The sequence below is a fragment of the Pedobacter sp. ASV12 genome (genome assembly GCF_016429155.1).
GTDB lineage: Bacteria > Bacteroidota > Bacteroidia > Sphingobacteriales > Sphingobacteriaceae > Pedobacter.
This window is the reverse complement of the sequence record NZ_JAELUC010000032.1, coordinates 1-43850: the sequence shown is the minus strand read 5'-3', so window position 1 is coordinate 43850 and position 43850 is coordinate 1. Positions and strand designations below refer to the sequence as shown.

Annotated in this window: 29 protein-coding genes; 27 read left to right on the top strand and 2 right to left on the bottom strand. The window is 44.8% G+C overall.

Annotation, left to right across the window (positions count from 1 at the left end):
- The first annotated feature begins 153 nt into the window (after window positions 1-153).
- From JHD69_RS09980 to JHD69_RS09880, 21 genes are all read left to right on the top strand, one after another.
- Complete coding sequence (locus JHD69_RS09980) at window positions 154-582, top strand: hypothetical protein (protein ID WP_199139854.1); 429 nt, start codon at window positions 154-156, stop codon at window positions 580-582.
- Between the two features lie 63 nt (window positions 583-645).
- Window positions 646-2190 carry a phage tail sheath family protein gene (locus JHD69_RS09975; RefSeq protein WP_199139852.1) on the top strand — a complete coding sequence of 515 codons (1545 nt, stop codon included), beginning with the start codon at window positions 646-648 and terminating at the stop codon, window positions 2188-2190.
- Between the two features lie 36 nt (window positions 2191-2226).
- A complete protein-coding gene (locus JHD69_RS09970) occupies window positions 2227-2691 on the top strand; it encodes a phage tail protein (RefSeq protein WP_199139850.1) in 465 nt (154 codons plus the stop codon).
- Window positions 2681-3124: a phage tail protein gene (locus JHD69_RS09965; RefSeq protein ID WP_199139848.1), complete on the top strand. Its 444-nt coding sequence runs from the start codon at window positions 2681-2683 to the stop codon at window positions 3122-3124. Before JHD69_RS09970 ends, JHD69_RS09965 begins: the two co-directional genes overlap by 11 nt.
- 23 nt (window positions 3125-3147) lie before the next feature.
- Window positions 3148-3318, top strand: a complete 171-nt coding sequence (locus tag JHD69_RS09960; RefSeq protein ID WP_199139846.1) for a DUF5908 family protein — start codon at window positions 3148-3150, stop codon at window positions 3316-3318.
- A gap of 8 nt (window positions 3319-3326) precedes the next feature.
- Window positions 3327-4001: a CIS tube protein gene (locus JHD69_RS09955; protein ID WP_199139844.1), complete on the top strand. Its 675-nt coding sequence runs from the start codon at window positions 3327-3329 to the stop codon at window positions 3999-4001.
- Between the two features lie 2 nt (window positions 4002-4003).
- On the top strand, window positions 4004-5794 hold the full coding sequence (gene vgrG, locus JHD69_RS09950) for a type VI secretion system tip protein VgrG (protein ID WP_199139842.1): 1791 nt from the start codon (window positions 4004-4006) through the stop codon (window positions 5792-5794).
- Between the two features lie 7 nt (window positions 5795-5801).
- On the top strand, window positions 5802-6101 hold the full coding sequence (locus JHD69_RS09945; protein ID WP_199139840.1) for a PAAR domain-containing protein: 300 nt from the start codon (window positions 5802-5804) through the stop codon (window positions 6099-6101).
- Window positions 6102-6104: 3 nt separating this feature from the next.
- A complete protein-coding gene (locus tag JHD69_RS09940; protein ID WP_199139838.1) occupies window positions 6105-6521 on the top strand; it encodes a GPW/gp25 family protein in 417 nt (138 codons plus the stop codon).
- Window positions 6521-10135, top strand: a complete 3615-nt coding sequence (locus JHD69_RS09935; protein ID WP_199139836.1) for a hypothetical protein — start codon at window positions 6521-6523, stop codon at window positions 10133-10135. The genes JHD69_RS09940 and JHD69_RS09935 overlap by 1 nt, the downstream gene beginning before the upstream one ends.
- Window positions 10128-12764: a hypothetical protein gene (locus JHD69_RS09930; protein WP_233165837.1), complete on the top strand. Its 2637-nt coding sequence runs from the start codon at window positions 10128-10130 to the stop codon at window positions 12762-12764. Before JHD69_RS09935 ends, JHD69_RS09930 begins: the two co-directional genes overlap by 8 nt.
- Window positions 12765-12771: 7 nt before the next feature.
- Window positions 12772-16974 (top strand): contractile injection system tape measure protein, encoded by a 4203-nt coding sequence (locus tag JHD69_RS09925; protein ID WP_199139832.1) that lies wholly within the window; start codon window positions 12772-12774, stop codon window positions 16972-16974.
- A 112-nt stretch (window positions 16975-17086) separates the two neighbouring features.
- The gene (locus JHD69_RS09920; RefSeq protein WP_199139830.1) at window positions 17087-19087 is read left to right on the top strand and encodes a hypothetical protein; all 2001 of its coding nucleotides are present in this window, start codon (window positions 17087-17089) and stop codon (window positions 19085-19087) included.
- Window positions 19084-19911 (top strand): hypothetical protein, encoded by an 828-nt coding sequence (locus JHD69_RS09915; RefSeq protein WP_199139828.1) that lies wholly within the window; start codon window positions 19084-19086, stop codon window positions 19909-19911. The genes JHD69_RS09920 and JHD69_RS09915 overlap by 4 nt, the downstream gene beginning before the upstream one ends.
- Window positions 19912-19962: 51 nt before the next feature.
- Window positions 19963-20889 carry a hypothetical protein gene (locus tag JHD69_RS09910; protein WP_199139826.1) on the top strand — a complete coding sequence of 309 codons (927 nt, stop codon included), beginning with the start codon at window positions 19963-19965 and terminating at the stop codon, window positions 20887-20889.
- Window positions 20876-22243 (top strand): ATP-binding protein, encoded by a 1368-nt coding sequence (locus JHD69_RS09905; protein WP_199139824.1) that lies wholly within the window; start codon window positions 20876-20878, stop codon window positions 22241-22243. Before JHD69_RS09910 ends, JHD69_RS09905 begins: the two co-directional genes overlap by 14 nt.
- A gap of 112 nt (window positions 22244-22355) precedes the next feature.
- On the top strand, window positions 22356-23207 hold the full coding sequence (locus JHD69_RS09900; protein WP_199139822.1) for a hypothetical protein: 852 nt from the start codon (window positions 22356-22358) through the stop codon (window positions 23205-23207).
- A gap of 16 nt (window positions 23208-23223) precedes the next feature.
- Window positions 23224-24522 carry an eCIS core domain-containing protein gene (locus tag JHD69_RS09895; protein ID WP_199139820.1) on the top strand — a complete coding sequence of 433 codons (1299 nt, stop codon included), beginning with the start codon at window positions 23224-23226 and terminating at the stop codon, window positions 24520-24522.
- Between the two features lie 170 nt (window positions 24523-24692).
- Window positions 24693-25694: a formylglycine-generating enzyme family protein gene (locus tag JHD69_RS09890; RefSeq protein ID WP_199139818.1), complete on the top strand. Its 1002-nt coding sequence runs from the start codon at window positions 24693-24695 to the stop codon at window positions 25692-25694.
- 212 nt (window positions 25695-25906) lie between these two features.
- Window positions 25907-26374 (top strand): nucleoside triphosphate pyrophosphohydrolase family protein, encoded by a 468-nt coding sequence (locus JHD69_RS09885; RefSeq protein ID WP_199139817.1) that lies wholly within the window; start codon window positions 25907-25909, stop codon window positions 26372-26374.
- A 10-nt stretch (window positions 26375-26384) separates the two neighbouring features.
- Window positions 26385-26846, top strand: a complete 462-nt coding sequence (locus tag JHD69_RS09880) for a MaoC family dehydratase (protein WP_199139816.1) — start codon at window positions 26385-26387, stop codon at window positions 26844-26846.
- Between the two features lie 77 nt (window positions 26847-26923).
- Here JHD69_RS09880 and JHD69_RS09875 read toward each other — a convergent pair whose 3' ends face one another.
- Entirely contained in the window at window positions 26924-28096 is a 1173-nt protein-coding gene (locus JHD69_RS09875; protein WP_199139815.1) for a chondroitinase-B domain-containing protein, read from the bottom strand.
- A gap of 161 nt (window positions 28097-28257) precedes the next feature.
- Between JHD69_RS09875 and JHD69_RS09870 the strand changes: the two genes are divergently transcribed.
- The 3 genes from JHD69_RS09870 to JHD69_RS09860 all read left to right on the top strand — a co-directional run bounded on the left by JHD69_RS09870 (window position 28258) and on the right by JHD69_RS09860 (window position 35524).
- Window positions 28258-30183, top strand: a complete 1926-nt coding sequence (locus tag JHD69_RS09870) for a 7TM diverse intracellular signaling domain-containing protein (protein ID WP_199139814.1) — start codon at window positions 28258-28260, stop codon at window positions 30181-30183.
- Between the two features lie 412 nt (window positions 30184-30595).
- Window positions 30596-33631: a SusC/RagA family TonB-linked outer membrane protein gene (locus JHD69_RS09865; RefSeq protein WP_233165835.1), complete on the top strand. Its 3036-nt coding sequence runs from the start codon at window positions 30596-30598 to the stop codon at window positions 33629-33631.
- Window positions 33632-33643: 12 nt separating this feature from the next.
- A complete protein-coding gene (locus JHD69_RS09860) occupies window positions 33644-35524 on the top strand; it encodes a RagB/SusD family nutrient uptake outer membrane protein (RefSeq protein ID WP_233165833.1) in 1881 nt (626 codons plus the stop codon).
- Between the two features lie 76 nt (window positions 35525-35600).
- Here JHD69_RS09860 and JHD69_RS09855 read toward each other — a convergent pair whose 3' ends face one another.
- Window positions 35601-36638 (bottom strand): LacI family DNA-binding transcriptional regulator, encoded by a 1038-nt coding sequence (locus tag JHD69_RS09855; protein ID WP_199139811.1) that lies wholly within the window; start codon window positions 36636-36638, stop codon window positions 35601-35603.
- 491 nt (window positions 36639-37129) lie between these two features.
- Between JHD69_RS09855 and JHD69_RS09850 the strand changes: the two genes are divergently transcribed.
- The 3 genes from JHD69_RS09850 to JHD69_RS09840 form a co-directional block, all read left to right on the top strand.
- The gene (locus JHD69_RS09850; protein WP_199139809.1) at window positions 37130-40162 is read left to right on the top strand and encodes a SusC/RagA family TonB-linked outer membrane protein; all 3033 of its coding nucleotides are present in this window, start codon (window positions 37130-37132) and stop codon (window positions 40160-40162) included.
- 10 nt (window positions 40163-40172) lie between these two features.
- Window positions 40173-41882, top strand: a complete 1710-nt coding sequence (locus JHD69_RS09845) for a RagB/SusD family nutrient uptake outer membrane protein (protein WP_199139807.1) — start codon at window positions 40173-40175, stop codon at window positions 41880-41882.
- Between the two features lie 15 nt (window positions 41883-41897).
- Window positions 41898-43850, top strand: a 1953-nt coding sequence (locus JHD69_RS09840) for a SusC/RagA family TonB-linked outer membrane protein (RefSeq protein WP_199139805.1), incomplete at its 3' end; no start/stop codon positions are given.

Below are 43850 nucleotides of genomic sequence, written 5' to 3'. Positions count from 1 at the left end.
CCCCCCCCCCCCCCCCCCCCCCCCCCCCCCCCCCCCCCCCCCCCCCCCCCCCCCCCCCCCCCCCCCCCCCCCCCCCCCCCCCCCCCCCCCCCCCCCCCCCCCCCTTTAGATGTGTATAAGAGACAGACTTTAGCACCTGGCATAATAGGCCAATTGAAAATCCATTTCAACGATGTGTTGTCGCATCCGTTCAAAAGCACCGTATTTGCCATCAGCTTAAAAGCCAAGGCTACGCAATGGCAGTATTATGTGGTTAACAAAAGCGCCATTGTTTTGGCCGATCCACTGATTTCGGGCAAGGGCAATATCCAGTTTACTGGCCCAACGGCTGTAGTGTTAGCTACTGGCCAAACGGCTTTGCTTTTTACTTCTGGCCACGAATTGCTGCCTTTAAGCGAGGTGCCTAAATACAAATTCGACCTGCTGCATAGACCCACGGCGCATCACGAAACAGCGCCCTCAAAATCGGCTCCTGTCAAATTTGTATTAAAAGGCCTGCCATGCCCAGATCCGCACAGATTTGGACAGGTAAAAATAGGAGACAGCCAACAATTTTCATCACCCATGTATGTATATGTTTAAGCAACACTAAAATAAAAAACAAGATTTATGAATGAGTCAAACATTAAGTCCCCTGGGGTCTATTTGAATGAACAGAACGCTTTTTCGAATTCTGTTGTAGCGGTGGCAACCGCCGTCCCAGCATTTATAGGGTATACGCCCCAAGCCTTGTACGAAGGCCGGTCGTACTTGAATGTGCCGCAAAAAATCACATCGTTTGCCGAGTTTCAGGCTATTTATTGCTACCCTGACCCTGCGCCGCCGGCAAGCCCTACCAAGCAGTACAGTCCAACCTATTACATGGTGGCACAAAAGAGCAAGCCGGCCGATAATAACTACATGCTTATTAACGACCAGTTTTATTCTATTTTGCCAGACCCCAACACGGTTTATTACCTGTACAATAGCATCAGGCTTTTTTATGAGAATGGTGGCGGCGATGCTTATATCGTATCTATTGGCAGTTATGGAGCCCCGTCGGGCAAGCCAGCTGCGATTGGCGAACAGCTTATTAACCCTAATGTACAGCTCAACGATCTTAAAAAAGGTCTCGAACTGTTGCTCAACGAGCAGGAACCAACCATGTACATCTGCCCCGAAGCCACGCTGCTCTCGGTACAAGATAATGGCACTTTGATGCAGGAGATGTTGTTGCAGTGTACACAAATGCAGACCTCGGTAGCCATTTTTGACATAATTGGCGGCAAAAACCCAGATCCCATCATGTACACCAAGGATATCGAAACCTTTAGGAACAATACCGGAATGGTGGGTTTGAATTACGGCGCTGCTTATTATCCGTTTGTGGGTACAACCATTATGCAAAATTCAGATATCGATTACACCAACCTTTTTGGTGGCGATGTGAAGCAATTGGCACCGCTTATCAATCCAGCCAGCAATCCAAACCAGGCGGCGGGTACTATTTTGTCGAATATCGAAAGTCCAGCGGGTACGCCTTTAACCGTAACCCAGTACCATAATGCCCTGATCAATTCGAGCAAGGTATACAGCACCATTATCAAGCATGTTTTAACCGATGCCAACTTATTGCCGCCAAGCGGTGCAATTGCTGGAGTAATTACCTCTACAGACAATACACAAGGCGTATGGCAGGCGCCAGCAAATACATCGATGGTAGGTGTGGCTTCCTTGCCTATCAGGCTTTCGGAGAGCCAACAGGGTGGTTTGAACATGGATGCCGTATCGGGCAAATCCATCAACGCCATTCGCTTCTTTAACGGCATTGGTATTCTCATTTGGGGAGCCAGAACCTTGGATGGCAACAGCCAAGACTGGAAATACATTTCGGTACGCAGAACCATGACCTTGTTAGAACAGTCGTGTAAACTGGCCGCGAGGGCCTATGTGTTCGAGCCTAACGTAAAAAACACCTGGGAAGCTGTCAAGGCAATGATCAGTGGTTTTTTAACCACCATTTGGAAAGAAGGTGGGTTGCAGGGGGCAAGTGCAGCAGATGCTTTTTCGGTAGAGTGCGGGCTGGGTACCACCATGACCTCCGACGATCTTTTGTTGGGTTTCATGAAAGTGAAGGTAAAAGTAGCCATTGTACGCCCGGCAGAGTTCATCATCCTTACTTTCCAACAGCAAATGGCTGTATCTAGTTAATCAAATTGTTAAACAAAATTTTAAAAATAAAATATCATGGCTGAAGACGGTAGCAAAGAAGGCGCAACATGGCCAATGCCCAAGTTTCGCTTCGAAGTAGATTTAGGAACAGAATTAAAAGGCGTAGCATTTCAGGAAGTATCTGGAATGGATGTCGAAAATCAGATTATAGAATATAGAAAGAGCAATAGTCCGCTTTTTTCTACGGTAAAAATGCCAGGTTTAACCAAGTATGGCAACGTAACCATGAAAAGAGGGGTTTTTGTAAACGACAATACCTTTTGGAATTGGCACAAGGAAGTAACCATGAACCTGATCAAGAGGCGAACGGTACTGATCAAGCTTTTAGATGAGAGCGGCAAAGTAACCATGCAATGGCAATTGGATAATGCCTGGCCAACCAAGATTACCAGCACAGACCTCAAGTCTGATGGCAACGAGGTAGCGGTTGATACCATTGAGATTGCACACGAAAAGCTGACCATAACCAATGGAAAGTAACTATCCGCTTAGCTTTTATTTTAAGCTCTCCTTCAAAGATGAGGATGCGGCTTTTAAAGAAGTATCGGGCATTGCAAAAGAACTGGGCATTGAGGAGGTTGCATCAGGTGGGGAAAACCGCTTCAAGTACAAGCTTCCCACTGTGGCAACAGGGCAGAATCTGGTGCTGAGAAGGGCCATGATCCCAAGCGGCTCTAAGCTTATCGATTGGTGTGCCAGTACTTTAGACGAAGGTTTGCATAAGCAGGTAGAAACGAACGATGTATCGGTGAGTTTGCTGGCTGCCGATGGCAAAGTCTCCAAAATGTGGACTTTCCATAAGGCCTATCCGGTTAAATACAATGTATCCGACCTCAAATCGATGGAAAATGAACTGCTGATCGAGTCGATTGAATTGGCTTATACCTATTTCAATGTATCGGCCGCTAAATAAGTGTCAAATTTAAGGAAACAGTTATGCCTATAGAAATCAGGGAATTGGTTATCAAAACCGAAATCGTAGCCAATGCCAAAAAGAACCAGTCGGCCATTGGGGGCAAAGAGCTGCAGTTGCTTAAACGCCAGCTTATGGCCGAGGTCAAAAGGATGATGGCTATGCAGCAAAGCAATAATTTGTACAACAGATAGCATAAGTTATGGAAGCAAGTTTAGAACTGTTGAAAATTACCGGCTATACCGATGCCGAGTTTCAGAAGCCGTTTAAGGGTAATCCTTATTCGGTGATGATCAACCCCGAAAGCATCAAATGGGATCGCAGCATCGAGTATAACCACCAGCAGGCACCAGATTCGAGTTCTGGCTCGCAAAAGTACCAAAGTACGCCAAGCGATAAGCTGAGCTTTGATATCGTAATCGACTGTACGGGAATCGTCGATTCGAAGAGGCTGGATCTTACGGCAGAAATAGAGGCCTTAAAAAACATTGTGTATACCTATAATGGAGATATCCACCGGCCAAATTTTGTAAAGGTACAATGGGGCAAAGATATCGTTTTTAAGGGCGTGTTAGGCTCTTTCGATACTTCCTATACCTTTTTTAGACCTGATGGAAGCCCTTTGCGTGCCAAGATTTCGCTCGCCTTTTCGCAGTACATCTCGGTCAAAACATTGGAAAAGAAGCAGAAGAAGGCTTCGCCCGATGTAAGCCATCTGGTTACCGTGGTAGAAGGCATGAGCCTGCCCCAGCTTTGTCAAAACATTTGGAACGATGACGCCAATTATGTTCAGGTTGCCCAGTTTAACGACCTCAACAAATTCAGGAACCTGAAGGGAATTGAGAAGTTGGTTTTTCCACCCATAATTCAACCTTAGCCATGCCAGATTCAGTTGACTGTGGCGCTTTGGCCACCTTTACCATCAAAATTGACAACAAAAGCATTAGCGACGATTGGGCAATCCATTCGGTGCATGTGCATAAACGCATCAATAAAGTGGCCTCGGCTGGTTTTGTAATCCTCGATGGCCAATCAGATACCGGAAAGTTCGATGCCAGTTCGTCAGATGTGTTTTTGCCAGGCAAAGCAGTGACGATAGAAGCCGGCTACGATTCTAAAAACGAAGTTATTTTTAAAGGAATCATTACCCGGCAATCAATAAGGATCGATGAGTTTATAGGCTCCTCGCTCGATATCGAATGCAGGGATGTAGCCATTAAGACAACCGTAGGCAGGAAAAGCTTAACCTATCAAAAGCAAAAGGATAGCGATATCATTTCGAAAATTGTTGGCAATTACAGCGGGCTGAGCGCCAAAGTAGCCGCAACCAGCACCACCTGGCCCCAGCAGGTGCAGCATTATGTAACCGATTGGGATTACATTTTGTCGAGGGCCGAAATCAACGGCCTGTTAGTAGCCACCATTAACGGCGAACTGAATGTATTTAAACCTGATGCTACAAAATCGGTGATGCAGGTTAAATATGGCGATGGATTACTGGAGTTTAACGCCGACCTCGATTCGGTAAGCCAATATGGCAGCGTGAATGCCAGTACATGGGATTTCAAAACCCAAACGGTGGTCTCGTCGGTGAGCAAGTGCGATGTAGATGGCCCAGGCAATTTGTCGTCAAAAAAACTGGCTGCAGTAGTAGGATTGGCCAATTATGAGCTGCAAAGTACCGCGCCTTTTGAAAAAACAGATCTCGAAAATTGGTCGAAGGCCCAGTTGGTTAAAAGCGAATATTCAAAAATAAGGGGCGAAGCCAAAGTACAAGGCACCAGTTTGTTGGAGCTTGGCAAGTACATTACCCTGGTTGGTTTGGGCAATCGTTTTAATGGCGATCATTTGGTTTCGGGCCTGAAACATGCTATAGCCGAGGGCAACTGGACCACCGAAATAGCAATCGGTCTTTCGCCTTTGTGGTTTGTTGAAGAACCCGATGTTACTGCGCCAACGGCCTCTAATTTGTTAACGGGTGCCCGTGGATTGTTCAATGCCACCGTAAAGCAGATGTATGAAGATCCCGATTCGCAGTTCAGGATTTTGGTAGACGTACCGCTGATAGATAACCAGGGACAAGGGCTTTGGGCCCGGCTTTCCAATTTTTACTCTACCAGTGGCGCAGGTGCCTTCTTTTTGCCCGAAGTTGGCGATGAGGTTATTGTTGGTTTTTTGAACGAAGATCCACGCTATCCCATTATTTTGGGCAGTTTGTACAGCAACAGCAAAATCAAACCTTTTGAGGGCTTAACACCTAACCAGAAAAACACACAAAAAGCCATTGTTTCCAAATCGGGTATTTACATCCAGTTCGACGACGACAAAAAGATCTTCACCATTTCTACACCCGATAAAAACAAGATCATTCTGGACGACGAAAACAAAAAGATTATGATAGCCGACGATAATGGCAACACGGTAACAATGTCTGACAGTGGCATTTCGATGAAAAGCCCCAAAAACATTACGCTACAGGCCGATGGAAATGTGGCTATTTCGGGCAAACAGGGCGTTAAGATAAGCTCAGATGCCGGCGACGTCGTGGTTAAGGGCATCAATGTGAAGCAAACCGCCACCACCGAATATTCGGTTGACGGAGGAATGAAGGCAACGGTGCAGAGTTCGATGAACATGACCTTGCAAAGTGCAATGATCAACATTAATTAAAACGCATATGCCACCAGCAGCAAGAATTACAGATTTTCACCAATGTCCGATGCAAACACCGGCTGTGGTACCCATTCCGCATGTAGGCGGACCAATTACCGGACCCGGAGCACCTAATGTGCTGATCGGAAAGCTCCCTGCAGCCCGAGTGGGCGACATGCTGGTTTGCGTAGGCCCGCCAGATGTGATTACCAAAGGATCGGCTACGGTAAAAATCTGCAAAATGCCGGCGGCAAGACTGGGCGATCAAACTGCACACGGCGGCCAGATCATGCTGGGCGCTATGAACGTAATGATAGGAGGATAAAAATTGGCAACTAACGAAAATAGTTTTTTAGGCTCTGGCTGGTCGTTCCCGGTTACTTTTTCATCAGGGAACTATCGGGTAAACCTCAGCAGGCTAGAAGAAAACGTAAACGATTCGATCGACATCATTTTGCAGACCAAAGTAGGCGAACGCAACCTGAATGCCCAGTTTGGTTCGGGTTTGCAAGAATTTTTCTTCAGGCGTATGGACGAAAGTCTCAAGGGAGAAATCAAGGATGCGGTAAGCAATGCCCTGCTGCATAACGAGCCCCGCATTACCTTAACCGATGTAGAAGTTGTTTTTGCCGACAAAAGCAACGGCAGGGTCGAAATATTGGTGAAATACCGCTACAATACCACCAACACCCGGCATAATTATGTGTTTCCTTTTTACCTGAACGAAGGGACCAATCTGAGCTGATGGTTGCCTTTAATCCATATCGCTCACTGGCTTCTATAGAAAAGTCGCTCGCTGCCACCAGCCAATTGGTTGATGCCAGAACAGAGCAGGATTGGCTTTTCTTTTTGGGCGAGTTGGCGGCATTGATTAATTTTTACGACCAAGACAACACCGTAAATGGCAATTGGGCTCCTTTTTTGCTCAAAGATCCCGTTTTTTTAGTGGCTACCATAGCCAAAACCAAAGTTGCCGACCTGCACGCCATTTATTTTAAAACCAAAACCAGGTTGCAACAACTTTTTACCAAGGGCATCGAATTGGGTAAAATAGGCATTGGCATCAACGACATGCTAGAGCAGATTTTTCAGGTCTTTGTGTACCTCAAAAGATGGGTGTACTATTTGCAGGCTACCGTAGAAGAATATGAGCTTAAAACCTATATCCTGCTGCAGGTAGAAAACGTATATAGCAAATATTTTTGGGCTATTTCATCGCTTAGGCAGGTGCTGTTCTCAACCACCATCATTCCCGGCATCAGCAAATTTGACCCTGGCAAACTCAATGCCTTTCAAACACACGAGGAACTGGTTTGGAAGAAGTACGAAAATAAGCAGCCTTATTGGGAAGTTCTAAACCTGCAACATCCGATCAGCAAAAATGAACCCGAGGCCATATTCAAATCCCTTGCCAAAGCCGGAGACGAAATATTTGTCTTTTTCAACAATGTGGTGAATCATGCGCAGCCGGCATTCGAAAAATTAAGTGCCGGCAAGAGCATCCATCCAGACACTACGCTGTTGCGAAGTTTTGTGCATTTGCTAAAAATACAGCAAGCCGAGATGAACAAGCTCTCGGACAAGCATCTCGATTTTTATTATCAGGATATATTGCAACAGGTTGCAGAGCCGGCCAAAGCCGATCGCGTTTTTGTTTGTGCCGAACTAATGGCCAACGATTCGCTTGCTTGGCTGCTGCCGGGCACTGCCTTGGATGCCGGTACAGATGCCGAGAAAAACCCTGTTTATTTTGTCAATGCAAAAGGGCTTTGGCTTAATCCTGCAGTAATTACCAACCTGCAAACCTTCACTAAAACTACCGTTGCCACGCAACAGGTATCCTATTATTTGGGTAGCGTAGCTGATCCGGGTACGCCGAAAAAGGACGCTGATAACCACTTGATGGCTTGGCCACCATTCCAAGCGTCATTATCGGTGCAAACAGCCATGGGCATTGCCTTTGCATCGCCTATGTTGCTGCTCAAAGAAGGCAACCGTTTGATCAATATCGGCATTGAATACAATGGATTGCTGGATTTGACCATATTAGAAACGGTATCTTACGCGCTGAGTACGGCTACGGGCTGGCTAAACATGGTGCCTACAGCTACAGCTATTATTGGCAGGGACCAAAACCAGCGATTGGAGTTGCAATTTAACCTTTTGCCCGACCAGCCAGCAATCGAACCGATTTTAGATCAGGCCATTAACGGTTTTAAAGCAGATTGGCCCATGTTCAAAATGATGTTCCAGTACTTTCCGCAAAGTGGGGAGATGGGTAAGGTAATTGCTTTGGATATTGAGGTTGAGGTAAGTGGCATCAACAACCTGCAGTTGTACAACGACCATGGAGGCGTTATGGCTAAGGCACCTTATCCCATTTTTGGAACAGCGCCTTTATTGAACAGCAATTTTTTGGTGGGTAGCAGCGAGATTTTCAGTAAACCTCTTCAAAAACTAAGCCTGGTGCTAAATTGGGGCAATCTTCCTGATGATTTTGGCGTGTATTACAAAGCCTATAACGATTACCTGCACCAAAAATGGACAGCTGTACAAAATCAAAAAAAAACTTGGTTGGGCAGGTTTTTTAGCTGGTTTAAAAGCTTTTTTGTTAAAAGTACAGACCTGTTTGAAGAGCCTTTTTATAATGGAGGCTTTAAAGTTGATTTTAAGCTGCTTCAGGCTCGTTCTTGGCTGCCACTTAATGTCGTAAGCGAAACCGATCCAACGCATATTCCGTACTCGGTACCCTTATTTGATGAAGATGCCGATTTCAAGCTCCTCAAAGCTACGCATTTCAGCTGTGAGCCAGATCCAGCTTTGCTCAAGCCCGATGCCACCATGCAGTTGCAGGCACTTGCTTACACTGAAGAAAGCGCCAATGGGTTTATCAAGCTGCAATTGGCTGTTCCTACCCACGGCTTCGGATCGGAGCTTTACCCTGCCATCGTTTACGAACAAGCCTTAGCCAACGCAAGGCTTATCAATAAAAGACGCAAAAAATTTGAAGAGCCGGCAAAAATTCCATTCGCCCCTTTGTTAAATGCCACACAGGCCAGTTATACTGCCAAACAAAGCTATTTGTTCAACCAAAGCAACAATACTAGTTATCCTTTAGCCTGCTATCATTTTACGCCTTTTGGCAATTATTTAAGCTATGATCAAAAACAGGGCAGGGTCAATTCGAGCTTTGCTTTTGGCACCGATAGCCAAACACTGCCAATGGCACCTGAATTTCCTTACCAAGGATTTTTGTTTTTGCAGCTGCAGGATCTTTTGCCTACCAGTATTTTGTCGGTATATTTTGAAGTAAAGCCTCAATTGTCGAATAAACGGCCTTCATTGCCGCTTTCTTGTTTTTATTGGAGCGAAATCGGCTGGCAAGTGCTGGAAGTGGTAGCCGATGGCACTGGTAATTTAAGTACTTCTGGCATCTTGCAAGTAAAAATTCCCAATTCCATCGCTTTACAGAATAACACCATGCCCAAAGGCAGCTATTGCATCTGTTTAGCAACAACAGAAGATCCGTCGTTATTTGCCGAAATCTATCTTGTTAAAACCAACGGATTTGAAGCCGAAAGAATGGCCGGAAGCTGGCAATCCCTAAATGAAGTGCCATCCTTGCCCGCCAATACGATTTCACAGCCTAAGCTAAAGTTCCCGGCCATTAAATCACTTATACAACCATTTCCCTCATTTGGTGGACGTGCGGCCGAGGAAGCCAGGATGATGAACCAGAGGATTGCTAAAAGGCTGAAGACAAAAGACAGGCTAAGAAACGCTGATGACTGTTTGTTGTTGATCAAAAGCGAATTTCCCGAAATATTTTATGCCAAGGCTGTTTATAGCCAGCTTACCCGAGAAATTATCATTTATCTGGTTGGCAAAGCCAAGATCGGATCAGCAGGCAATACCTTATTGCCTGCGGTTGCACCCGTTTTGGTTAAGGATATCCAGCGTTACGTTTCGCAGCGCAGTTCGGCATTCACCACTATCAATGCCCAGCCCTTTGAAATGCAGTACCTCCTAGTTTCGGCGAAAATCAGTATTCGAGAAGGGTTTGAGCCCAGTGTCATGCAGGCAAGCATTGGCGCCGCGCTCAACCGCTATCTATCACCATGGGCCGAGAGCAATGCCCAACAGGTAACGATCGAAGAATCCATTAGCATGGCCCAAGTAGTCAATTTCATTAAAAATATTGATGGAGTTGTGGAAGTCACAGATACATCGCTCCAAACCTGGCTCGCCAATGAAGATACAGACAAACAGATACGCCAAACCGTAAGCCCACTAAAGGCAAGCACCTTAATTGTCCCATGTTTAAACCATCAGTTAAAATGCGAGGTAAGTTATGAATGAGATGAACTATATCTTGAATACCCCGCCGCCTTTGAGCCAGAATTTTAAGCAGCTTAAAGACGAAGGGCTTCGCTATATCCAACAACATGTAGACACGGAATGGACCAACCTGAACGATAGCGATCCGGGCATCACCATTTTAGAACAGCTGTGCTTTGCCCTAACCGAGCTGGGTTATTGCAATAATTTCGCTATTGCCGACATCCTTACCCAGGCATCGGGCCAGCTGCAGGTGGCCGACCAATTTTACAGGCCACAAGAAATCCTGACCACAAGCCCCGTTACCTTAAACGATTACAGGAGATACCTGATCGATTCAATGCCTGCGCTCCGAAATGTACAGGTGTTTCCGTTGCATCCTTCAGCTTTTATGCAAGGTGTTTACAGCGTGTACCTGCTCCTTGACGAAACTGCTCCGTACGATGCAAAAGGAGTTTGTGCCGAGGCCTATTTTGCCCTGCAGCAACGCAGAAATATTGGCGAAGTATTCCTGATGCCACAGGTCATGCCGTCAAAAAAACACTTCATCACGGGTACCATTGTAATCGAGCCAGAAAAGAGCCAACAGGAAATACTGGCTAACCTGGATAGGCGAATTGCCGATTTTATCTTTCCGAAAGCCAAACAACAGGGCAATAAAAACCTAAGCGAACAACAAGTACCGAGCAACGAGATCTTTAACGGACCGCAATTGGCCAACGGCTGGATTTTGGACGAAGATTTGGGCAGTCACCAAACCACGCTGCGTTTGGTACAACTGATGCAGCTGATGGAAAGCACGGAGGGAGTAGTTGCGGTAAGCGACCTTAAATTGGATGGGCTGGAAAAGCTTACGGCTATTGTAGAAAATGAGCGCACTGTTATTAAAATAGATTTGCAACAATCGCTGGGCAATGGGTTAACAATTCAGGTAAAAGGAAGGCCTTTGGCTGTAGACAATACCGCACTTGAACTCGACCCAACTGCAAGCCTTCAAGGTAAGGTTAATCCGATAGTTGTAGCAGAACCTGCCACAATCGAAGGTTTGCCAAAAAGCAAATTCAGGGACATCGGCAGTTATTATTCCATCCAAAACACCTTTCCCGAGATATATGCAGTTGGCCACGATGCCATCATGACCAATGCCCAGCCGTTTCAGATTGCCCAATCTAAACAGTTGAAAGGCTACCTTACGCTTTTTGATCAGGTGCTGGCCAACCAGTTTGCACAATTGGCCAACATTGGTACTTTGTTTTCGTTTAAGAATGCACAAAGCGCCCTGCCGGCCGATCTGGAAAATTTTTATGCCCATCAAAGCGTGCATCAAAAGGCCAACCAGCTTTATCCGGCACCTTACCAAAGTTTTGCACCCACTTATTTTGGCCAATCCGTTTACGATATTCCGAATATCAGGGGACTGCTTAAAAACAACCAGATTTTTAATTATGGAATCGAGCTGGAAACCGGTAAGGAATTGGACGAAAAAAGCTGGATCGCCTATCAAAAAGACCCCTATAATCCATACATCAGGGGCTTGATGAGCCTGACCACCGACGATGAAGTGGATTTGCCACGCAGAAACGAAATACTGGACCATTTGTTGGCAAGACACGGTGAATCGCCAATGCTGATTGACCAGTTGATAGCTGGGGCCAGTTATACCGGCGAACAAGCCAAAGACACCTTGATCATCAAAAGCCTCTATTTGCAAAACCTGGGCTTACTAAGCTATTTTAAGCCCAAGGCCTATAATTTTTTAATTGCAGCAAAACTATCAGATGCATTGCCCGAAAAATCTGCGCATCACAGGCGTGAGCTGTTTGGCAGGTACGCCAAAGATTTTATGATAGATTCTGGAAAGATAGATGCCGTCGAAAAACTAAAACCTGTCGATTTTTCCAATTACGCAGCCTTGGAACTAAAGCTTAACCTGCTATTTGGGTTAAACGCTCACTACAACAGTTTTGTGGCCAGCTATTTTGACGAAGAGCAGGCCCTTACCGCCATCCGACTTTCTTTTTGGTTGAGCCAATACAGAAAGGGCTTCATGATGGTAGAACGGAATTTATTGCTGCAGCAATTGCAGTATCATCTCCTATTGAAAGAAGAAAGCAGCGGTCGTTTGCTTCAATTGGCTAAAACATTGGATTTTGAACAGGCAATGAGGCTGAACGAAGCATTGATTCTTGCAACAGCTGAAATTTGGGCAAATGGTTTTAGTCATCAAACGCTGGCCTTGGACGGACATGCCTACCGCTTGGAGCCTGTGGGTGCAGTACAATCTGAAATGGAATTTAAATATGCAGCCAATGGCAAGTATAGCCTGCAGCTCACGGTGGCCGGTGGAGGCTTAAAAACGCCTGCAGGCTTTGATGTTTTTGAAAACAGCATCCATGTTTTCTTTCCTGCTTTTATTCCAGCGTTTAATACCATTGCATTTAAACAAAAACTGGAACTTTTTTTAACACTTGAATTGCCTTTGCACGTGGCCTTCCATTGTCATTTTATCAATGAGAAGCTCATGGAAGTGCTCATTCCCGAATTTGTGCATTGGCACAATGAAATGAACCATAATCCTGCCCACGGAAAAGCAGCGGGCAGGAGAGAGAAAGCCGAAAAACTGCTTAACCTGATAGCGCTTATTCAATAACCGGAAAATGACGACATCAACTCAACATATCATTGCTCGCCTCAACTGGGATACTACTTTTAACCAAAGGGAAAATAGTGTAATGCTGCAAAACCGATTGAGTAATTGGAGCAACAACATTATGGCGCGCGAACTGGCAAGCTTGTTTGATGAAATCTGTCCGCTAGACCAATATTGGCAACTCGATTCGTTGCAGCTTAACCTGGGGCAGATCAGCCTTGACGAATTGGAGGCCACCCTTTCGGTCAGGTTGCTAAGCCAGCTGAAAGAGCAGTTGCGCGATAGGTTCTTGCAGCAGGCCACCAAGCTGCATATCACTTTTACCGATGAAACCACGGCCGATTTAGAGCTGATTACTACCTTCTTGCAGCAAGGTGTGATGTCATGGAACAAGCGGTTGGCCAAAGCCGACATCAACCAATTGTTGGTACTACAGTTTGCACACAATCATACGGCACTTATCGAACGGTTAAAAACCTTGGGCAAGGCCAGTTTACAGGTACGCAAAAGAATGGCTTGGCAATTTAACGAAGAACATATGGTTGGCCTGATCAAAGGCTTGGAACCCAATTATCACCGAGAGATTTTTGATTTCGGCACCGAACTGGAAGAATTGCAGCACAGCGAAACCCTGGTAAAAGCCGAAAGCAACGAATTTCATCGGAACATATGGCTTTGGGTGCTTAATTTCTTGTTGGTAGACAGAGGAACTACTTTTAACAAAGTGGCCTTTATGGTAAGCAGTGTTAATCAAATGGCCGATCATTACAACATGGATCGCCAGCGTTTGTTTGGGCTTTTAGGTGCAGCCGCCAACAAAATTACTGCTCAAATGGCTATCCGTTCAGATTTTATGCTGGTTTTAAAGGAAGCATCCAGCCACTATCGGCATCCGTCAGAAACCGTACAGAAAACATCGCCACATGCGGCCTTGGAAAAGCTGAAATTTTACCTCGACAACATCTCCGTTTGCCATACCGAAAAGCATCGCAAACAGTTTAACGATTTGCTGATTGGTTTAGCCGCGCAAAATGGTGGAAACGCCAAATCAATCCTGACACAGGCATTGAAACGCAAATTGAAAACCGCCACGTTGGTGGCTGCTTTAGACGATGTGGCGATGGCGGGTGTTTATTCGCTCTTTATCCATAATACATCCGATTTGTTAGAGACCATCGACTTTTTGGCTCATTTCATGCCGCAAATCCATAGCAAAGCCAATGTGCAGTTTTTGAGGCAAATGGGTTTGGAATTTTTATTGTCGACAAGGCAGCAAGCCTATAGTACGCCTCATTTCCTGAGTTATTGCTTTACGGCCATGAGTAAGGCATTCCAGGTAGAAGAAGCCAATCTTTTAGCAAGGATATTAACGGCAAAATTAACTAGTCAGATCAAAACCAGTACGAATTTGCCGCTCTACAATAAAGTGGAAGAGCTTTACCGGCAACGGATTTTAGCTGCCGAAACAGGCTTAGCCAATGCCGATTTCGAAGCGCAGTTGCGTTATGCGATGGGGCGGATCAAACACGAAAGCCACTCGGATAATTTTATTGAAATCCTGCAAAAGCACATCAGGCTCAATCCTGGGCAAGCTTTGGCAACTTTGGCGCAAACGAAAGACAAAGTGGCTTTAAAGGATATTTTGCCTAAGCTTTTAACGGCTTCGGCCAGGATAGCCTTGATTCAAGTCGCCGATCAAAAGCAGGTTGCAGTTTATGCGGCTTTGTGGCAAGGCATGGCTCTGCTCAAGAACAATGGGCAGTATGGTGCCTTAAGCTTGGCCTTGGAAGAAAAATTGGCTTATGCATTCCTCTATCATTACTTGCTTTATCCAACTTCTAGCCACGAGCAAATACTTGCATTCATGCTGCAGTTTGGCTGTTCGCAGCTTTCCGTTTCGCATCAAAAAGAATTTGCTTCGTTTCTGAAGGCATTATTCGGTACGAAGGCGCTCGATCGGCAGGTATCGGCGGCGGCGGTGCAACGGTTGATTGAACCCTACGCCAAATTCCATCAACAAAACCCGATGCTGGCTATCAGATCGCTGTTGCATCAAAAAAGCCCACAGCCCGCTTTGTTAGCCAAAATCATACTTGATCATGATACATATCCACAAGTTGCAGAGCTTGGCAAATCAATACAGCCTTTAACCCATGCCATACTGAATATCGTATTGAAAGACGGTGCTATGCTCTTAACACACTTTATGGCAGAAAGCAGGGCCTGGCTCGGCAAAACCCTTAAACGCAGCCTGTCGGTTAAAGAGAGCCAGTTGCTGGTTTTGCTCTTTTGGAAATGTGCCTTGGCCTATGAAAAGCACCAGGGTAACCGGTCGGTATTTCAAAAAATGCTGTTAAAGGCATTCGGCTATCATTTTTCGGAAAAGGCCAATATCCGTCCAACCAACCAAGAATGGATGAGCAAGGCAAGCAGTTCTACGGCCAGTATCAGCGTTAAGCCTAACCTTTCTATTCCTGCAAACGATTTTTTTAAGTTGCTCGAAACTTGTCTGGCCAAGCAACAGGTCACAACTGATTACAAAAAAGAATCACTTGCTTTAAAGTTGCTGTTCGGTTGTGCCATGGCCTGCGATAGCGGAAGATTACTGGCTTTGCTCAGCAGATTTGGGCCTGAACAATTGGCGGCATTGCTATTAAAAGCTTCGGTTTCTTGGCGCGAATTTAATGTGTTTCTTCAGTACCACGCTACTGGAAATTTGGCTACCATACAGGAGGCCATACGCCTGCTGTACGATTGGAGACAAGCAAACGTGCCAGAAGCCATCAGTACAAATTGGATGCTCAAAACCTGGATTTTGAGCCTAAAAGCTGCTCAAGCGGACAACATATCCTCAACAACGATGAGCGAACTATTTAACGAATTGCTGGTCATATTGGGGCAACATGGCTATACCGACCTTGCTGCGCTTTATATCGGCTTTGAAAAACAGGGATTCCTGCAAAATAAAATGCTCAGAGAAATCCTGCAGCAGCATCCCAGCTTTAAGCTGCTGTTGCAAGACAGGCCAACGGAAAGCGAAAAAAAACTGCCTGGCGATGAACCAACGGCCGAATGGGCAGCAAGCTTAATGGAAGAGCTGTTGGCGCAGCAGCAAATTCCGATTTGGTACATGGCTACAACGCCATTAAAAGCAGGCGATTTGTTAGACAAGCTTATTGTGGCTCACCCGCTCAAGTTTTTACATTGCCTAAAAACCACCGAACTTAACGAAGCACAACTGCTATGGCTGGGCCAAACGCTCAACTTTTCAAAGCTGGCGGGCGCCATTGGCCGGTTAAATCCCAACCAGCAATCTTTGCTTCATGTATTGGGGCAGCTGCACGGCACGTTGGGCAAAATAACTTTCCAAGGCATCAAAGCTTCGCTGGTACAGCAACTTTTGCTGGGGAAAGTACTGAAAGCCTGGAAAAACAACCATTGGAAGACAATTGCTACACTTCAAATTTGGAACGAGTTGTTATGGGAGCTTAAAAAACATGGCTATTCCGAAAAGTCGTTCTTGGCTGGGCTCGAACAGGCCAGTATCAACCTGCCTTTGGCTTTGCAACTGTCTTTAAGGCCGGTTATCGATTGTTTAAAAAACAATAATCAAACGGTAGCGAGGGTTCAGGTTGCTGGATTGGTTCACAACAAGTCGGCCATTAAAATAGAAGATGCCGTTCAGATCGGATTGGAAATCAATAATGCGGGCCTGGTTTTGTTAAGCAGTTATGTGCCCATGCTTTTCAAATACGTCAACATCCATATTCCTGCCAAAGGGGATACTGAACTTGCCCCAGCTGAAATAGCCCATATTAAAGGCCGTGCCGTTCACTACCTGCAATACTTGGTTACAGGAAGCAAATCTACCGACGAAAGCTACCTGAGCCTGAACAAAATACTCTGTGCTTTGCCAATTGCGGAACCCATTCTCAAGGAAATAACCATACAACCCAAGGAAGAAGAACTGATGCAGGGCTTAATTAGCTCGGTTATTGGTCATTGGGAAGCCATTGGAAGCAGCTCTGTAGACGGGTTCAGGGGCAATTGGCTGATGCGAAAAGGACTGCTTTACGAAAAAGAAAACAAATGGGAACTGGTGGTAGAAAAACAGCCCTATGATATCTTGATCCAGCAGCTTGAACTGTCATTCTCCATCATCAAATTCCCATGGATGGAAAAGCCACTCCATGTAAACTGGCCCTACTAAAAAGATATAAGCGATGAAAAGAATATTGCCATTGATCAGAGCAGATAGCGGCTAACCGATTGGTCTACCCCAAATGCTAAAAAACAGAACGTTAAAAATTAAAATAACAGATATGAATTCTTACAATGAAAATCTTTATGCAACGGTGGTAAGCTCCTTGCGAGAGCTTGACCAGAAGCAAAAAAGTGCCAAATCGAGCTTAAATGCGGCAATGTTTACGCTTTACTATAAAGAAGCAGGTCGGATAACCGCCGAAAGCAAGCTCAAAGAAGCTGGCGATGTTTATTTGTTTCAGCAGAAAGTAAAGCAACAGGCCGTAAACGACAGAAATGTTTCTTTCAATGTGCTGAGTGCGGCCAACCAGCAGAAAAAGTTTACGGCGCAGGCCATTACCAATGCCGCAACCAGCGCAGCCAATATCCAGGTATTGTCTAATGCAGTGGTCAAGCTTTCCAAAAATGTAGGTGGCATTTTAACGATGCTGACCTCTTCAGATTACGGAAGCGAAATCTACAAACAGAGCCGAATTGCCTACGATTTGATGATCGATACGGCTTACGATGCCAAAAAGCTTTCGCAATTGGGCAGGGAAGTCTCTACCTTAACCGCGGCAGTAAGTGCCGACGAGGTAGCCGACCAAGCCAAATTGACCGATGATTCGATTGCGGCGATGTTGGCCGTAACTACTTCCGATTTTGAGGCAACCGCCAAGTCGCTGGCCGATTGCAACGAAGCCTTAGCCGCCGCCAATGTGGTAGAAAAACAAGCCGAAGGCGATTTGGAATTTATCAACGTCGATTATTTTGCCACCAAAAGGGCCTATAACCTTAATAACAAGGTGCTGAACCTCAATTTGGTATCGATTGCCTTAAACAGCAGCGATTTTGACGACGACAAAAAAGACAACTGCTCTTATGTGGTTAGGTTTAATCCGTATCAGCCTCCGTTTGATCAGACCGCAACGATGTTGGGCAACAAGCCCAAAAGCAGTTCGGTGGTTGAAGATTACTTTATCATGCTGGTTAAGGAAAGCAGCCAGGCCACTTTTTCTATTACGGCTGCCGAAACCCTGCTGCTTACTGCCGATCCAACCAAAAAATGCTATCATAGGGTAGAGAACAAATCGGACGATAAGCCGATGGAACAGGTTTTTTATACCGCATCTTTAAGGGATATAGATGGCAATTCGATAGAAGTGGGCACTAAATACGTGGCTTTTGTGCTCGTTATGCTTACTGACGAGTATAAAAAGACAATCAACAGCTATAGCGATATTCTTTCTGCACCTTCGGTTGCTTTTATGCTGAGCAATAAGCTCATGGCACCGAAAGAAGTAACCTGTGTAGACAATGTCTTAACCTTCGAACTCTTGGAACGGGCATCCTATAATGTTGAGTACCGTTGCATGTTTTTGCCTAACTGTTTAAAAGGCAATAAAAATATGCTTACAGAGAGCGGTTTGCGCAATATCGAAAAAGAGGTAGAGCTGCAGGAAAAAATGAGCGCAGTGTATGCCCCGGCCATTGCCGACCTGCAAAAGCAAATCGTATCGCTAAATAACGGCATTGATGGCCTTCGAGAAGAGAAAGAAACGAACGATGCGCAGCTAGCCGTGGCCAAAAAAGATAAAAACAAGGAAAATCTCGAGAGTTTATCGGCCAAGAATGCCGACTTGCAGTTACAAATCGATGCCATGCTCAAACAGATTGAAGAAGCAGAAAAGGAATTGAGAAACAACAAGGTCAATCAAAACAGGCTGCAACGTTCTATGGAAGAAAAAATACAGGAGCAACCTGGCTTCTTTTTTAACCTCATGATAGCAGAACAGATAACCAGCGCCAATTACAGTCAGGTCATACCTACTAAAACAGTGGATGCGAAAGACAAAAAAGAGAAGGGCGATGGCGCAACGGCATTGGTTAAGGGCAAAATGGAGATCCATGAAAATACCACAGACAATTTTGGCAATCCCTTAGTAAATGGCTACTCGTATATTCCGGTGGTATTGGCGTATGCCAATATGGAGGATCAAAACGGCCAATTTACGAATGCCCTTTCTGCTTTTGAAACTACTAATCCTTTCACTTATACTCCTAAAACCAAAACCAAATGATCATCAATTCCATAGCATTAAATGCCACCGAGAAGTATGGCATTAACGAAAGAAGCAAAGCCGAGCTAGACGCATTGAGCAATCAGGTAAACGATGCCGAGCACGATGTAGAGCAACTGCAGGCCGTAGTCAACTCGCTTAACGATAAATCAATCCAGTTTCAGGGTTTTTTAAACAGTGCGAGCGCCAGTAAAGCGCAGACCTTGAGCAATAAGACCCTGCTCAACCAGATTTTGCAGAATGCCCTGAGTTTAAAGGAAAATTCGAAGATTGCCTTAGACGAAATTGCCGATGCCGACCAAAAAACCATAGCACTTTCTGCAGAGATCAAGTCGGTTATCGACAAGCTGATTTATTCGGCAACGGTTATCGATAAATTGCGAGGGATGGTACTCAGGGCAAAAAGTCTTATTCCTTATATCAACGACGATGTGCTGCAACTGTTGGCCGATGCTGGTACAGATGCCAACAATGCCGTAGGTTTGGCATTGGTAGCCCTCAAATCTACTTTGGCGGCAGAAACCGCCAATGCAGAGGCCGAAGCCGCCTCGTCTCTAGAATATCTCCAGGCCGTTAGTTTGTACGAAGTATTAACCGTAGACCAAAAAGAAAAAGAGACCGAGGCATCCGAAGATTGCTTGAAAGATTTGATCAATACCGCTTACGAAACGGCAGTAGTGGCTTTCGACAACGCTTCAAAGGCCAGTACCGAAACCAATCACCAGCTTAACAAAGCCAAAGCCGATTTGGCCAAGGCACAAATCAGGCTCAAGTCGCTGCAGTTGAGTTTGGCCGCAGGTACGGCTGCAATTCTTTCGGCATAAATGGATATGGCCGCTCTATTTTACAAGAGCGGCCATTTAAAACAAGGCATCATGCTTGATTTTTATAAAGATTTTTTTAGAAAATTCTATAAGGTTACCGGCGGCTTTATTCCGGTTAGGCCATTGGAAGAAAGCATTTATCCCGGCGATTTTTTTCAGATCGTGAATGGGGAGATGGTGTTGTTGGGCAATATCTTCAGGAATAGGCTCATTCACGAAGACGATGTAGAGTTTTCGATTGGCGCCAAGCTTAGTCCGGTAGCTTGGAACTTTTCTGATGGGGTAAGCAAGCCCTATGCCGCGCGCAGCAAAGGTAACGCCGCATTGGACGGAGAATTTGAATACAGCAGGCAAATCCTGACATTTGATGGCCAAGGAAGCTATATCTTTAAGTGCATCGCACCCGAATCGGTGCGAATAGCCAATTGGACCCAGCTGGAAAAACAGCTCATCATCAAACTTACCCATACCTATTATTCGTTTAGGGAGGTTTATGTAGTTACCGAAAGTGCAAGTGCATCCTCATGGAGCCTGGCCATTTCCGATGCCGAAAAGGGCGAACTTGAAATAGCCACCAGCAAGGAAAACGAAAACCTGGTCGATCTCTTTGGCGATCCCTCCTCAAAAACCATACTAGCTAGGGATATTGCCTGTAATCATCACGACCAAAGCGGCAGCCCGTGCTTTTTCAAGGCCAAAAAACTGGTAGTGCGCGATTCCGTGCAAGAGGTTTTTATCTGCGATCTGATTAGGGAAAAGAGCCATAAGCAGCAATGGGCCTTGCAATTTTACAATTACGAAAGGTATGCCCAAGCGGCGTCGACACGGGTACATGTGCCAGCTCATGCCCATGCCAGTCTGTTAGACATGATGCCGCAAAACCAGCTCAACGCCAACAACGCCCTAGACTATTTCGCTTGGGCAGATGCCAATACCGACGATATTGAAAGGTTATTTGTAAACTATGGAACATCTTGAAAATGCAACTACGGTTTTGATAGAACTTCATTGGCTTGACCAGGTCATTGAACAGGTAATCTGCAGCTATTTGATGCAGGAAGGCCATGAAAACAATTGGTATGATATTCCCGTTCCCGATTGGTCCGAATCGGATACGCCTTACGCCAACATGGTTAATGAACTAGAGCTGGATATTTACCAGCGCCTTACCATTGCCCTGGCTATGGCGCCCCATATCAAGCCAGAAATATTGGATGTGTTTTTTGGCAAAAATACCCGTACTGATCGTGGATATACCGAATTTGGAGGTGTAATTGCTCCAAATCACAGTGGGTTTTTACCTACGGGCCAAACCATTTGTTTCTTGCTAACCGCTCTTGATCCTGCAAATCGGCAAATCGTAAGCAGGCTTTTTCAAAAGGAAAACAGCTTAATGAAAGAGCAGATCGTGACTCTAGGCACTACCGACGACCATATCCCCAAGCTCAACGGTATTTTAAGTCTTAACGAAAGCTGGCTCAATTATTTTTATACAGGCCAAAAAAGCGGGCCAGAGCACAGCAGTGTTTTCCCCGCCAAAAAAATTACGACACCCATGGATTGGGACGATGTGGTATTAGACGACCTGGTACGCGAACAACTGGCCGAAATTACCACTTGGCTATCTCATGGCGAGTTGTTGATGAGCGATTGGGGCTTCAACAAAAAGATTAAACCAGGTTATCGGGCTTTGTTTTATGGCCCACCGGGTACGGGCAAAACCTTAACGGCAACCTTATTGGGCAAGGCCACGCAACGCGATGTTTACCGGGTAGACCTTTCAATGATTGTTTCCAAATACATCGGCGAAACCGAGAAAAACCTGTCGCGCATTTTTGATGTAGCCCGCGAAAAGAAATGGATTCTGTTTTTTGACGAAGCCGATGCACTTTTTGGCAAGCGTACTACGGCCACTTCGTCTAACGACCGGCATGCCAATCAGCAAACCGCCTACTTGCTGCAGCAAATTGAAGATTTTCCGGGTGTGGTTATCTTGGCTTCCAACTTAAAAGGCAATATGGACGAAGCATTTTCGCGTAGGTTTCAATCTACCATTTATTTCGGCATGCCATCGCCGCATGAGCGCCAACAGCTTTGGAGCAATGCTTTCTCGGGCAAGTTTACCTTGTCGCCCGATATAGACCTGCAGCACCTGGCCGAAGAATATGAAATTGCCGGAGGCGCCATCATCAATATTTTACGCTACTGTGCCTTGTCGGCCATTAGACGCAACAGTTTTGAAGTAAGCCAGCACGAACTGCTTACCGGTTTGAAGCGCGAATTTAAAAAAGAGAATAAAACTTTGAATCTTTTGGCAACTACATCTAACTAAACCATAAGCCATTATGTATAGCTATTCAAATAAAAAAAACGGATCCGAGCATCATTACAGGCCAGTTGGAGTAAACAACAATGGCAAATACCTGCAAGACAATAGGCAGCCCATGCAGGCCAAAGCTGTTAAAAGCACCAATAGCAAGGGTGTGGTACAGCGCATGCTACGGACGGTATTGGGCGGCAACATCCGTCGCACTGGAACTGCTCTTTTCAGAGGATTTCATCACCATGCCCAAGGTGGCGGGGCCCACGCACCCATGAATACAAATGAGCCGGTGCCTATTCCTCCAAATGAGGTACAGCAAATTGTGAACCCTAATGCTCATGCCGTAGTGCCTTTTCAGCCCCCACAAAATGATATAGTACCTTATGAGCCACCAGTGGTGCATAAGCCTAAAAAAATAATCAATTTTATTTTCAAGCCCGGCAGTTTTACCAGCGAAATGTTTGCCGGCTTAAGAGGCTACATCACCCATTACTTTTTTGGGCCGTATATTGTCGTCATAACGCCAACAGATCAGGCTAGAATTTACTTTGATATTCAATTGCATCGGATGTTGAACCAAGGTATTGTGCCTAGGTGGTGCCATCAATTGATCTTTCAGAACGCAAGCCAAGCCAAAGCTGGAAACAAATTGCCAATGGAAGCCGCGATTTATATGATCAATGCATTAGAAGCCTTAGGAAGAGCAGCCATGGCCAATGAAAAACGAACCAAATTATTGTCATTGTATTTAAAGTTTCAACTAGGTTCTGTTCCTTACTTTTTAGCCGGAGGAAGCTCTTATGCACCTGCAGTGATGCACTTTCTAGGAATGATGTTGCAGTCTATGCCAATTCTCTTATTGGGAAGGCGCTGGGTATTGAGACCTGCAAAAGGGCCTGCATTGAGAGGTATGAACTTAGAGGAAGCTACTCAAAAGGATAATGATGCGGAAGGAAAAGGAATAAAAAAATAGTTAAACAATAATTATTATGGCTGAATATAGTTCAATAGCAAAGGAAAATACCACCGTGCAGCGCGCCGGATCAACTGCTCGAAATGGCTCTGGGTTCAGGTTGGAGGACAAGCGTCCGCTGCAAAGGAAATCTAATCATACCGGCTTGCCTGATCAGCTTAAAAGTGGCATCGAAAAGCTTTCGGGCCACAGTATGGACGATGTAAAGGTACATTACAATTCTGCTCAGCCCGCACAACTCAACGCCCATGCCTATGCACAGGGTTCGAACATACACTTGGCTCCTGGCCAGGAAAAGCATTTGCCCCATGAGGCTTGGCATGTCGTGCAGCAAAAGCAAGGTCGGGTAAAACCTACCAAGCAACTCAAATCAAAATTCAACATCAACGACGATGAAGGCCTAGAGAAAGAGGCTGATAGCATGGGGGCAAAGGCGATGCAAAGAATGGTAAAGCGTCCTGAAACGACCTTACAAACAAAATCAGCTTCTGAAAATAATACACAGCTCCTTAGAAGAGACCAAAAACAAAGAAACAAAAACAAAAAGAAGAAGAAAAATAAAAACAGGAATAAAAACAGAAACAACCAAAATCAACAGGGACCACAACAACAGGCCACGGCGTCGGGGGCAGAGTTTAGCCTAGTTGAACATTATATGCATAAACTGCCGCATCTTTTGGATTTGCTAACCAGTTTTCGTCGGCAACGGATGTTGGTCACTTCAACACTTACACGTACTTATCTTCATTACATGAAAACACCAGCGCAGCCCTATATTGATGTCAGTAAAATTAAATTGCTCCATCCTAACTCGTTAGAAGATACCAAGACGAAAAAAAGGTATGAAATCATTTTAAAATATATTACCGAAAGTAAAAACTATTCATTGTCTGCAGGTACGATAAATAAGCTGATTCCATCAGATGAAGCAATTCAGGTAGCTAAAATCAGCGATAGTGAATATATCAGTCTGCAAGGCGTAGGAAGAATAGTCGCTTTAAGAGAAGCGGCTAAGGAAGCTGGTATTACATTGAATGCACAATTAGATGCTTACGATTTAACCACTTTTCCTTTAATACCTGGTCAGATGGATGCCATTTCAAAATCTTATGGTTTTGAAGAAAGCGCCATTTCCAAAGCGGCCTTGCCTTTATTAATGACTATAGGCATAGACTATTTTACAGGTGGCAATTTGGCTTCATTTGCAACTTGGTTGGCTACAACAGTATATGGCTTAATGGAAAAGCATCTGGCGCCAAGTAGTGGCCATAGCGGTTTTAGTTATCCGAAAGGTGGGACGCGTTTTGATGAATAAGCAATAATGGTGGCTAAGCATGATCTTTCGCCAAACCCTGATGCTAGTCGCTCTCCTTGTTTTTCGAGACTTTAAATACGCTATTAAATCACGCCCAACAAGGTGGTGTTTGTGCAAATTTCTGCTTGCATCATGCCAAATCGAAGCAGAGTGTGTATATTAGGCATGCCATGAAAACAAAATCCATTCTTTACAGCTTTATTTGCCTATCTATTTTGGAAAGCTGTACTTCTCAACCTGCCCAAAACAGCCATCATAGCCCAAAAGAAAAGAGTTTAACCAAGATGGTTTGGATCAAAGGCGGCGAATTTGCCATGGGTACAGACGATCCCAGTTTTGCAGATGCGCAACCCATCCATCGGGTAAAGGTAAACGGCTTTTGGATGGACGAACATGAAGTAACCAATGCCGAATTTGAGCGTTTTGTAAAGGCTACAGGCTACCAGACCGTTGCCGAGCGCACGCTAGATCCCAAAGATTTTCCTGGCGTAGACCCCAAGGCATTAGTGCCCGGCTCGGCCGTATTTACACCCCCCGATCATGCCGTGCCGCTGAATCAACCTTTGGCTTGGTGGACTTATATGGCAGGAGCCAATTGGCAGCATCCTTTTGGACCAGCAAGCCAAAACCAAGCCAATGAACCTGTGGTACATGTGAGCTATACCGATGCCGAAGCCTATGCCAAATGGGCAGGTAAGCGATTGCCTACCGAAGCCGAGTGGGAGTATGCGGCAAGGGCTGGCCAAACCGGACAAAAATACTATTGGGGTAATGAGCTAAAACCCAGAGGCAAATGGGTAGCCAATATTTTTCAGGGCGAATTTCCTCAAAATAACAGTTTAGAAGATGGATTTAAAGGCATAGCGCCTGTAAAATCCTTTCCGCCAAATGCTTTTGGCTTGTACGATATGGATGGCAATGTATGGGAGTGGTGCAGCGATTTTTACAGGCCCGATTATTATGCCCAAAGTCCATCCGTTAATCCGAAAGGGCCAGCCGATAGCTACGATCCCGACGAACCCGGAACGGTGAAAAGGGTACAACGAGGCGGTTCTTTTCTCTGCAGCGACCAATATTGCATTCGTTACCGCGCCGGTAGCCGTGGCAAGGGTGAAATTAACAGTGGTTCAAATAATTTGGGTTTTAGGTGCGTGAGCGATAAAGCGCCATAACTGCAGGATAAATGCTCCATGTTTTATACATTTGCCATCTGAGAAATCTTGCCGAAGATTGTTTAATATGGCTTTTTGAATGAAGCTGTTAACTGAAAACCGCAAACTGCAGATAACATGGCCAGGTATCAACAATATAGCGAGGTTGTTGATAAGAAAATTTGCGTAGCACTATAAATTATGCAACTTTAGCACTTCAAATCAAGAATAAGATGGAAGATTTAAATGCATTGAGCCAAGTTGCCGAATTTCATAAAACCTTTAAGCATCCCATTTTGGAGCAGGCTGCCATTCCTGCCAAGGAAAGATGCCAGTTGAGGATTGACCTTATTGCGGAAGAACTGAAAGAGCTGCAAGATGCAGTAAATGAAGGTAATATGGTGGAAGTTGCCGATGCGCTTTGCGATTTGCAGTATGTATTGGCTGGTGCGGTATTGGAATTTGGCTTAGGCAGCCAGTTTAAAGCGCTTTTTGATGAGGTACACCGTTCTAACATGAGCAAAGCCTGCAACACGGTTGAAGAGGCCAACCAAACCATAGCCCACTACAAGAACAACAGTAATGTGGATGCCTATTATAAGGAAATCGATTCCAAATTCCTGGTTTATCGCGATGGCGACCATAAAACCCTAAAATCTATCAACTATTCGCCGGCCGATTTAAAAGGCTTGCTAAAATAAGCTACCTATTATGATAAAAATAAGTAATTACAATGAATTTGAAGCCTATTTGGGGCAAGAGCTGGGTGTTTCTGGCTGGCATACCATCGATCAGGAGCAGATCAACAAATTTGCCGACGCTACGTTAGACCACCAGTGGATCCATATCGACACCGAAAAGGCCGCTACAGAAAGCCCTTTCAAAGCCACTATCGCCCACGGCTACCTTACGCTCTCGCTGGTTCCTTTTTTATGGAAACAAATTGCCGAAATCCGTAACCTCAAAATGGAAATCAATTATGGCATCGAAAGCCTCAAATTTGGCCAGGCCGTAGTGGTTGATAGCCAAGTGCGTTTAAGGGCCAAGTTAAAAACGATAGCCAACTTGAGGGGAATTACCAAGGTAAGCATCGAAATTAATTTAGAAATTAAAGACCAGGCCAAACCCGCATTTACCGGCGAGGTATTGTTCCTGTACCATTTCACGGCTTAAGCCAAAATTCATTTGCTAAAAATATCATGCCGGACTTTGAGCCGGCTTTTTTTTGCCCAATTTGTTGTTCGTGTCCGTTAGAGGTTATTTATCACTTTGTTCCGGGTTCGTACAAAACTGTTGCCCGAAAGTTGATTATCAAAGGGAGCCACATTTTGCACCACTGCTGAAGGGTATCTTTGGGTATCGAATTTGCCGGTCCAATCAACGTTTTTGCTGTCGCCTATCAAAATACCTGTGTTCGCATCGATAATTTGGTTGTCTTTAATCGTGCAGTTGCTGGCCGCAATGTAAAACCCGATTTCATCTTTGCCTTTGGCCATGCCATACATGAGTCTGATGGCGGTTTTAATGCCTTTTATTTTATTGTTGGCGATGATATGGCCGGTACCATTAACCCTGATACCCCCAGTGCCACCTTCAAAAACATTGTCGGCAATTAGGCAGTCGTGCCCGCCACGCATCACCAGTTCACCGTCATTATTTTCAAAATGGTTTTTAAGGTAACTGTTACCGCTGCTTTTGTTGCTGATCACTTCGCTTTCGCCGTTGCAGCGGATAAAATGGTTGTTGGTTACCCTTGATTTGGCTTCTTTGGTGCCCAATAACACCGGATCTTGCCCAATCTGTACACATTCGCCACCGTTTCCGTTTTTCCAGCTTACCTTAGCCTTATCGCGAAAAAGGTTGTTTTCAATACGCGACAATAAAGGACAGCTTTCTTTGGTGATTTTTACCTGTACCTCCTGATTGTCGATGTTCGAAATAAAGCTGCAGTTTTCGATACTGTTGGCGCTTCCGTTTCCAGAAATGATGACCAGTGGCATGAATTGCGCCTTTGCGCGGTTATACTCAAAGGAGCAGGAGCGAACCTGGCAGTTACTTGAGTTTTTGAGTTCGACTAAAACACCATTGCTTCCTTCGCCCTTGAGCAATTGACAGTCTTTAAAGCTAATGCCACTTAGTATCGTATAAGCTCCCGTCAATTTAAACAGGGTTTGATTCACGTCTCCAGTAAAAACAACCTGGCCTTCGGTTGTAGCTCTTATTATAATCGGACGTTGTGCTGTGCCGGTGGTGCTGATGTCGACCGCCCAGTTGCTGTAGTTGCCATTGGCAATCAGCAGTTCGTCGCCAGGCTTTAATTTAGACAGGATGTTTTTGAATTCCTGTGCTGAACTGGCCTTATAGGTAGTAGCCATGGCCAATTGGCTAAACAGGAGCAAGAAATAAATCGGGAATCTTTTCATAAAGAAATGGCTAATTTGTAAAGTAGGGGCCGAATTGCTTCGACTACTGGTAAATATTAATTATTTGTTAATATATTTAAGCTCCTAAAATAGAAATCAAACCACAACTTTTTACTAAGTAATATAGATTTTAATAAGCGTAACTCGGTGTATTGGCTCACATGTTAAAAAGACTATTTCAACTTTCCGTTTTATGTATACTGGTATTGGGCTTTGAGCAGCTGTATGCGCAAAAAACCATCATCATCAACGATACCGTACCCGAACATATTTTCAAATCCGACGAGATAGTTTGCTTTGAAGACGCGAGCAACAAGCTAACCTTTAATGAAATCAGCAGTCCGGCATTTCACCACCGCTTTCAAAAAAACATCAATTACTATCCCAAAAACTATAACCGTTCGGCAAGCTATTGGTACCGGGTGAAGGTAAATTTTACCCGAGACTTGAACCGCCCTACGGTAATCGAATTTTTTGATCAGATTACCGACCATATCGAAGCTTACATGCCCGACGATAAGGGCGTTTACAATCAAAGCAAGGCTGGCGCCGATCTCAACTTTACCAACCGGCTGTATAGGCACAAGAATTTCGAATTTCTGGTCAATACCACCAAAAAAGGCGAATACTACTATTATTTCAAGGTTAAATCAAAAGACCAGGTCAACGTTATCATTGTTTTCAGAACTGTAGAGCGTTTTATCCAATATGGGTTAACCGAATATTTTACCTACGGCTTTTTTTACGGCATGATCGTTATTTTCAGTTTCCATAACCTTTTGATGTTCATTGCTGTAAGGCGAAGGCAGTACCTGTTTTATATTTTGTACATCCTGAGCGTGGGTTTGTACGAAATGTCTACCGATGGTATCGCTTTTCAGTACCTATGGCCAAAACACCCGGTATGGAACGAATATGCCTATGGTGTAGCCCTGTATTTCATCAGTTCTTTTGGCCTTATCTTTACTAAAGAGCTGCTGCACGTCAAGGTAAAGGCGCCAAGGCTAAACCAGCTCATCAACGTATTGCTTATTGCCCGGCTGGCCTTCTTCCTGGTTTGCCTGTTCTATAACAACGACTGGTTCAAGTATAAATTTTTGGAGTTTATTCCCTTATCTGTAGGTTTTTATACCGGGATTTACATCTGGTGGAAAAAGCAGTACAGGCCGGCCCGTTTCTTTGTATTGGGTTATTTTTTCTTGTTCCTGGGCTTTGTCATCAAAGTGATCCATATTCTGGGCTGGGCGCGCCATATTCCTGGTGCCTTAGGCTATTATAGCCTTACATTTGGCTTTTTGCTCGAAATGGTGTTGCTGTCTTTTGCCATTGGCGATCAGGTACGCCTGCTTAAAAAGAAAAAGGAAAATGCCCGTAAGCAGATCATCAAACAAATGCAGGTCAATGCCGATTTGAAAGACAGCATTAACCGTGAACTTGAAGTTAAGGTGGCCGAACGCACCAAAGAAGTGCAAAAGCAATCGGAAGAACTGTTGCAGAAAAATATCACCATCAAGCACCAGAACGAAGAACTGCTTTCTAAAAACACTTTGCTCGAGCAGCAGGCTGAAGAAATATCGAGGATGAACATCCTTTTAGAAAAAGACAACATTACCTTAAAAACCAATATCGAAAAAGTAACCGATGCCCGTGTAAATGCTACCGAACTTGATTTCGACGAGTTTAGCCAAAAATACCCCGATCGTGATTCGTGTTACAAGTTTTTGGCCGATATGAAATGGGAGCATGGCTATAAATGCATCAAATGTGGCAACAGCAGCTACTGCAATGGCAAGGTGCCTTTCAACAGGCGCTGTACCAAATGCGCCTACGAAGAGTCGGTACTGCACCAAACCATTTTCGAAAACAACCGTATACCTATCAATAAGGCCTTTTACCTGGTCTATCTCATGTACAACCACAAAGGCGCTATTTCTTCGCATAAACTTTCCGAAAAGCTTGGCATTAGGCAAAGCACCTGCTGGACCTATGCAGCCAAAGTTAAAAAAGTGATGGAAGAGCGTAAAAAAGACTTGAAAGGCGTAGGCAAATCTGGCTGGAGCAAACTCGTGCTCGACAAGCAAGCCTAACTTATTGTCAATTTTACACCATGTGCTCCCAACTGTTAATAACTTTAAGTTAATTTTTTGCATTTTTTTTAATGCGGGCAAAGCGTATTGCTCTTCTTTTTTGCAATTGGCGTATTGCACAAAAAATCAGCAGATTAGCTTTTTTGCAGTTTGCGCCTAAAGCGTATCAAAATTTTTGTAACTAACTATATATCAGATATTTATGTTTATTTTCTGCTTGCATTTGTAAGCGCTATTGCGCTATATTTACTCAACCAAATTTTTGGAGCTAATCAACAAACCAAATTTTAACTGTATGAGTAAAATTCTATTCAAAAGAATTTTGCAGAAAATTTCCATAACACTGCTCTGGTGTTTATTTCTGCAAACAAATGCATCTGCTGTTTCCAGCACGATCGAATCAGGCAAACTATTGGGGGGCAAAGCCAGGTCTCGTGTAGACGTAACGGGCACGGTAAAAGACGCCGGTGGGGTAGCCATGCCGGGTGTTGGTGTCAAGGTTAAAGGAACGCAACTCTCGGTAGTAACTGATGCCGATGGTCGTTTCGTACTTAAAACAGACAACCCGAATGCCATACTTGTATTTACCAGTATCGGTTATAAAACCAAGGAAGTAGAGTTGGCCGGAAAAACCAATATTACGGTAAGCTTGGAGGAAGAAGATGCCAAAGGCCTTTCTGAAGTGGTGGTAATCGGCTACGGTACCGCCAGCAGAAAAGACGTTACCGGTGCCATTTCGAGCGTAAAGGCTACACAATTGGAAAATGAAAATCCACAAAGCGTGGCCGACATCTTAAAGGGCAATATTGCGGGCTTAAGCGTTAGTTTGAACACCAGTGCCAAAGGCGGCGGCGATTTATTGGTTCGTGGCAAATCAACCTTAACGGCCAGCAGTTCGCCTTTAATCGTATTAGATGGGATTATTTATAACGGTCAGCTGGCGGATATTAATCCCAACGATATCGAAACGGTCGACGTGTTGAAAGATGCCAGTTCGTTGGCCGTTTATGGAGCCAAGGCGGCCACGGGCGTAGTGGCCATCACTACCAAAAAAGGCAAAGGATCAAAGCCAAGCATTAACTTTAACACCAATGTGGGCTTTGCCGAATTGGCTCAAAACATGAGGCCTTATACCGGTCAGGGCTTTTTAGACTGGAGAGCCGACGTGATGCGAAGCGGTGCCACAACGCCTGCTTATTTGTACAACGACCCTAGAAATTTGCCCGCAGGCGTAACCATGACCCAATGGCTAAACGGGCAGACCACTACCGATCCGGTTGATCTTTGGCTAAACAGGTTGGGCTTGGTGGCCAACGAAAAAGCCAATTACCTGGCTGGCAAAACCGTTAATTGGTACGACGAAATTTTCAGGACAGGCTTTCGTCAAGACCACACCATCAGCATGAGTGGCAGCAAAGAAGAAATTAGCTACTACATGTCATTGGGTTACCAAAAAAACCAGAACCTGATTGAAAATGGCGAATACAGCACAGTAAGAACACGTCTGAATTTAGAGAGCCAAGTGGCCAAGTTCTTAACGGTCGGTGCCAATGTGCAGTATGCCGATAGGGATGAAAGCGCCATCGAAGCCGATTGGAGCCAGTTGATCAATCTTTCTCCTTATGGCGATATGTACAATCCCGATGGCAGTTTGCGTCGCATTCCAACGGATGATACTGGCTTAAATGCCAGAAACCCTTTCTTGGATATGACTTACAACAGCCGCATGAATAGGCAAAATACCTTGTTTGCCAGTTTGTTTGGCAAGGTAAACCTGCCGTTCGGCATTACTTACCAGTTGAATTTTAGTCCTGGTATCGATATGTACCGTACGTTTAATCATGCCTCTTCGCAAAATCCTAACGTGTTAACGCCTGGAGGCTCAGCAACCCGAGCCCAGGAAACCCGCTACAATTGGCAGGTCGATAACTTGTTGAAATGGAATAAAACCTTTGCTAAAATCCACAATTTTGATGTAACCCTCTTGGCCAATGCCGAGAAATACCAAACCTGGTGGACACAGGCGGGCAATCAAGGTTTTACGCCAAGTGATGTTTTGGGCTATCATAACATTGGAGCCGGAACTACGCCAACGGTAAGCAGCGAAGATAAAGTATATACCGGCAATGCCCTGATGGCCAGGTTAAACTATAGTTTGATGAACCGGTATAACCTTACGTTGTCGCTTAGAAGAGATGGCTATTCGGTATTCGGCGTGAATTTTAAAAAGGCAACTTTCCCGGCCGCGGCAGTGGCTTGGACCTTTACCGAAGAATCGTTCATGAAAAACATCAACTGGCTAAATTACGGTAAACTGCGTCTTTCTTATGGTATCAACGGTAACCGCGATTTGCGCAATATTGATAACGGCACCGTCGATCCTTATGCGGCATTGGCCATTTTAGCTGGCGATAAATATATTTCGACGAATGGCAGCGGGATAGCTTCCTCTACCAATACCGTAGCCAACGGTACGCGCATGGCCAATTCAAACCTGAAATGGGAAGAAACCAAAGCCTTTAACGTCGGCTTGGACTTCTCGGTTTTAAAAGACAGGATTAGTGGGTCGATTGATTTGTACGATAAAACCACCAGCAACCTGTTGGTTAGGCAGAATGTTCCGGATGTAACCGGTTATGGTTATGTGTATTCGAACTTGGCCAAGATCAAGAACCATGGTATGGATATCAGCCTCAACAGCAGGAACATGAATACCGAAAACTTTAAATGGAATACCAGTTTTACCATGTCTTTCTCCAGAAACAAGATCGTACAATTGGCTTTCCCTGCCGATGATATTGGAAACGGCTGGTTCATTGGGAGAGATATCAACGTAATTTGGGATTACAAAATTTTGGGCGTATGGCAAGAAAACGAAATGACCGAAGCCGCCAAATACACCAAGGCTGCCATTAAGCCAGGCGATTTCAAATTGCAGGACGTAGATGGAAACTATGTGTACGACAATAACGATAAGCAGTTTTTTGGCTACACCACGCCACGCTATATTTTTGCCATGCGCAATGAGTTCAACATCTTCAAAAACTTCGACATGTCGTTCCAATTGCTGTCAAACTGGGGGCAGCTGAAACAATACAACACGGCGAAAAACCAGCCAGGTTCGGTAGGCTTTGCCCGTCAGAATTCTTACGTTGTGCCATACTGGACACCAGGCAATCCGCTTAACGATTATGCCCGCCTAAACTCTGGCACAAGTGGTACCAGCTTTAACGTATACCGCGACAACTCCTTTATCCGGCTCAACTCGGTGGCCTTAGCATACAGTTTGCCAAAAGATTTATTAGGCAAAATCAAGGTAAAAAGTGCCAAAATCTATGCTAACGTAAATAACGCTGCTGTATGGGCCAAAGACTGGAACTTCTGGGATCCGGAAAACAATGGCCCAACCCCACGTTATTACACTTTAGGTTTAAATGTTTCCTTATAATAGTTGAAAGAGATGAAAAAAATACATAAAAAAATAACCGCAGTTTGTTTAACAACCTTGTTGTTGGCAGGCGTAGGCTGTAAAAAAACTTTCCTCGATTCAGATTTGCTGTCTTCTTTCTCGCCATCGAGCTTAAATACAGCCGATGCCATGAAATCGGCATTGAATGGGGTTGCTTTAATGGTAAGAAGAGAATATTTCGGCGACTCGGCTCCGATGTTGACCGAGTCCATTTTCTCGGAAGTGGCCGTAGAAGGTACGACAGATAAAAGTACGCCAGCACAGGATCTGGTAAGCCGTATCACACCCGATGCCAACCTGAACAGCGACGATTTTAATAAAATAGGCTGGTATTGGACCAATTATTACATTGGCGTTAGACAGGCTAATACCGTAATTACCAATATCGATGTGCCCAAATATGCTTCAGAAGCAGAAAGAAATGCCATTTTAGGCTCGGCTTACTTTTACAGGGCTTATTTCTATTACCGCTTGGTACACCAGTTTGGCGATGTGCCTTTGTTGTTAAAAGATTTGGATGCACCTCGTACCGATTTTTATTCTACCAAAAGGGAAGTAATCCTGGGTAAGATGAAGTCGGACCTCGAATTTGCCCAAACCTGGGTAAGCGACAATGTAAATCGTGGCGAGGTAACCAAAGGCGCGGTAAGCCATTTGCTGACCAAGGTAAACCTGGCCCTAGGCAAGTTTGACGATGCCATTGCTTCGGCCAATAACGTCATTAATGGTGGCAAATATGCCTTAATGACTACCCGCTTTGGCAGCACGGCAACCGATGTTTCTAAAAATGTGGTTTGGGATTTGCATCGTATGGATAACAAAGCCTTGACTACCAATAAAGAAGCTTTGTTTTTGGTGTTAGACAGGGACGTTTTTCAAGGTCAGGGTGCTACGGCTTTGGGTTCGCAACTGATGCGTAACACCGTACCGGCGTGGCATTTTGCCAACGTAAAAACGCCATCGGGCGCAACGGCAATGGTGGATGCGGCCACTGCCGAAATTCCCTTGACCAGGATGTATGGCCGTGGTATTGGCAGGTACAGAGGTACGCCTTACAGTACCCAATACATTTGGAACGATAATACCGACTATCGCCACGCCAAAGGCATGTGGATGGATATGACCGACCTGGTTTACAATAACCCGGCGCTAAAAACATCATCAAATCCTGCCGATAAAGCGCTGTATGGTCAGCCATTGCAACCTTATAATGCTTCAAATGTGGCCCAACGCTTTCAAAATGGAGCGCTAGACACCATTCGCCACTGGTTTGGCTGGCCACACTACAAAGTGTTCATCAACTCTACCAATGCCTTGGCGGTTGATCCTTATTGGAATCCGCCTCGTGGTACCAATACCGACTGGTATGTATTCCGTTTGGCCGAAACCTATTTGTTGCGTGCCGAAGCCTACTATTGGAAAGGCGATTTGAATCTGGCTATGCAGGATCTCAATGTGGTAAGGAGCCGTGCCAATGCACAGTTGCTAACCGATGCCAGCAAAGTAACCATTGGTACTATTTTAGACGAGCGTGCCAGGGAATTGTACTGGGAGGAACCACGCAAAACCGAGCTTACCCGTATCGCTTATATTTTTGCCCAAACCGGAAAACCGGCCTACAATGGCAAAACTTACAACTTAAACAATTTCTCCGATGATAACTTCTTTTACGATCGCATCATCGAGAAAAACGATTTTTACAGAAACCATGTACCAACCTTGCAAGGCGTGAAGTTTAGCATAGCTCCTTACCACGTTTTATGGCCGGTACCTATTTCGGCGCAGAACTTCAATACCGAAGGCCGCATTAACCAAAACAAAGGTTACAGTGGCTACGAGAAGAACGTTCCGGCCAAAGATAAAATCGAATAATATTTTAGCCGTTCCTTCCGTACATTTATTGAGCAGTAAAAGAGCAGTCGATAGACTTGCTCTTTTTTTATGCTTTTTAATGAACAACCAATTTACAGTCGACCATTACTTTCTGATAGTTTTTGATGTCCATTTCCTTATCGATGAGCTTAAGGAGCAGGCTAGTGGCATTTTTGCCAACCAATTCGGGGTTTTCTTCTACCGAAGCAATAGGTGGAAGGTCTAAATAGCTGATAAAAGAATTATTGCCAAAGCCGATGCATTCTATTTGCCTAACCTGCGGATAATCGATGCTCCTCAGGTACTTCATGGCATCGAAAAGAATCAGCTCTTTAAAGGCAACCAAGGCAGTAGGAGCTTGATGGCCGTTGGCAAATAGTTTTTGAATAGCGGCAATGGTATTTTCCTTGTCAAAATCGGTATAGGCTACCAGGTTTGCGTCAAAAGCAATGTTGTTGTCCTTCAGTGCGTTAATGTAGCCGTTAAAGCGGTCGTGCGTAAAGCTGATCATTTTTGGTCCACCCAAATAAGCAATTTTTCGATGGCCTCGTTTAATCAGCAGGTCGGTAGCTTCGTAACAACCTTTAAAAGTATTGCCTAATACCTTGTGGCAGTTGAGGTTGAAACTTGGGTTGCGCGTGTAGTACACAATGGGGATACCGAGGCTTTCGAACTGGTTAAAATGCGAAAAATCCTGCGTGTTTTTTGAAATGGCTACAATGAGGCCGTCAACCCGTCTTTTCAAAAGCATGGTGGCCGATTGTATTTCTTCTTCCAGCTCATCATTCGTTTGCTTGATGATGATGTGGTAGCCATTTAGGGTGGCAAACTGTTCGATGCCATAAATGCTGCGCGTAAAGAAATGGTCGAGCAAGTTGGGCAATATCACGCCAATAGTCCTCGATTTTCTTTCTTTCAGGTTAATAGCCGATGTATTGGGCATGTAATGTAGCTCCCTAGCCATTTCCTGTACATGTTTTTTGGTGTGCTCGTTAATGGTAGGGTAATTGTTGAGCGCTTTCGATACCGTAGATACTGACATTTTCAGTTTTTCTGCAAGCAGCTTTAAGGTAATAGGGGTATTGCTCATCGTCATTTCCGGTCTACGTTGCATAGTTAAGCAAAATCTGGAATAATTTCAAACGTTTGAAATGCGTTTTTGGCTCGTATTGTTGGTTTTTAAACCCAAAACCAAACTACCCTTTCTATAGTTTCCTTAATTTAAATTGATACTAAAAACAAACTTGAATGGCATGAACAGCAACCCAACTCCGAAAATCAAGCACAAAATCCCCATCAAAGCTGAAAATCGCTTTTTTTGATAAAATAGACTGGCTTTTGAAGATAGAAATTGTAAAAAGATTAAGAAATCCTGATGCGGACAAAGCGTATTGTTCTAATTTTTTACATTGCTGTTAAACTACAGCTATTCAGTTAGTTATTTAATTGTAGGCTTGCGCTTAAAGCGTATCAAAATTATTATAACTACTTATATATCAATTAATTATAGATTTTATTTGCTTGCAAGTTTGAACTATATTAATCTATATTTACGGCACAGAAAATTATTCTGGCTAATTAACCAACCAACCAAATTATAACTGTATGAGGAAAATTCTACTCAAAAGAATTTTGCAACAAATTTCAATAACGCTGCTCTGGTGTTTTTTGTTGCAAACCAGTGCTTTTGCAAATGCCTTGCATCGCATAACCACTAACAAACCTTCAACCCTTGGTCAGCGAAGTGAAGAAGTAAGCGGTCGCGTTACCGATTTGGCCGATAAGCCCTTGGTTGATGTGGCAGTTCGCCTGAAGGGCAAGCCAAATACTACGGTGCTTACCGATCTTGATGGCAGGTACCTGATCAACGCCGATAAAGGAGATGTTCTCGTTTTTAGCGTTGATGGTTTTGTTACCCAAGAAATTGCATTTGCCGGGCAAAAGCAAGTTAACCTGAAAATGGCTATAGACAATTCGCCATCAGACAGCTTTAATGTACTTTATACCAAGCAAAAGAAAGCCACCAACATAGAAGCGGTGGCTGAGTTGCGAACCAACGATTTGACCAAAACCATTTCATCGCCAATTAACGGTACGTTTACCGGCAGATTGGCTGGTTTAACTACCTATCAATCAAGTGGCGAACCAGGCAACGATGGTATTTCCCTAAACCTGAGAGGTCAAACACCATTGGTTATCCTAGATGGTATCCCGCAGTCTTTTACCTCGATCAATCCCGAACAAATCGAATCGGTTACCATTTTGAAAGATGCTTTGGCTACTGCGATGATGGGTATCAGGGGATCGAACGGGGTCGTGTTGATTACCACCAAAAAAGGTTCTGAAGGTCCGCAGAGAATTGGTTTTAAGGCTATGTACGGCATTTCGAAGCCAACGCAGCTGCCGAGAACTTTAGACGCCTTTAATTATGCCACTTTATTTAACGAGGCCCTGGCCAACGATGGCAAGGCTTTGGCTTATACGCAAGCCGACCTGAATGCTTATCGCGATGGTACCGATCCGATTTACCATCCCAACGTTAATTGGCAAGACCAGATCTTGAGAAACGAAACGCCATACAGCAGGTACAATGTCGATATTTCGGGTGGTAAGCAGGCCGCTAAGTATTTTGTAAGCTTGGATTATTTAGATCAGCAGGGCCTGTTTAAGCAATCCGACGAAAACATTAACGGCACCAATTCAGATTACAAACGCTATATTTTTCGCTCCAATGTACAGTTGGACCTGAGCAAATACATTACGACCAACCTGAACTTGTTTGGCCGTTTGCAAACCGGTAACGAACCGGGCGTGGGCACAAGCACTTTGTGGAACAGCATCATCCAAACACCTGCCAATGCTTATCCGGTTTTCAACTCCAATGGAACCTTGGGTGCCAGCCAGGATTTTCAGCAAAACAACGTATATGGCCAAAGCCTACGCTCTGGTTACCAAGTTGGCTATACCCGCGATTTTAGGGTTGATCTAGGCGTTAAAGCTGATTTGCAAAAATTAACACCGGGTCTTTACTTCAAGGCTACCGGCGCCATTAACACTTATTTAGACCAAACTACGGTGAGGAGCAAGCCTTTGGTAACTTTTCAACAAAGCACCGATGTATTAGGCAACGTTATTTATACCCAATATGGTACAACCGGTCAACAATCTAACAGCTTGACCACCAATACGCAAAATCGTGTATTTTATTTGCAGGGAGAGTTCGGTTATACCAAAAGCTTTGGCAAGCATAACCTCAATGCCTTGTTGCTGGCCAGTAACGATTATCGAATGGCCGGTGCCGATTTGGGTTACAACGTCAATGGCGTTTCTGGAAAAGCAACTTATAACTACGACGAAAAATACCTCGCCGAAATAGCCTTTGCCTATAATGGCGTTAAGGAAAGATACCCTTCAGGCAATGGTTATGGCCTTTTTCCTGCCATTGGCTTGGGTTGGGTAATGAGCAATGAAGACTTTATGAAAGATCAAAAATGGATCAACAATTTAAAGTTGAGAACCAGTTTTGGCCGTACGGGTAATTTCAACGCCAACGACTATTACAGCTACCGACAGTTTTACAACAGTGGTACGGGTTATAACTTCGGTCAAAATACAGGCGGTACGGTTTCGGGCATTGAGCAGGGAACCCTGGCTAACCTGAATTTAACTTTCGAAAAAGCAAGGAAGTTTAACGCAGGACTGGATGCTTCGGTATTCGGCAACCGTTTAAGCTTGGCTGCAGACTATTATAACAATGAGTTTTATGACTTGTTGCAGGTAATTGGCCACAATACGTCTATTACCGGTGCGCCTTATGGACAACGCAATATCGGCAAGCAACGTTATTCGGGAGTCGAATTACAACTAACCTTTAAAGACAAAGTAGGTGAGTTCAACTACTTTGTATCGCCGATGTTCTCAACCGTAAAAAGCAAGGTGCTTTACCAAGACGAACCTACTCGTCAGTTTGCCTATCAGGTTCGTACCGGATTGCCTGTGGGCCAATCGTTCGGTTATGTAGCTAGCGGTTTGTTCCAGTCGACAGCCGAAATCAACAGCAGTGCAAAACCGGCTAATTTGGCCATTATACCAGGCGACATTAAATATGTTGACCAAAATGGCGATCATGTAATCGACGAAAACGACCAGGTTGCCATTGGCAGGGGCAAAGCGGCCCTAAACTTTGGCTTAAACTTGGGAGCGAGCTGGAAAGGTTTCGATTTCTCTGCCTTGCTGCAAGGTGTGGCTAACAATGATATTTTCTTGAGGGGAAACTCATATTGGGCATTTCAAGGCACAAGAGGCCAAGCCTACGAACATAATTTAGACCGCTGGACACCAGCTACGGCTGCCACTGCCAGCTATCCAAGGCTAAGCGTAGGTAGCAATCCAAACAATGAACTCAACTCTTCATACTGGTTGCGCAATGGCGATTTCTTACGCTTAAAAAGTGTAGAGATTGGTTATAATTTCCCGGTTTCGCTGGTGAAAAAGGCGAAAATGTCGGGCGCAAGATTATTCGTAAACGGAACCAATTTGTTTACCATCACGGGTTTAAAAAACCTCGATCCGGAAGATTATTTCAACAGCTATCCGATCCAAAAGATGTTGGTGGCAGGTATCAGTGTTAAATTCTAAACTTATGAACATGAAGAAATTATTGATCGCAGCCTTGACCGCAATTTCATTGGTAGGTTGCAGCAAAATAGAAGACGGACCGCTGGAAAGGATTACCGAAAACTATGCTTTTGATCCGACCGACAAGAACGGGTTTTATGCCGAGCAGTTCTTGAACAATATTTATTCCATCCTTCCTAACGGTTATAACCGAATAGGCGGCGATCTGTTGGATGCCGCGACAGACGATGCCATGCCTTCGCAGGTAGGTGGCAGCATTGAGCGTTTCACCACCTCGTCATTAACCGCATTGAGCAATCCAGACGACCAGTGGGGCAAAAACTATGCGGGCATCAGGAAAGTAAACATTTTCCTGGCCAACATTGATGTAGTTCCGGTTCCGGCAAAAATTCCTTTCTGGAAAGCCGAAGCCCGCTTTTTACGTGCCATGTTCTATTTCGAGCTGGTGAAACGTTATGGTGGCGTGCCTTTGGTGGGCGATGTGGTATTAGATGCAGAAACCCCAGAAAACTTTAAACGCAGCTCGTTCGAAGATTGTATCAATTACATCGTTTCAGAATGCGATGCCATCAAAAATGCGGTAAAGCCAGATCCATTGGCAGCCAGCGATTATGGCCGTATTTCGAATGGTGTGGTCTTGGCACTTAAAGCCAGAACCTTGCTGTATGCTGCCAGTCCTTTGTATAATGGTGGCAATATCGGTGGCTCTGCCGAACAAAAATTGTATCAAGGCTATGCCTCTTTTGATAAAGAGCGCTGGAATAAAGCGGCGCAGGCCGCCCAAGACCTCATCGCCACGGGCAAATTCAAAATCGATGGCGTTGCCTACAACAACGTATTTATTGTTAGGAAAAACGATGAGGTTATTTTAGGTTATTTAAGAAACAACAGCAGCGATTTGGAAACCAACAATGGCCCGATAGGCTATGCTTTGGCCAGTGCCAATGGACGCACCAGTCCGACACAGGATTTGGTTGATGCCTTTGGCACCATTAAAGGTTTGCCAATTGCAACCGATGTTAAATCGCCAACCAATACCACAGGCTACGATGCCGCAAATCCTTATGCCAACCGCGATCCGCGTCTGGCCAGCACCGTGTTGTACAATGGCGTAGCCTGGTTAAGCAGGCCTTTGCAGACCTATGAAGGTGGCTTGGATAAGCCGAATAAAAACACCACCCAAACCAAAACCAGCTACTATTTGCGCAAGCACCTGGGCAATTTTGCTACGGCTACGCTTTACAGTGCCCAGCCACACAATTTCCCTATTTTCCGTTATGCGGAGGTGATGCTGAACTATGCCGAAGCGCAAAACGAGTACTTGGCCTCGCCCGATGCCAGTGTGTACAAAGTATTGCAGGACATCAGAAAAAGGGCAGGAATTACCGCGGGAACTACGCCAGGTTATCTGTATGGCCTAAAGAGTTCGGGTATGACCCAGGCCGAAATGCGCGACGCCATCCGCAATGAGCGCCGTATAGAAATGGCTTTTGAAGAACAGCGTTTTTGGGATTTGAGAAGATGGAAAACTGCCGAAACGGCTTTGAATACAAATTTAAATGGAATGATCATCACCAGAGATCCGGCAACTTCGGCTTTGACTTATCAGAAAGCAGTGGCAGGCAAGATCACTTTTGCTAATCCGAAAATGTATTTCTATCCAATTCCTTATAGCGAGCTCACCAAAAACACAAACCTAATTCAGAATACGGGTTGGTAATTAATTCCATTTAAAATGAAAAGATATTTATTAACGATAGGCTTACTGTTGTGCTGTGCCTTTGCTTGGGCCCAGCAGCAAGCCGTTACCGGTACGGTAAAGGATAATGTAGAAACCCTGATCGGGGTGTCCGTTTACGAGAAAGACTTGCCTTCTAACGGAACGCAGACTGATGAAAACGGAAAATTTAAACTCAACTTAAAAACAGCCAGCAAAATTTTGGTTTTCAAATACGTAGGTTATTTGACCAAGGAAGTAGCGGTAGGAACCCAAAGCAACATCACAGTAACCCTGGTTACCGATGCCAAAGGCCTGGAAGAGGTAGTGGTAGTGGCTTTTGGTACCCAAAAGAAAATTACCAATACGGGTTCAACCAGCTCGATTTCTGGCGACGATATCAGGCAAACGCCATCGGCCAGTTTACAAAACACCTTGATTGGCCGCGTACCGGGAATCACTACCCAACAACGTTCTGGTCAGCCTGGTAGCGATGGCGCCGCCTTGCTGATCCGTGGTTTGAGTACCACCAATGGTAACGGTGCACCATTGATTGTTGTCGACGATTTAGAGTATTACGGCAGCATTTCCGAAATCGACCCTGATCAGATCGAAACCTTTACCATCTTGAAAGATGCGGCAACTACGGCTGTTTACGGTATCAGAGGGGCTAATGGTGTTGTGGTAATCACCACCAAACGCGGCAAGGAAGGCAAGGCACAAATTACGGTGAGAACCGAAAACAGCGTGCAAACACCAACGTATATGCCCGAGTATTTAGACTCATACCGCTCGGCCTTATTGGTTAACCAAGCTTTAACCAACGACGGTCAGCCTGCCAGATACACTCAAACCGATTTGGATTTGTTTCAGAATGGCCAAGATCCCTATGGACACCCTAATGTAAATTGGACCGACGAATTGCTGAGGAAATACAGTGTACAATCGCGGAACAACATCAACATCCAAGGTGGTATAGAAAAAGCCAAGTACTATTTGTCGGCGGGCTATTTATACCAAAACGGTTTGATCAAGGACTTTTCGGGTCCATCGGGCATGAACAGCAACTATTACTACAAGCGCTACAATTTCAGGTCGAATTTAGATTTGCAACCGACAAAAACCACCACGCTGAGCCTTGACCTTTCGGGTACCTTTAACGAAAGAAACAGCCCCACAAACGGTGGCAGGAACACCCGTAACAACATCTTTTTCGAGTTGAGCGACGCCAACCAGTTGCCACCGTATGCCTATGCCATTTACAATCCGGATGGTTCTTACGGCATCAACAGCAGTTACACCAACAACAACGTAGTGGGCCGTTTAACCTATTATGGCTACAACAGGCAGTTTACCAACGATATTACCGCAAACTTTAGGGCTACCCAAAAATTGGATTTCGTTACCAAAGGCTTATCGGCCAAGGGCGTAGTAGGCTTTAATGGTACTTATGGCTTCAGCCGGAACTTAACCAGGGGTACGGCCAACGATTTCCCTTCTTACAATTACAATCCTGCAAATGGAGTTTATACCATTTACAATACCAATTTTTACAGGATCGGACTGCCAACTTTAGCTTATTCGAACAATGCAAGCTACAAACGCTTAAACTGGCAAGGCTCTTTAAACTACGACCGTACTTTTGGCAGCCACCATGCTTATGCACTTGCTTTGTACAACCAACAAAATAACGTGAGCAATGCCGACGAGCCAAGGGGTTTCAAAGGCTTCACCTTCAGGGTTGGTTACGATTACAAAATGCGTTACCTCATTGAATTTAACGCGGGCTACAATGGTTCAAGTTCGTTTATCTCCGATAAGCAATATGCCTTGTTCCCGGCCATATCGTTGGGTTGGAACGTGGCCGAAGAGCCTTTCTTCAAAAACAATATCAAATTCATTGATTTGTTTAAAATCAGAGGCTCGTTTGGTAGAACCGGAAATGATGATATCTGTCTCTTATACACATCT

Bases quoted from the DNA above. Each gene is read 5' to 3' on its own strand.
- JHD69_RS09970 (WP_199139850.1), top strand. From the start codon at position 2,227: ATGGCTGAAGACGGTAGCAAAGAAGGCGCAACATGGCCAATGCCCAAG.
- JHD69_RS09965 (WP_199139848.1), top strand. From the start codon at position 2,681: ATGGAAAGTAACTATCCGCTTAGCTTTTATTTTAAGCTCTCCTTCAAA.
- JHD69_RS09960 (WP_199139846.1), top strand. From the start codon at position 3,148: ATGCCTATAGAAATCAGGGAATTGGTTATCAAAACCGAAATCGTAGCC.
- JHD69_RS09955 (WP_199139844.1), top strand. From the start codon at position 3,327: ATGGAAGCAAGTTTAGAACTGTTGAAAATTACCGGCTATACCGATGCC.
- vgrG (WP_199139842.1), top strand. From the start codon at position 4,004: ATGCCAGATTCAGTTGACTGTGGCGCTTTGGCCACCTTTACCATCAAA.
- JHD69_RS09945 (WP_199139840.1), top strand. From the start codon at position 5,802: ATGCCACCAGCAGCAAGAATTACAGATTTTCACCAATGTCCGATGCAA.
- JHD69_RS09935 (WP_199139836.1), top strand. From the start codon at position 6,521: ATGGTTGCCTTTAATCCATATCGCTCACTGGCTTCTATAGAAAAGTCG.
- JHD69_RS09930 (WP_233165837.1), top strand. From the start codon at position 10,128: ATGAATGAGATGAACTATATCTTGAATACCCCGCCGCCTTTGAGCCAG.
- JHD69_RS09925 (WP_199139832.1), top strand. From the start codon at position 12,772: ATGACGACATCAACTCAACATATCATTGCTCGCCTCAACTGGGATACT.
- JHD69_RS09920 (WP_199139830.1), top strand. From the start codon at position 17,087: ATGAATTCTTACAATGAAAATCTTTATGCAACGGTGGTAAGCTCCTTG.
- JHD69_RS09915 (WP_199139828.1), top strand. From the start codon at position 19,084: ATGATCATCAATTCCATAGCATTAAATGCCACCGAGAAGTATGGCATT.
- JHD69_RS09910 (WP_199139826.1), top strand. From the start codon at position 19,963: ATGCTTGATTTTTATAAAGATTTTTTTAGAAAATTCTATAAGGTTACC.
- JHD69_RS09905 (WP_199139824.1), top strand. From the start codon at position 20,876: ATGGAACATCTTGAAAATGCAACTACGGTTTTGATAGAACTTCATTGG.
- JHD69_RS09900 (WP_199139822.1), top strand. From the start codon at position 22,356: ATGCAGGCCAAAGCTGTTAAAAGCACCAATAGCAAGGGTGTGGTACAG.
- JHD69_RS09895 (WP_199139820.1), top strand. From the start codon at position 23,224: ATGGCTGAATATAGTTCAATAGCAAAGGAAAATACCACCGTGCAGCGC.
- JHD69_RS09890 (WP_199139818.1), top strand. From the start codon at position 24,693: ATGAAAACAAAATCCATTCTTTACAGCTTTATTTGCCTATCTATTTTG.
- JHD69_RS09885 (WP_199139817.1), top strand. From the start codon at position 25,907: ATGGAAGATTTAAATGCATTGAGCCAAGTTGCCGAATTTCATAAAACC.
- JHD69_RS09880 (WP_199139816.1), top strand. From the start codon at position 26,385: ATGATAAAAATAAGTAATTACAATGAATTTGAAGCCTATTTGGGGCAA.
- JHD69_RS09875 (WP_199139815.1), bottom strand. From the start codon at position 28,096: ATGAAAAGATTCCCGATTTATTTCTTGCTCCTGTTTAGCCAATTGGCC.
- JHD69_RS09870 (WP_199139814.1), top strand. From the start codon at position 28,258: ATGTTAAAAAGACTATTTCAACTTTCCGTTTTATGTATACTGGTATTG.
- JHD69_RS09860 (WP_233165833.1), top strand. From the start codon at position 33,644: ATGAAAAAAATACATAAAAAAATAACCGCAGTTTGTTTAACAACCTTG.
- JHD69_RS09855 (WP_199139811.1), bottom strand. From the start codon at position 36,638: ATGCAACGTAGACCGGAAATGACGATGAGCAATACCCCTATTACCTTA.
- JHD69_RS09850 (WP_199139809.1), top strand. From the start codon at position 37,130: ATGAGGAAAATTCTACTCAAAAGAATTTTGCAACAAATTTCAATAACG.
- JHD69_RS09845 (WP_199139807.1), top strand. From the start codon at position 40,173: ATGAAGAAATTATTGATCGCAGCCTTGACCGCAATTTCATTGGTAGGT.